At 67.9% G+C, this 57128-nt stretch carries 50 protein-coding genes and 1 pseudogene (2 of these 51 only partly in view); 18 read left to right on the forward strand and 33 right to left on the reverse strand.

Features of this window, described 5'->3' with window-relative positions:
- The 7 genes from ppk2 to CFB45_RS39090 form a co-directional block, all read right to left on the reverse strand.
- Positions 1-378, reverse strand: partial view of a polyphosphate kinase 2 gene (gene ppk2 / locus CFB45_RS23905; protein ID WP_089427680.1) — the 5' portion only. 573 nt of this gene lie to the left of the window's left edge; the window shows 378 of its 951 coding nt (coding positions 1-378); it begins with the start codon at positions 376-378; its stop codon lies beyond the left edge, outside the window.
- Between the two features lie 89 nt (positions 379-467).
- Positions 468-1859, reverse strand: coding sequence for an OmpW/AlkL family protein (locus CFB45_RS23910; RefSeq protein WP_089427681.1), 1392 nt, complete (start codon positions 1857-1859; stop codon positions 468-470).
- A gap of 4 nt (positions 1860-1863) precedes the next feature.
- Entirely contained in the window at positions 1864-3159 is a 1296-nt protein-coding gene (locus CFB45_RS23915) for an HlyD family secretion protein (RefSeq protein ID WP_089427682.1), read from the reverse strand.
- 12 nt (positions 3160-3171) lie between these two features.
- Positions 3172-4176 carry a hypothetical protein gene (locus CFB45_RS23920; protein ID WP_179255097.1) on the reverse strand — a complete coding sequence of 335 codons (1005 nt, stop codon included), beginning with the start codon at positions 4174-4176 and terminating at the stop codon, positions 3172-3174.
- Positions 4173-6293 carry a peptidase domain-containing ABC transporter gene (locus tag CFB45_RS23925; protein WP_089427683.1) on the reverse strand — a complete coding sequence of 707 codons (2121 nt, stop codon included), beginning with the start codon at positions 6291-6293 and terminating at the stop codon, positions 4173-4175. Before CFB45_RS23925 ends, CFB45_RS23920 begins: the two co-directional genes overlap by 4 nt.
- Positions 6294-6438: 145 nt before the next feature.
- The gene (locus CFB45_RS23930) at positions 6439-6624 is read right to left on the reverse strand and encodes a hypothetical protein (RefSeq protein WP_027791386.1); all 186 of its coding nucleotides are present in this window, start codon (positions 6622-6624) and stop codon (positions 6439-6441) included.
- Positions 6625-6849: 225 nt separating this feature from the next.
- Positions 6850-7023 (reverse strand): hypothetical protein, encoded by a 174-nt coding sequence (locus tag CFB45_RS39090; protein WP_006495012.1) that lies wholly within the window; start codon positions 7021-7023, stop codon positions 6850-6852.
- Positions 7024-7304: 281 nt separating this feature from the next.
- Here CFB45_RS39090 and CFB45_RS23940 point away from each other — a divergent pair, with 281 nt between their 5' ends.
- Positions 7305-8720, forward strand: a complete 1416-nt coding sequence (locus CFB45_RS23940; protein ID WP_089429119.1) for a TolC family protein — start codon at positions 7305-7307, stop codon at positions 8718-8720.
- Positions 8721-8747: 27 nt separating this feature from the next.
- On the opposite strand, the gene CFB45_RS23945 is transcribed toward CFB45_RS23940, so the two are convergent.
- The gene (locus tag CFB45_RS23945; protein ID WP_089427684.1) at positions 8748-9197 is read right to left on the reverse strand and encodes a winged helix-turn-helix transcriptional regulator; all 450 of its coding nucleotides are present in this window, start codon (positions 9195-9197) and stop codon (positions 8748-8750) included.
- 353 nt (positions 9198-9550) lie between these two features.
- Between CFB45_RS23945 and CFB45_RS23950 the strand changes: the two genes are divergently transcribed.
- Positions 9551-10474 carry an alpha/beta fold hydrolase gene (locus CFB45_RS23950; protein WP_089427685.1) on the forward strand — a complete coding sequence of 308 codons (924 nt, stop codon included), beginning with the start codon at positions 9551-9553 and terminating at the stop codon, positions 10472-10474.
- A gap of 87 nt (positions 10475-10561) precedes the next feature.
- Here CFB45_RS23950 and ggt read toward each other — a convergent pair whose 3' ends face one another.
- Positions 10562-12283 carry a gamma-glutamyltransferase gene (gene ggt, locus CFB45_RS23955; RefSeq protein ID WP_089427686.1) on the reverse strand — a complete coding sequence of 574 codons (1722 nt, stop codon included), beginning with the start codon at positions 12281-12283 and terminating at the stop codon, positions 10562-10564.
- A gap of 423 nt (positions 12284-12706) precedes the next feature.
- On the opposite strand from ggt, the gene CFB45_RS23960 reads away from it, so the two are divergent.
- The 3 genes from CFB45_RS23960 to CFB45_RS23970 all read left to right on the forward strand — a co-directional run bounded on the left by CFB45_RS23960 (position 12707) and on the right by CFB45_RS23970 (position 19453).
- On the forward strand, positions 12707-13231 hold the full coding sequence (locus CFB45_RS23960; RefSeq protein ID WP_089427687.1) for a metal-dependent hydrolase: 525 nt from the start codon (positions 12707-12709) through the stop codon (positions 13229-13231).
- A 201-nt stretch (positions 13232-13432) separates the two neighbouring features.
- Positions 13433-18043 (forward strand): DEAD/DEAH box helicase, encoded by a 4611-nt coding sequence (locus CFB45_RS23965; protein WP_089427688.1) that lies wholly within the window; start codon positions 13433-13435, stop codon positions 18041-18043.
- 135 nt (positions 18044-18178) lie between these two features.
- Positions 18179-19453: an APC family permease gene (locus CFB45_RS23970; protein ID WP_089427689.1), complete on the forward strand. Its 1275-nt coding sequence runs from the start codon at positions 18179-18181 to the stop codon at positions 19451-19453.
- A 149-nt stretch (positions 19454-19602) separates the two neighbouring features.
- Here the strand turns inward: CFB45_RS23970 and CFB45_RS23975 are convergent, their stop codons facing one another.
- The 4 genes from CFB45_RS23975 to CFB45_RS23990 all read right to left on the reverse strand — a co-directional run bounded on the left by CFB45_RS23975 (position 19603) and on the right by CFB45_RS23990 (position 22250).
- Entirely contained in the window at positions 19603-19899 is a 297-nt protein-coding gene (locus CFB45_RS23975) for an XRE family transcriptional regulator (RefSeq protein WP_089427690.1), read from the reverse strand.
- Positions 19900-19971: 72 nt separating this feature from the next.
- Positions 19972-20331 (reverse strand): type II toxin-antitoxin system RelE/ParE family toxin, encoded by a 360-nt coding sequence (locus CFB45_RS23980; protein ID WP_011355455.1) that lies wholly within the window; start codon positions 20329-20331, stop codon positions 19972-19974.
- Positions 20332-20441: 110 nt separating this feature from the next.
- On the reverse strand, positions 20442-21428 hold the full coding sequence (gene pcaQ / locus CFB45_RS23985; protein WP_089427691.1) for a pca operon transcription factor PcaQ: 987 nt from the start codon (positions 21426-21428) through the stop codon (positions 20442-20444).
- A gap of 84 nt (positions 21429-21512) precedes the next feature.
- On the reverse strand, positions 21513-22250 hold the full coding sequence (locus tag CFB45_RS23990) for a helix-turn-helix domain-containing protein (protein ID WP_089427692.1): 738 nt from the start codon (positions 22248-22250) through the stop codon (positions 21513-21515).
- A gap of 120 nt (positions 22251-22370) precedes the next feature.
- Between CFB45_RS23990 and CFB45_RS23995 the strand changes: the two genes are divergently transcribed.
- From CFB45_RS23995 to pcaG, 3 genes are all read left to right on the forward strand, one after another.
- Positions 22371-22937 carry a YiiX/YebB-like N1pC/P60 family cysteine hydrolase gene (locus CFB45_RS23995; RefSeq protein WP_089427693.1) on the forward strand — a complete coding sequence of 189 codons (567 nt, stop codon included), beginning with the start codon at positions 22371-22373 and terminating at the stop codon, positions 22935-22937.
- Between the two features lie 274 nt (positions 22938-23211).
- A complete protein-coding gene (gene pcaH / locus CFB45_RS24000; protein WP_059683235.1) occupies positions 23212-23919 on the forward strand; it encodes a protocatechuate 3,4-dioxygenase subunit beta in 708 nt (235 codons plus the stop codon).
- 3 nt (positions 23920-23922) lie between these two features.
- Positions 23923-24516, forward strand: a complete 594-nt coding sequence (pcaG, locus tag CFB45_RS24005) for a protocatechuate 3,4-dioxygenase subunit alpha (protein ID WP_089427694.1) — start codon at positions 23923-23925, stop codon at positions 24514-24516.
- 458 nt (positions 24517-24974) lie between these two features.
- On the opposite strand, the gene CFB45_RS24010 is transcribed toward pcaG, so the two are convergent.
- Positions 24975-25754 (reverse strand): AraC family transcriptional regulator, encoded by a 780-nt coding sequence (locus CFB45_RS24010; RefSeq protein WP_089427695.1) that lies wholly within the window; start codon positions 25752-25754, stop codon positions 24975-24977.
- A 142-nt stretch (positions 25755-25896) separates the two neighbouring features.
- On the opposite strand from CFB45_RS24010, the gene CFB45_RS24015 reads away from it, so the two are divergent.
- On the forward strand, positions 25897-26676 hold the full coding sequence (locus CFB45_RS24015; RefSeq protein WP_089427696.1) for an alpha/beta fold hydrolase: 780 nt from the start codon (positions 25897-25899) through the stop codon (positions 26674-26676).
- A 38-nt stretch (positions 26677-26714) separates the two neighbouring features.
- Here the strand turns inward: CFB45_RS24015 and CFB45_RS24020 are convergent, their stop codons facing one another.
- The 8 genes from CFB45_RS24020 to CFB45_RS24055 all read right to left on the reverse strand — a co-directional run bounded on the left by CFB45_RS24020 (position 26715) and on the right by CFB45_RS24055 (position 36059).
- Positions 26715-27542 (reverse strand): M55 family metallopeptidase, encoded by an 828-nt coding sequence (locus tag CFB45_RS24020; RefSeq protein WP_089427697.1) that lies wholly within the window; start codon positions 27540-27542, stop codon positions 26715-26717.
- Positions 27539-28621: a DmpA family aminopeptidase gene (locus CFB45_RS24025; protein ID WP_089427698.1), complete on the reverse strand. Its 1083-nt coding sequence runs from the start codon at positions 28619-28621 to the stop codon at positions 27539-27541. The genes CFB45_RS24020 and CFB45_RS24025 overlap by 4 nt, the downstream gene beginning before the upstream one ends.
- Entirely contained in the window at positions 28621-29514 is an 894-nt protein-coding gene (gene gsiD / locus CFB45_RS24030; RefSeq protein ID WP_089427699.1) for a glutathione ABC transporter permease GsiD, read from the reverse strand. Before gsiD ends, CFB45_RS24025 begins: the two co-directional genes overlap by 1 nt.
- A 7-nt stretch (positions 29515-29521) precedes the next feature.
- Complete coding sequence (gsiC, locus tag CFB45_RS24035) at positions 29522-30442, reverse strand: glutathione ABC transporter permease GsiC (RefSeq protein ID WP_089427700.1); 921 nt, start codon at positions 30440-30442, stop codon at positions 29522-29524.
- A 79-nt stretch (positions 30443-30521) separates the two neighbouring features.
- Positions 30522-32084, reverse strand: a complete 1563-nt coding sequence (gene gsiB, locus CFB45_RS24040) for a glutathione ABC transporter substrate-binding protein GsiB (RefSeq protein ID WP_089427701.1) — start codon at positions 32082-32084, stop codon at positions 30522-30524.
- 95 nt (positions 32085-32179) lie between these two features.
- Positions 32180-34087, reverse strand: coding sequence for a dipeptide ABC transporter ATP-binding protein (locus CFB45_RS24045; protein ID WP_089427702.1), 1908 nt, complete (start codon positions 34085-34087; stop codon positions 32180-32182).
- 29 nt (positions 34088-34116) lie between these two features.
- Positions 34117-35118 carry an isoaspartyl peptidase/L-asparaginase family protein gene (locus CFB45_RS24050; RefSeq protein WP_089427703.1) on the reverse strand — a complete coding sequence of 334 codons (1002 nt, stop codon included), beginning with the start codon at positions 35116-35118 and terminating at the stop codon, positions 34117-34119.
- On the reverse strand, positions 35115-36059 hold the full coding sequence (locus CFB45_RS24055) for a MurR/RpiR family transcriptional regulator (RefSeq protein ID WP_089427704.1): 945 nt from the start codon (positions 36057-36059) through the stop codon (positions 35115-35117). Before CFB45_RS24055 ends, CFB45_RS24050 begins: the two co-directional genes overlap by 4 nt.
- Positions 36060-36527: 468 nt before the next feature.
- Here CFB45_RS24055 and CFB45_RS24060 point away from each other — a divergent pair, with 468 nt between their 5' ends.
- The 5 genes from CFB45_RS24060 to CFB45_RS24080 all read left to right on the forward strand — a co-directional run bounded on the left by CFB45_RS24060 (position 36528) and on the right by CFB45_RS24080 (position 44252).
- Positions 36528-37799, forward strand: a complete 1272-nt coding sequence (locus CFB45_RS24060; RefSeq protein WP_089427705.1) for an MFS transporter — start codon at positions 36528-36530, stop codon at positions 37797-37799.
- Between the two features lie 27 nt (positions 37800-37826).
- A complete protein-coding gene (locus CFB45_RS24065; protein ID WP_089427706.1) occupies positions 37827-40247 on the forward strand; it encodes a glycoside hydrolase family 31 protein in 2421 nt (806 codons plus the stop codon).
- Between the two features lie 111 nt (positions 40248-40358).
- Positions 40359-41546, forward strand: coding sequence for a porin (locus CFB45_RS24070; protein WP_089427707.1), 1188 nt, complete (start codon positions 40359-40361; stop codon positions 41544-41546).
- A 320-nt stretch (positions 41547-41866) separates the two neighbouring features.
- Entirely contained in the window at positions 41867-43888 is a 2022-nt protein-coding gene (locus CFB45_RS24075) for a BCCT family transporter (RefSeq protein WP_089427708.1), read from the forward strand.
- 52 nt (positions 43889-43940) lie between these two features.
- Entirely contained in the window at positions 43941-44252 is a 312-nt protein-coding gene (locus tag CFB45_RS24080) for a hypothetical protein (RefSeq protein WP_089427709.1), read from the forward strand.
- 99 nt (positions 44253-44351) lie between these two features.
- On the opposite strand, the gene CFB45_RS24085 is transcribed toward CFB45_RS24080, so the two are convergent.
- Positions 44352-45200: a class I SAM-dependent methyltransferase gene (locus tag CFB45_RS24085; RefSeq protein WP_089427710.1), complete on the reverse strand. Its 849-nt coding sequence runs from the start codon at positions 45198-45200 to the stop codon at positions 44352-44354.
- Positions 45201-45367: 167 nt separating this feature from the next.
- On the opposite strand from CFB45_RS24085, the gene CFB45_RS24090 reads away from it, so the two are divergent.
- The 3 genes from CFB45_RS24090 to CFB45_RS24100 all read left to right on the forward strand — a co-directional run bounded on the left by CFB45_RS24090 (position 45368) and on the right by CFB45_RS24100 (position 48598).
- Positions 45368-46831 carry a metallophosphoesterase family protein gene (locus CFB45_RS24090; RefSeq protein WP_089427711.1) on the forward strand — a complete coding sequence of 488 codons (1464 nt, stop codon included), beginning with the start codon at positions 45368-45370 and terminating at the stop codon, positions 46829-46831.
- Positions 46828-48225 carry a cytochrome-c peroxidase gene (locus tag CFB45_RS24095; protein WP_179255098.1) on the forward strand — a complete coding sequence of 466 codons (1398 nt, stop codon included), beginning with the start codon at positions 46828-46830 and terminating at the stop codon, positions 48223-48225. The genes CFB45_RS24090 and CFB45_RS24095 overlap by 4 nt, the downstream gene beginning before the upstream one ends.
- Before the next feature lie 97 nt (positions 48226-48322).
- Complete coding sequence (locus tag CFB45_RS24100) at positions 48323-48598, forward strand: hypothetical protein (RefSeq protein WP_011355479.1); 276 nt, start codon at positions 48323-48325, stop codon at positions 48596-48598.
- 81 nt (positions 48599-48679) lie between these two features.
- Here the strand turns inward: CFB45_RS24100 and CFB45_RS24105 are convergent.
- From CFB45_RS24105 to gtdA, 9 genes and pseudogenes are all read right to left on the reverse strand, one after another.
- Positions 48680-48997: pseudogene (locus tag CFB45_RS24105) on the reverse strand (PLP-dependent aminotransferase family protein); the annotation flags it as partial.
- Between the two features lie 33 nt (positions 48998-49030).
- Positions 49031-49453 (reverse strand): DUF6691 family protein, encoded by a 423-nt coding sequence (locus CFB45_RS24110; protein ID WP_089427712.1) that lies wholly within the window; start codon positions 49451-49453, stop codon positions 49031-49033.
- Between the two features lies 1 nt (position 49454).
- Positions 49455-49889 carry a YeeE/YedE family protein gene (locus tag CFB45_RS24115; protein WP_089427713.1) on the reverse strand — a complete coding sequence of 145 codons (435 nt, stop codon included), beginning with the start codon at positions 49887-49889 and terminating at the stop codon, positions 49455-49457.
- Complete coding sequence (locus CFB45_RS24120) at positions 49879-50229, reverse strand: ArsR/SmtB family transcription factor (protein ID WP_089427714.1); 351 nt, start codon at positions 50227-50229, stop codon at positions 49879-49881. The genes CFB45_RS24115 and CFB45_RS24120 overlap by 11 nt, the downstream gene beginning before the upstream one ends.
- A gap of 102 nt (positions 50230-50331) precedes the next feature.
- On the reverse strand, positions 50332-51693 hold the full coding sequence (locus CFB45_RS24125; RefSeq protein ID WP_089429121.1) for an MFS transporter: 1362 nt from the start codon (positions 51691-51693) through the stop codon (positions 50332-50334).
- A gap of 79 nt (positions 51694-51772) precedes the next feature.
- Positions 51773-52981: a 3-hydroxybenzoate 6-monooxygenase gene (locus CFB45_RS24130; protein ID WP_089427715.1), complete on the reverse strand. Its 1209-nt coding sequence runs from the start codon at positions 52979-52981 to the stop codon at positions 51773-51775.
- 19 nt (positions 52982-53000) lie between these two features.
- The gene (gene maiA, locus CFB45_RS24135; RefSeq protein ID WP_089427716.1) at positions 53001-53642 is read right to left on the reverse strand and encodes a maleylacetoacetate isomerase; all 642 of its coding nucleotides are present in this window, start codon (positions 53640-53642) and stop codon (positions 53001-53003) included.
- 25 nt (positions 53643-53667) lie between these two features.
- Positions 53668-54366 carry a fumarylacetoacetate hydrolase family protein gene (locus CFB45_RS24140; RefSeq protein ID WP_089427717.1) on the reverse strand — a complete coding sequence of 233 codons (699 nt, stop codon included), beginning with the start codon at positions 54364-54366 and terminating at the stop codon, positions 53668-53670.
- Between the two features lie 89 nt (positions 54367-54455).
- On the reverse strand, positions 54456-55499 hold the full coding sequence (gene gtdA, locus CFB45_RS24145) for a gentisate 1,2-dioxygenase (RefSeq protein WP_089427718.1): 1044 nt from the start codon (positions 55497-55499) through the stop codon (positions 54456-54458).
- A 164-nt stretch (positions 55500-55663) separates the two neighbouring features.
- Here gtdA and CFB45_RS24150 point away from each other — a divergent pair, with 164 nt between their 5' ends.
- Positions 55664-56608 carry a LysR family transcriptional regulator gene (locus CFB45_RS24150; RefSeq protein ID WP_089427719.1) on the forward strand — a complete coding sequence of 315 codons (945 nt, stop codon included), beginning with the start codon at positions 55664-55666 and terminating at the stop codon, positions 56606-56608.
- Between the two features lie 235 nt (positions 56609-56843).
- Here the strand turns inward: CFB45_RS24150 and CFB45_RS24160 are convergent, their stop codons facing one another.
- Positions 56844-57128, reverse strand: the end of a protein-coding gene (locus CFB45_RS24160; protein ID WP_089427720.1) for an NAD(P)/FAD-dependent oxidoreductase. The gene runs 984 nt beyond the window's last position; 285 of the gene's 1269 nt are visible here — the last part of the coding sequence; its start codon lies beyond the right edge, outside the window; it ends in the stop codon at positions 56844-56846.

The following is a 57128-nucleotide window of genomic DNA, read 5'->3' on the forward strand; positions in this document are numbered from 1 at the left end:
CGCCGGGAGCGCCGCCACGCGGCATACGCGCGGGTTCAGCCGCTGCGTGATGCGCTTGATCGCACCGCCCTTGCCGGCCGCGTCGCGCCCCTCGAAAATGACGACGAGCCGGTGCCCGGTGCTCACGACCCAGTCCTGCAGCTTCACGAGCTCGCCCTGCAGCCGGAACAGCTCGCGGAAATACTCCTTGCGCGCCTCGCGGCGCTCCTGCGAAAACAGCAGGTCGTCGCTGTCGTCGAAGCGGCGATCGTCGAGCTCCATCTCGAGCTCTTCGTCGTAGGCGTCGACCAGATCTTCCTCGAAACGGCGCTGGCGCGCCTCCATCGATTCCATATCGGTGCGGTCGTCGGTCTCGGTGCGGGTATCGTTGTCGCCCATGGGGCCTCCTTCCATCATTGACGCAGCCAAACGCTGACATTATCTCAGTGTCGCGCGTCAAATTCATGAAAAAAGGGCCGGCGCGCCGGTCAGAAGCGGAACGCGAGCAGCACGCTGGCCAGCACGGGGTTCGCGGAAATATCGAACGTGTTCGATGCGAGTTGCCGATTCGGCTGGTCGATGTCCAGCGTAATCTTCGTCCGTAACGGGATATAGGTCACCATGCCGGTGATCCAGAACTGGCGCGTGATCTGGTAGCTCGCGCCGACGGTGAACACCGGCTCCCACACGCTCTTCACCTTGGCCGACACATTGGTCTTGCCCGACAGCAGCAGGTCGCCGCCGGCGTCCCAGATCCGCTGGAACAGCGACGGGTCGAGCAGCAGCGACTGCAGGCTGCCGATGTCCGCGCCCGCCGCGAGCAGCCCGCCGAGCGACGCGAGCTTGCGCTGGAACACGGGATTCAGGTTCGTGTTCGTGAAGCGCGTATAGCTGATGCCGATGCCCGCAAACGGGCGGAACCGATCCTCGCGCTCGCCGAGGTAGTACTTGAACACGACGGAGCCGAGCCACGCGCGCGTGGTCGCGAGCGGGTTGCTTTGCGTATTCGCGAGGTCGATCAGCGGAAAGCGCCCCTGGACGCCGGAAAAGATCCGGTCGAGCGGCAACGCGATGCTGCCGTGCCCGCGCAGCGTCAGCACCGGCGGAATGCCCGCGCCGAGTTCGGCCGCCCAGTTCTCCGAGAAAAAGTGGGTGAACGTGAAAGCCAGCGTGTTCGTATTGCTGAGCGACAGGCTCGAACCCCGGTTCTGGAAGCTGTTCAGCCCGAGTGCGTCCGTGTGCGTCGTCACCGGCGTCGATCGGCCGGTCGTGCCGACGAAGTGCCAGCCGAGGCCGACCATGTTGCGGTCGTCGCCCATCAGCTGCGTCAGCAGCGGCGGCGCCTGGGCGGCCGGCAGATCGGGCAGCCGCGACGGGTCGATCGGATGCAGCTCGTACGGCATCCGGTCGGCGTGGACGACACCGCCCGCCGGTGCGTCATCCGCCGTTGCATCGCGTGTCGCGGCCGGCTCGCAACCGCCGGCCGAGCCGTTGTCGTCGAAGCCGATGCCGTCCGCGCCGTCGTCGCGTGTGGCCGCGCATGCGCGCCCCGCCCCGCGGGTCCGCTGACCGAGCGTGATCTTGCGTGCCGTGAACGGTACGGCATCGGCTGGCGACACATCGACCGACTCGCCGCGACCGCCGCGGGCCGGCCCCGGATCAGTCGCCCACGCACTCGCATCGAACCCGTCCGCGTCGCCGCCCGGCCAGAAGCCGATTCCGTCCGCGCCGGCCTGCCAGCGTGGCGCAGCGTCGCCGTCCGGCTGCGGCGCGCCGTGCGCGGCGGCCGCGCACGCGAACAGCGTCGCGCCGAGCCAGCGCGACAGCGGACGCACCGTGCCCGGCCGCGCGCGGCGGCGGTCCTTGTCCCGGCTCGCCATCGGCTCAGGCCGGCACGCCGAACAGGCGCTGACGGATGCGGTACAGCGGCTCGAACAGCCATTCGAGCAGGCTGCGCCGCTCCAGCACGATGTCGGCCTTCAGCATCATCCCGGCGCGCAGTGACAGCGGCCGCCCTTCGAATGCCGGCGTGCGGTCGGCCAGCTCGACCCAGGTCTTGAAGTAGGTCTGCGGCGCGGCGGCATCGCCCGGCAGGTTCAGCTCCTTCGCCGAAAACGCGACCGGCGAGATCGACAGCACCTTGCCGCGATACGTGCCGAACTTCTCGACCGGATAGCTGGCGTACGCCACCTTCACTTCCTGCCCCTTCTTCACGAAGCCGGCCTTCGACGACGGAATGTAGACCTCGGCGATCAGCCCGTCCGCCTTCGCGGGCAGGATCTCGACGACGCGCGTGCCCGGCGGGTCGATCACGCCGCCCTGCACGACGTCGAGCCGCACGATCTGCCCGTCGGCCGGCGCGTACAGCACCTGGTTCACGTTCTCGTCGATGTTGTATTCCTTCGCGTTCAGCTCCTCCTGCTTGATCTTCAGTTCCGCGTTCGCACCGTCGTACTTGCTCTGCATCGTGTCGAGGTCGCCGCGCAGCTTCATCGCGTTCTTCGCGAGTTCTGCGCGGCGCAGCAGCAGATCCTGGTACGCCTGCCCGGCCTGCAGGTACTGCGTGTTGACCTGGTTGTACTGCTCGAGCGTCACGACCTGTTCGTCGAGCAGCTGCTTCACGCGTGCGCGCCGTTCGCCGTACTCGTCGACGATGCGTTTCTGGTCCTGGATCTGCCGGTCGATCAGCCCGCGGCTTTCACCCTGCGCGGCGATCTGCTGGTTGATCTGCTGCACCGACGACTTGTATTCGAGCCGCGCCGCGTCGATCTGCTGCGTGACCTCGACGCGCTGCCGGTCGAGCGCGGCGCGCAGCCCCTGCACGTTGTTCGCCTGGCTCACGAAGCTCGTGTCGCGCGTCACCGCGAGCAGCCGCTGGCCGGCCTTCACGTGCTGGTCCTTGCCGACGTAGACGTCGCGCACGGCCCAGCCCGGCGGCGCGCTGACGCCGATCAGCCCCGAGCGCGGCGTCAGCATCCCCGATACGCTCTCGGTGTTCGCATAGCTCAGCTCGACGAGCGCGGTCACGAACATCGCGAACATCGCAAGCGACAGGTAGCAGAAGAACCGCATCGACACCGGCACGTCGACGACGCCGTGGATCACGGTGCCGAAGGTCGTGCCGCGCGCGAGCTTGCGCGACGGCTTCTGTTCTCGAAGGGCGGAATTCCAGGTCGGCATGGGGCGGGCTCGTCAGGAGCGACGCCGCGCGGCCGCATCGAGCAGCGGCGCCGGCATCAGGTAAGGCGTGAAGTGTTCCCAGAAATGCCACTGCTCGGGCTGGCGCACGAGCGCCTGCTCGAGCCGGTCGACGATGCGCTGGTGCGTCGCGCGCACGGGCGACGCGTCGTCGTCCGCGCCGAGCATCGGCGCGAGCGGGCGGGCCGCGAGTTCGGTGAAATGCACTGCGCAGCGATCGCGGAACGGCACGCCGGTCGCATACGCGACGAGCAGCGGAATCCCCTGCTCGACCGCGAGCTTCACGCCGCCGCCGGCCATCCGCACCCAGCGGCCACCGAGCCGGCAGCGGTTGGTCTTGCCGAACTTGCCGTGCAGGTCGGAGAACAGCAGGAATACCGGCGCCTCGCGCCGCAGGCTCGTGATCAGCCGGCGCAGATGCACGCGCTCCTCGATGTCGATGAACTCGACTTCGCCGGCGCCGTATTCGGCGACGAGGCGCAGTGCATCGTCGAAGAACGCGCCGGGCGCATCGCGGTGCAGGATCACCATCAGCTTGCGGTCGTCGGGAATCATGAAGCGCAGCTTCGTGACGAACAGCATCAGGTTGCCGAAGTGCAGCCCCGCGAGCATCAGCGGGCCGCCGCGCGCGAGCGCCGCCTGCAGTTGCGCGTCGCCGTCGCACGCCATTCCATCGATCATCGACTTCATCGATTCAAGGCTGTGCGACCGCAGCTTGAGCCCCGCGAACTCCGCTTCGAACAGCTCGCGCACGATCGCCGCCGCCACTTCCCGCACGCGCCGCGGATCGTCGTTCAGGTGCGTGCCCAGCATGAACGCGACCGCACGCTCGATCGACTCGCGAATGCACGGAAAGCAGCGCAGGCATGCGCCCGAGCACCAGCGCACCAGCCGCAGCCCGCGCGCGGGCGACGTGCGCAGCGCGACGGCGCGCACCGCGCGGCGCACCAGGAACGCGTACGAGAACGGATTGAGCAGAAAAAGTCGCCCGAGCATCATCGCGTCTCCGCGGCCGAACGCCACGCGTCGGTCACATCGGTCAATACGCCGTCCTGCATCTCGTAGATCCGGTCGACCCTCGACAGGATCGACGCGTCGTGCGTGACGAGCACGATCGTGCACGGCAGCGTCAGCACGTTGCGGCAGATCTCGTGGGTCGTCGCCTGGTCGAGGTTCGACGAAAATTCGTCGAGGATCAGCAGGCGCGGCTCGCAATACAGCGCGCGTGCGATCAGGAGCCGCTGCATCTGGCCGGCCGACAGGAATTTCTGCGTATCGCCGAGCGGCGTGTCGTAGCGATGGTCGAGCCGCTCGATCTCGTCGTGAATGCACGCGAGCTTCGCCGCATCGAACATCGCGCCGATCCGCGGCGCGGGCGCGAAGTTCGTGATGTTGTCGCGGATCGTCCCGCGAAACAGCTGGTCGGACTGCGTGACGGCCGCGAGATGCTTGCGGTACTGCCGCAGGTTCACTTCCGCGAGATCCACACCGCCGACGAACAGCGTGCCGGGCTCGGGCCGCACGAGCCCGCAGATCAGGTTCAGCAGCGTCGTCTTGCCGCTGCCGGTGCGGCCGACGATCGCGATCTTGCCGCCCGCCGGCACGTCGAGCGCGATGTCGCGCAGGATCGGGCGGTTGCCGCCCTTCGGCGTGTACGACAGCGCGCGGATCGCCAGCGCGCCGTCGAAACCGTCGATCGGCCGCACGACCGCGTCCGGCGCGGGCTCCTCCGTCCCGGTCTGCAGCACGTCCGCGACGCGGTCCATGTGCACCTGCAACACCTTGCGGCGCACGTAGAGCTGGATCGAGTCGATGAACTTGTCGGCGAACAGGTTCTTGTACTGGATGAATGCGTAGATCACGCCGATCGTGCTCTGCCCATGCATCACGAGCCACGCGCCGTACGTGACGATCACGAGCTGCTCGACGTGCACGATCCCCTTCGAGATCGCATCGAACAGCAGCTGCAGCCGCTCCTGCTGACGCATCGCCTGCAGCTTCTGCGTGAACGCGTTCACCCACAGGCTGCTGCGCGCGGTCTCGGCCGACAGCAGCTTGATCGAGTGCGCGGAGCGAATGTTCTCGATCAGCAGCGCGTCGGCCTCGGCGCCGCGCGTGAGGATCTGCGACATCGAGTCCTGCAACTGCGGCTGGATCGCGAGCCGGCTCAGCGCAAACAGCACCATCCCCGCGAGACTGATGCCGGCCAGCACCGGGCTGTAGTACAGCATCAGCACGAGCGTCAGCGTGCAGGTGACGATATTGAGCAGCCCGCCGACCAGCCCATCGACGAGAAAGCACCCGACCTCCGACACCGACGACACGCGCGAGATCGAATCGCCGGTGTTGTGGAACAGGAAATAGCCGATCGGCAGCCGCGCGAGATGCCCGACCATGTTCGCCGACAACTGCTGCGACACGATGTTGCGCAGGTAGCTCTTGATGTTGCCGACGAGGTTCGCGTACAGCGTGTCGAACAGGAACACGATCGCGAACAGGATCGTCAGCAGGTACAGGATGTCGACGTCGGTCTTCTTCAGCGCTTCGTCGATCGTCAGCTGTACGTACGACGGGCCGAGCAGCAGCAGGAGCTGCGCGGCGACGCCGCCCGCGATGCCGATCGCGAGGCTCTTGCGGATGCCGGTCAGCCCTTCGAGGTAGTCGCGCAGCCGGATCCGGTCGGCCTGCCCCGACCGCGTGAAGCCGATGTCCGGATTCAGCTCGAGCGCGTAGCCGGTGATGTGCGTGAGCGCCTGCGCGAGCGGCAGCTTCGTCTCGCCGAGCGCGGGATCGACGATGTGCACGCTGCCGTAGCCGACCTTCGTCAGCACGACATAGTGGTTCATCCCCCAGTGCAGGATGCACGGCGTCTTGAGCGCGTCGAGTTCGCCCGCGTCGAACTGCAGCCCGCGTGCGCGCAGGCCGAGATCGTTCGCGATCTCCATCAGGTCGAAGAACGACAGCCCGGAATCGATCCGCACCGGATAGCGGTTGCGCAGCGTGCGCAACGTGGTTTCGCGCCCGTGCCACGACGCGATCATCGCGAGGCAGGCCAGGCCGCACTCCGTCACCTCGTCCTGCAGGATCGGACGGACTTTACGCGTATTGAAGAGCATGGTCGGGCACCCGGGGCGCGACGACGCGCCGCCCGGGCCTGCCGCTAGCGGGCCCGTGGCGGGTCGTGCGCGATACGCATGGGCGCAGCCGGCACGCTGCCGGCTGCGACGGAAGATCGGTGTTACCGGCTGCTGGGCGGGCCGCTCAGCGCGACGAGCCGAGCGACATCCGGAACTGTTCGACGGCGCGGGTCTGGTACTGGGTCATCAGGCCCTGGAGCGTGGTCCCGATCGACTGGTTGACGAGATCGACCGTATAGGCGGCCGAATTGGAGTAAAGCGACGCGCCGCCGCGAATCTGGCGGGCCTGTTCTTCCGTGATGTCTCGCATTTGTTGTGGCCTTTATATTGTCGGAATGCCCGCCACCGTCAGCCAATTGCAATCTCAATGGCCGTCAACTTTATTACGGGGATAATCCGGCACTCCCGCCTCCTGATAATCGCCCGAACCGAAAATAATGCATTCCGGATTCGCTTTATTTCCACTGCGGCGATCGATTCTTTTCCTTCTGTTTCGCAGCATTTCGCGCGGGGGGCGCCTCCCCGCGCACGGCGGTTACTTGCCGGTGTTATTGAACGTCTTCGGGTTCTGCAGGTAATTGCCGAGGCTCGGCAGGAACTGGCCGAGCGCGGTCACCACCGGCGCGGCGTCAACAGCGAGGCTACCCAGCGAGCTGATCGCACCGCCGCCATGCACATTCCTGACCTGTTCCGTCGTCATGACCTTCATCATTCTCTCCTCGTAAAAAATAAAGATGACGCAAAGAACCTTCATTGAAAGACAAACGGCTTTTAATCCCTAGCGACTTGTTAATCTAATAATCACTGCGATTACGAGCCGAAATCAGGCTATCATGCGAGCGCATCGGAATTCAATGGAGGACACACTCTTACAGTGGTGTTTTCCGATGCGCCACGATTGGCAGGCATTCACGCTGTTTGAATTTCAATTTCAATACGTTTAAATCCCGCCGCACTGCGTTGCGGCACGGGCAGGAGACGGAGACGGCCATGTTTGAAACGAGGCGCGCGAATCGCGGATCGGCAACGCGGAATGCGGGTAATTCCCTATCAAGTTTTTCGACTAGGTGGAATCCCCGACTTGCAACCATGACATTGTTCGCTGTAACGATAGCCGGCGTGTCCGCGAACGCGCACGCGTTCTGCCTCGACACCGCGTTCCAGTACGCGGTCGTGCACGATCCGCGCTACCTGCAGGCACGCAGCGAATACGACGCGGCCCGCCAGAAATTCCCCGAAGCGCGCGCGCAGATGCTGCCGCAGGCCGCCGCGCAACTCGAATGGGGACGCTACGGGACGCACGCGAACCTGTTCGGCATCGACGTCAGCGGATCGAGCAATGCCGCATACGGTTCCGCGCAGGTCACGCAGGCGCTGTTCAACGTGCCCTACCTGTACGACATGCGGCGCGCGACCGAGTACGAGGAATCGGCGAAACAGAAGCTCGAGGTGGCGCGGCAGGACCTGATCCTGCGCGTCGCGAACGCGTGCTTCGACCTGCTGAGCGCGCGCGAGAAACTGCAGTCGGCCGACGACGAAGTGAACGCGCTCACCCGGCTCGAAAGCGATACGCGACGCATGGCGCAACTCGGGATGAAGACGATCGGCGATACGGCGGAAATCGAGGCGCGCCGCAGCCTCGCGCAATCCGACGAAGCCCTCGCGCAAACCGACGTCGACGCACGCCGCGCGCGCTACGAGACGCTGCTCGGTTCGACGATCGATTTCTCGCGCTGGCCGCGGCTCGCGATGCGCGGGTCGTCGCCGCGCATTCCGTCGGGCGACTACGCGCCGCAGGACAACCCCGCGTACCGGCAGGCGTATCGCGACGTCCAGGTCGCGCGGCTCGCCGCGAAGCGCGTCAGCGCCGAGCACTTGCCGACCGTCGACCTGTTTGCGTCGTATTCGCGCGGGCTCAACCCGAACCTGCGCGGGCTCACCGATCGCTCCGACTTCCATCAGAGCGCGGTCGGCGTGCAGGTGACGATTCCGATCTTCTCCGGCGGCAGCGTGTACTACCGGCAGGTGGAAGCCGAACACGTGACCGAGCAATACCGCAACCGGCTGCGCGAGGTCGAGGAGCAACTGGGCACCGATCATCGCGAGGCGCTGTCCGCGCTCGAATCGGTCGGCAAGCGCATCCGCGCGCTGCAGCAGTCGCTGCAGGCCGCGCGGCTCGCGTACGATTCGTCGATGAAGGCGCATCAGGTCGGCTACAGCACGACGTACGAAACGCTGAACCTGCGCCGTGAAATCTCGGGCATCCGGCAGAAGCTGTTCGACAGCTATCTCGACGCGCTGAAGCTGCAGCTGAAGCTGAAAAGCGTGCTGGGTACGCTCGACGAACAGTCGTTGATCGCGGTGGACAGCTTCCTCGAAAGCAACGCGGCGAGCGACCGGAGTTGAGCGCGGTGCGAGCCTGGTCGCCGCCCATCAGTCCGGCGGCGGCAACACGACCGTGTCCTCCGGCCCGAGCACGCGCCCGTCCTGCGAACGCAGCTCCAGTTTCCTGACCGGCAAACCGCTCTTCCGGTCGACGAGCAGCACGTGTGCCTCGTCCGGTTCGAAGAAGAAATCCTCGCCCCACTGCCGCAGCGCGACGAGCAGCGGAAACAGGCCGCGCCCTTTCTCGGTCAGCACGTATTCGTGATGCGCACCACCGTCCGCGGCCGGCACGATGTCCATGATCCCGTGCGCGACCAGGTTGCGCAGACGCGCGGCCAGGATGTTCTTGGCCAGCCCGAGATTCCTCTGGAATTCGCCGAAGCGGCACAGCCCGTCGAACGCGTCGCGGACGATCAGCAGCGACCACCAGTCGCCGATCGCGTCCAGCGGGCGGGCAACGCCGCAGGGGGATTCCTCGTGCGTGGTTCGTCTGTTCATCGTTGCATGGGGCGATGCCGTTCCCGGTATGCGGGTGAAACGGCGATCGTTTTCGGTGAAATGAATGGTTGCAATATAAAACTCGTCGAACGAAAGATCAATCGCCCGGCGCCCGACTGTTCGCGATCGCCGAATGGAATGGCCGATTCGGGCCAGATTGGCACTTCAACTCCTATTTCCAGCCGACAAATTCCGGCACTGCTCCTTTCCGATGCGTCATCACGCGCCCACGGCTCGGTCATTCGGTGGCTATCGAGGCAATCTTTTTGGTTGCAACTTGCAACCCGATATCCTACGCTTGGATTCGGTTTCAATTTGAAACCAAACTATCCGACTATCCGAAGGAGCGTTCGATGATCCGGTCCGATGCCACGTTCAACGGCACCTTTCCATTCGCCCCGCATTTCGACGACGCATCCGGCTTCCGGATGCACTACGTGGACGAGGGTCCGCACGACGGCGAAACCCTCCTTTGCCTGCATGGCGAACCCACGTGGGGTTATCTGTTCCGCCATCTGATTGCCGCGCTGAGTCCGACGCACCGCGTCGTCGTCCCCGATCACATGGGCTTCGGCAAAAGCGCGACGCCGCAGGACCGCAGCTACTGGCTGCAGGACCATATCGACAACCTGGAGCGCTTCGTGCTCGCGCGCGGCCTCGATCGCATCACGCTCGTGATGCACGACTTCGGCGGCCCGGTCGGCATGGGGCTGGCCGCGCGGCATCCGGACCGCATCCGGCGGATCGTGTCCGCGAACGGGCCGACGCCGTTCGGCCAACCCGATCTGGTCGAGCGACTGAACGCGAACGGTCGCACTGCGCCGTGGTTCCAGTGGATCGCACGCGCGGCGGCGGACGATACGCTGGAGACGGTGCTCGGCCAGCTCGGCTTCAATATCCTGAGCACGCTGAAGCTGAACGGGTTCGAAAATCACGCGGTGATCAACGACACGTGGATCGCCGCATACGGTACGCCGTTCGCGCAGCCGGAGGACTGCGTCGGCGCGATCGGATGGGCCCGCGGGTTTGCTGCTGGCGCGCACCGGTTCGAGGAACCCGATGCGGCGGCGCTGCGCGCGATACGCGACAAGCCCGCGCTCGCGATCTGGGGAAACGCCGATCGAACGCTCGGCGCCGAACACTTCCTGCCGCTCTTCACGGCACTGTTTCCGTCCGCGCCCGTCGAGCGGCTGGCGGGCGTCGGACATTACTGCTTCGAGGATGCCCCCGACGCCATCGCGGCGCGCATCGCCGAATTCATCCGGACCACCGGCTGAGTGCGTTCCGCAGCCGGCTGCACGACACCCGGCTGCGGAACATGGCGTGCGCGGCCGCCTTCGCACCCGCGCACGCGCCCCTTCACGTCAGTGGATGATCCGCGTCACGCCACGCCCGCGCGGATCGGCCATCGCCTCCGGCGTCTTGCCGTCGATCTTGATCACCTGGATGTCGCCGCTGAAATCCTGCCCCTTCAGCGTATAGCCACGCGCCTCGATCTGCTTCGCGAGTTCGCCTTCGATCGGGTGGTACGGCTCCCAGAAGATCGTGTTCGGCGGCAGCAGCTGGTGATGGAAGCGCATCGCGCCGACGGCCTCCTTCAACGGCATCTTGAAGTCGTAGATGTTGTTGATCACCTGGAAGATCGACGTGAAGATGCGCGAGCCGCCCGGCGTGCCGATCACGAGCGACACCTTGCCGTCCTTGGTCATGATCGTCGGCGACATCGACGACAGCGGGCGCTTCTTCGGTTCGATCGCGTTCGCATCGCTGCCGACCACGCCGAACATGTTCGCGACGCCCGGCTTCGCGGAGAAGTCGTCCATCTCGTCGTTCAGCACGATGCCCGTGCCGTCGGCGATCACGCCCGAGCCGAAATAGCCGTTGATCGTGTACGTGTTCGACACCGCGTTGCCCCACTTGTCGACCACCGAGAAGTGCGTCGTTTCAGCCTTCTCCGGCATCGTCGTGCCGAGGCCCGGCTGCACGCTCTTCGTATCCGACGGCTCCTTCGGGTTGACCTCGCCCGCCCGCTTCGCGATGTACTTATCGTCGGTCAGCTGCGCGATCGGCACCTTGTAGAAATCCGGATCGCCGAGATACTGCGCACGATCGGCGAACACGCGCTTCTCGATTTCCGCGACGAGGTGGATGTACTGCGGCGAGTTGAGCTTCACGCCCTCGAAGTCCTGCTTGAGGTCGGCCTTCATCTTCAGCAGCTGCACGAGGCCGATGCCGCCCGAGCTCGGAGGCGGCGCAGTGATCACGTCATAGCCGTTCCACTTCGCCTGCACCGGCTGGCGCCATACCGCGCGATACTGCGCGAGATCCTCGGTGGTGATCAGCCCGTTGCCGTCGCCGGTCTTCATCGACGCGGCGATCAGCTCGGCCGTCTTGCCCTTGTAGAAACCTTCCGCGCCGTCATTCGCGATGCGCGTGAGCACGTCGGCGAGATCCGGCTGCTTGAAGTTCACGCCCGCCTTCAGCCCGGAGAAATACTTGTCGAAGTTGGTCTTGCCGCCGAACTCCTTCGATGCGTCGACGCCGCGCTGTGCGAGCTGCTCGTCGACGACGAAGCCGTCACGCGCATAGTGGATCGCCGGCGCGAGCACCTGCTTCCACTTCAGCTTGCCGAAGCGCTTCTGCGCTTCCCACATGCCCGCGACCGTGCCCGGCACGCCGACCGCGCGCGGGCCGTACAGGCTCATGCCCTTGACGACGTTGCCGTCCTTGTCGAGATACATGTCCTTCGTCGCGGCAAGCGGCGCGCGCTCGCGGTAGTCGATGAAGTACGGCTTGCCGTCCTTGTAGATCGTCATGAAGCCGCCGCCGCCGATGTTGCCGGCTTCCGGATACGTGACGGCGAGCGTGAACGCGATCGCGACGGCCGCGTCGATCGCGTTGCCGCCTTCCTTGAAGATCCGCTCCGCGGCATCCGCGCTGTACTTGTCGGCCACCGCGACCGCCGAACTCGTCAGGATGGCCGGCTGCGGCCCCTTCGCATAGACGGGCGCGTTCGGCAGGAAGCCGATGCCGGCCACCGTCGCGAGCACGACAGCGGATGATTTGAAGCGATTCAGCGTAGTCATTGCACGTCCCCCATATGGATCTCCTTCAGGCAGGAAAAGCACCTGTTCCGCTCATGGCCGCCGGCGCGCCGACGGCCATCTCCGGTTTCGTAGTATAGGGGGACAAAAAGGGTCGAACACGGGGCGTGCAACGAAAGCGCATTGTTATCTGCCCTCGGTCATGCCGCGGCTTCTGAACATGCATGCAGATCGGTCGAAATTGCACACGGTGCGCGTCTGCCGTGTACGTCCGCGGCACCCGTCATCACGCAACGCACAAAAAACCGAAAGTTGCGAACTGCGTGGAAAGCCGCGCGGCACGTGCAAAAAAATCTGCCAACGTCCCTCCCGCTGCATGGGCCGATCTGCGAAGATAGCGCCCCGCTTTCGCGGTGCATCATTTTTCGCGCACGCATCGCTTCACGTTTCTTCGTCTCGCTTCCTATGGCATCACACAATGCGCATCATGCGTCCGGCTTCGCGGCCGGTGTCGCCGCAGCCGTCCTCGTCGCACAAACCGGCGCGACCGGCCCGTGGCATTCGAGCCTGTTCGCCGCGTTCGCGGCCGGCGTCGCGGGCGGCACCGCGCCCGACTGGCTCGAAGTCGCATGGTGGAGCCGCAAGCGCCGCCTGTGGATCACGCATCGCACCGTCACGCACTGGGGCATCGGCTGGATCGCGCTGCTGGCGCTCGGGTGGCACGGGCTCATCCATCATCCGCATCCGCTGTGGGCCGCGCCGCTGTTCGGCTTCGCCTGCGGCGGCGTGATGCACCTGCTCGCCGACTGGCCGAACCCGCTCGGCGTGCCGTGGATCTGGCGGCGTCACTCGCTCAACCTGTGGAAGAGCGGGCGCTGCGACCTGATCGTCGTGGCCGCCGCCTGGGGCGGCACGCTGTGGCTCGCGCAGTCGCTGTGCTCGCGTGCACCGCTGCTCGAGCACTGGCTCGGCTGGCTCAATCGCGTTTGATTGCAATTCGACGCAATTCGGCACGCGATCGGCGTGCCGACGCGCATGCAACTTTCCGTTCGTTGAAAGTACGGTGACGGCCCCCATCTGAAGCGGAATCGTCGCCACACGTGCCCGGCGCGCACGCGCGACGTCTGGCACACTGACGATTCGATTCGCACCCGCGCCCTCCGCGCGCTTGCACCCCATTTCAACGCTCCGATGGACGTCACCACTACCCGCCCTGCCGCCAGTGCGCTCGACGTGTTCCACCCGGCCGTCGCCGCGTGGTTCCGGCGCACGTTCACCGCGCCCACCGGCGCGCAGGCGCTCGCGTGGCCGCACATCAAGGCCGGCCGATCGACGCTCGTTGCGGCACCGACCGGCTCCGGCAAGACGCTCACCGCCTTCCTGTGTGCACTCGACGATCTGGTGCGCGATGCGCTGGCGCACGACGGCACGCTGCCCGACGCAACGCTCGTCGTGTACGTGTCGCCGCTGAAGGCGCTGTCGAACGACATCCACGTGAACCTCGATGCGCCGCTGGCCGGCATCGCCGAATCGCTCGCGCAACTCGGCTTGCCGGTGCCGGCGATCCGCACCGCCGTGCGCACCGGCGACACGACGCAAGCCGAACGCGCCGCGCTGCGCAAGCGCGCGCCGCACATCCTCGTGACGACGCCCGAGTCGCTGTACGTGCTGCTGTCGTCCACGTCGGGGCGACGAATGCTGTCGGACGTGCGCTCGGTCATCGTCGACGAAATCCATGCGCTCGCATCATCGAAGCGCGGCAGCCATCTCGCGTTGTCGCTCGAACGTCTCGACGCGCTGGCCGGCCGTGCGCTGCCGCGTATCGGACTGTCGGCGACGCAAAAACCGATCGATGCGGTCGCGCGCTTCCTGGTCGGCGGCCCGGCTGACGCGCCGCGCGACTGCACGATCATCGACACGGGCCACACGCGCGAGCGCGACCTCGCGCTCGAACTGCCGAACGTGCCGCTCGAACCCGTGATGGCAACCGACGTGTGGGAACAGGTGTACGACCGCATCGCCGGCCTCGCAGCCGCGCATCGCACGACGCTGGTGTTCGTCAACACGCGGCGCACCGCCGAGCGCATGGCGCGCCATCTCGCCGACCGGCTCGGCAAGGAAGCGATCGCCGCGCATCACGGCAGTCTCGCGAAGGAGCACCGCTTCGACGCCGAGCAGCGCCTGAAGCGCGGCGAACTGAAACTGCTCGTCGCCACGGCATCACTTGAACTCGGCATCGATATCGGCGACGTCGATCTCGTCTGCCAGGTCGGCTCGCCGCGCGGGATCGCACCGTTCCTGCAGCGCGTCGGCCGCTCCGGGCACCATGTCGGCGGCGTGCCGAAGGGCCGGCTGTTCCCGCTGTCGCGCGACGAGCTCGTCGAATGCGCGGCGCTGCTCGATTGCGTGCAGCGCGGCGAGCTCGACACGCTGCGCATTCCCGAAGCACCGCTCGACGTGCTCGCGCAGCAGATCGTCGCCGAAGTGGCGTGCGCGGAGTGGCAGGAGGACGCGCTGTACGCGAGCTTCACGCGCGCGGCGCCGTATGCGCGGCTGACGCGCGAGCGCTTCGACGAAGTGATGAAGATGCTCGCCGAAGGCTTCACGAGCCGGCGCGGCGTGCGCGGCGCCTACCTGCATCGCGACGTGGTCGGCGGCACCGTGCGCGGGCGCCGCAACGCGATGATGACCGCCACGACGTCGGGCGGCACGATCCCCGACATGGCCGATTACGCGGTGCTCCTCGAACCGCAGGGCATCCAGGTCGGCACGGTCAACGAGGATTTCGCGATCGAAAGCCTGGCCGGCGACGTGTTCCAGCTGGGCAACCAGTCGTACCGGATCATTCGCGTGGAAACGGGCCGCGTGCGGGTGGAGGATGCGCAGGGGCAGTCGCCGAACATCCCGTTCTGGCTCGGCGAGGCGCCGGGGCGCAGCGACGAATTGTCGGCGGCGGTCGGCCGGCTGCGCGCGCGGCTCGACGGACTGTTCGCCGACGGCGAGCGGCAAGGGCACGCCCGAGGCGGTGAACGCACTGACGACGATATCCGCGGGAAGACGACGGCTGAAACAAAGGCGACGACCAAAGCCAAGACCAAAGGCGGTGCAAAATCGACGCGACGCGTTGAAGCCGAAGCCGAAGCCGAAGCCGAAGCCGAAGCCGAAGCCGAAGCCGAAGCCGAAGCCGAAGCCGAAGCCGAAGCCGAAGCCGCGATCAGTGTACGAAACGACGTCTCCCGTGCCACCCCTGCCAGCCCGGCCGACAGCCGGCTCGCGCCGGCATTGCGCTGGCTCGTCGACGATCTGCACCTGTCGCCCGACGCCGCGCACCAGATCGCCGACTATCTCGCGCGCACGCGCGCCGCGCTCGGCGCGTTGCCGACGCAGGACACGCTCGTGATGGAGCGCTTCTTCGACGAATCGGGCGGCACGCAGCTTGTGATCCATTCGCCGTTCGGCAGCCGCATCAACCGCGCGTGGGGGCTCGCGCTGCGCAAGCGCTTCTGCCGCAGTTTCAACTTCGAGCTGCAGGCGGCCGCGACCGACGACGCGATCATCCTGTCGCTGTCGCTCGCGCACAGCTTCGCGCTCGACGAAGTGTGGCGCTACCTGCGTTCGGCGAGCGCCGAGCACGTGCTGGTGCAGGCCCTGCTCGACGCGCCGATGTTCGGCGTGCGCTGGCGCTGGAACGCGACCACCGCGCTCGCATTGCCGCGCTTCACCGGCGGCAAGCGCACCGCGCCGCAACTGCAGCGGATGAAGAGCGACGACCTGCTCGCGACCGTGTTCCCCGATCAGGTCGCGTGCCTCGAGAACATCGTCGGCGAGCGCGAGATCCCGCATCACCCGCTCGTCGACCAGACGCTCGACGACTGCCTGCACGACGCGATGGACACCGAGGGCTGGCTTGCGCTGCTGCGCCGGATCGAAAGCGGCGCGATCGAGCTCGTCGCGCGCGACCTGCCCGCGCCGTCGCCGCTCGCGGCCGAGATCCTGAACGCGAAACCCTACGCGTTCCTCGACGATGCACCGCTCGAGGAACGCCGCACGCAGGCCGTGCAGTCGCGCCGCTGGAGCGATCCCGAATCGACCGACGATCTCGGCGCGCTCGACGCCGACGCGATCGCTGCCGTGCGCGACGAAGCCTGGCCGCTCGTGCGCGACGCCGACGAAATGCACGACGCGCTGCTCACGCTCGCGTGCATCGCCGACAGCGAAGCACGCCAGCACGAAGGCTGGCTCGACCGGCTCGCGGAACTCGCCGAACACCGCCGTGCGACGAAACTCGTGACACCCGGCGACGCCGCGCTATGGGTGCCGGTCGAACGACTCGTGTGCGTGCGTGCACTGCATCCCGACGCACGCATCGTGCCGGCGCTCAAGGTGCCGGCCGCGTGCGCGCAGCCGTGGGAATCGGACGCCGCACTCGTCGACGTGATCCGCGCGCGGCTCACCGGCTTCGGGCCGCTTGCACTCGACGCGATCGCGGCACCGCTCGGCCTGCCGCCTGCGTCGATCGCGACGGCACTCGCGGCGCTGGAGCGCGAAGGCTATGTGATGCGCGGCCGGTTCACGCCGGGCGCGACGACGGACGAATGGTGCGAACGCCATCTGCTTGCGCGCATTCATCGCTATACGGTGAAGCGCCTGCGCCGCGAGATCGAGCCGGTCGAGCGCGCCGATTTCATGCGCTTCCTGTTCCATTGGCAACACCTGACGCCGGACACGCGCGGCACGGGCCGCGACGCTCTCGCGGCCGTGGTCGAACAGCTCGAAGGCTACGAGGCCGCGGCAAGCGCCTGGGAAGACGCGCTGCTGTCCGCGCGGCTCACCGACTACATGGCGGGTGGGCTCGACGAGCTGTGCCGCTCGGGCAAGCTCGTTTGGACACGCATCGGCGCGCCGGCGCGCGCAGCCGGCACACCCGTTAAGACGACGCCGATCGTGCTGCTGCCGCGCCGCCACCTCTCGGCCTGGCAGGCGCTGCGCGATCCCGATGCGCAACCGGCGCTGTCCGCGCGGGCCACGCAGGTACGCGACGCCCTCGCCGCGCATGGCGCGATGTTCTTCGATGCGCTGCTCGACGACCTGCACATGCTGCCCGTCGAACTCGAACAGGCGCTCGGCGAACTCGTGTCGGCCGGCCTCGTGAATGCGGACAGCTACGCGGGCCTGCGTGCGCTGTTGAAGCCCGCCGTCAAGCGCAGCGCGACCTATGCGCCACGCACCCGGCGCGGCGGTGCGCTGATCGGCGGGATGGATGACGCGGGCCGCTGGGCACTCGTGCAACGTCATGCGCCGCCGGCCGATGCGCCCGCACCGAAACGCGGCCAGGCCGCGACCGACCCCGACGCGCTCGAACACATCGCCTGGACGCTGCTGCGCCGCTACGGCGTCGTGTTCTGGCGGCTGCTCGAACGCGAAGCCGACTGGCTGCCGAGCTGGCGTGAACTCGTGCGGGTACTGCAGCGCCTCGAAGCGCGCGGCGAGATTCGCGGCGGACGCTTCGTCGCCGGGCTCGCGGGCGAACAGTTCGCGTTGCCCGAAGCGATTCCGATCCTGCGCGAAATGCGGCGGCAACCCGGTGACGGACAGTACGTGTGCGTGACGGGCGCCGATCCGCTGAATCTTGCCGGCACGCTGCTGCCCGGCGACAAGGTGCCGGCACTGGCCGGCAATCGCGTGCTGTTCCGCGACGGCGTGCCCGTCGCCTCGCTGGTTTCGGGCGCGTTCCACTACGCCCCCGAGCTGTCGCCCGCCGCGCGCGAGGATGCCCGCCTGCGGCTCGCACGCCACTGCTGACATCGGCTGACACACGACACCGCACGGACTACTGATCGCCGGGCCGCGCTGCCGCCGTCGTTCGGGTAGCATCGAACGATTTTCCGCGCGAGCGCCCGCGCTCGAACACAACAAGACTTCCGGAGACTGCCGTCCATGCCCTCGCATGTCGAATCGCCCGCCGCTCATCACGCGGGCTCGCTGACGATTTTCCAGGGCGCCGCGCTCTATATCGGCGCGGTGCTCGGCACCGGCGTGATCGCGCTGCCCGCACTGGCCGCCGAGGTGGCGGGGCCGGCCTCGCTACTTGCCTGGGCGGCGTTGGTCGTGCTGTCCGGGCCGCTCGCGGCCACCTTCGCCGCACTCGGCGCGCGCTATCCCGACGCAGGCGGCGTCTCGACCTACGCGCGGCGCGCATTCGGGCCGAAAGCCGCCGCGATCGTCGGATGGTGCTTCTACTTCGCGGTACCGGCCGGCGCACCGGCCGCCGCCATGTTCGGCGGCGCATACGTCGCGGCCGTCACGGGCGGCGGGCACACGACGGTCATCGTCACCGCTGCCGCGCTGATCGCGACCGTGTCGGCCGCGAATGCATTCGGCGTCACGGTTTCGGGCCGCATGCAGCTCGTGCTGTCGGCACTGCTCGTCACGCTGCTGCTCGCCGCGGTGCTCGCCTCCGCGCCGCATGCACGCACCGCGAACCTGCATCCGTTCGCGCCGCACGGCTGGCTCGCGGTCGGCCAGGCTGCCGCGCTGCTCGTATGGAGTTTCGCCGGCTGGGAAGCGATCACGCATCTCGCGGCCGAATTCCGCCGGCCCGCGCACGACATGCCGCGCTCGGCGGGAATCGCGGTCGTGGTGGTCGGGTTTCTGTATCTGTCGGTTGCTGCCGCGAGCGTGACGGTGCTCGGGCCGTCCGCGGGCGGATCGGGTGCGCCACTCGCCGAACTGATCGCGGGCGGCATCGGCGGCCATGCGCAGGTGCTGGCCGCCGCAGCCGCCCTGTTGCTCACGCTCGGTACGATGAACGCGTATTTCGCGGGCGCGGCCAAGCTCGGCGCGGCGCTCGGGCGCGACGGCGCATTGCCCGCGTGGCTCGCGCAGGGCAGCCAGGTCGGCGGCGTCCCGCGTCGCAGCCTCGGCGTGATCGCCCTGCTCGCCGTGGTCGCACTCGCTGCGACGACGCTGTCGGACGTCGGGCCGAAGCCGCTCGTGCTCGTCACCTCCGGGTGCTTCGTGATGGTGTACGGGCTCGGCGCGGCCGCCGCGCTGAAACTGCTGCCGCGCGGCGGCATCGCACACCGTTGCGCATGGATTTCGCTGGTCGCGGTGGCCGGGCTGTTCCTGACGACCGGCTGGTACATCCTGTGCCCGCTGCTGCTCGCGGGCGGGGCGCTGCTCTATCTGCAGGTGGCCGGGCCGCGTCAGTGACCCGGCAGCTGCGCGCGGGGTCGACACGCGCCTGCTTGCGGCGACGCGCGGGCTGACATCACCGAACCGCTGGCCGGATTGCCGGCCACGCCGCCGCGTGCATCATGCGTAGGGGCGCAGCCTCGGCCGCCGCCGACGCTGCGCGCCCGTCAGGCGGGCACCAGCTCGAAGCTGAGCCGTTTGCCGAGCGCGGTGGCCGCGCTCGCGAGCGTCGCCAGCGTGAGGCTCGTGTCGGTTTCGTCGAGCAGGCGGTTGAGCGCGGCGCGGCTGGTTTTCATCCGTGCGGCCATCGCGGTTTTCGTGATCTGCTGCGCCTTCATTTCCTGGCCGATCTGCCACGCGATCACGCGCTTGATCGCGGTGGCGGTGGCCGCCTCGAGATTGCCGTCCTCCTCGAGGAAGGTATCGAAATCGCTGCCGATATGCGGATTGTTCGTGGTCGTCATGGGTACTCCAGTGCATGGCGTTGCCGGCGGCCTGACCGTCGAAGACGGCGTGTTCCGGCGCAACCGGGGAATTCAGATGGCGCGCATCAGCGCTTTCAGGCGCGCGACGGTGACATCGAGATCGTCCGACGGCGTGGCCCGCGACTGCTTGAAGAAGCCGTGCAGCAGGACCATCGTGTCGCCGACGACCGTAAACAGCACGCGGGCGCTCCGCCCCGGCAACATCACGCGGATCTCCCACAGATCCTGCGCCATCTTCCGAACCAGCGGCATGCCGAGCGGCCAGCCGAGTTGAACGGTCTTGATCTCTTCGCCGATCGCCCTTCGCTCCGCTTGCCCGAGCGCCTTCAGCCATTCGCGCACCGGCTCGTTGCCACGGGCCGTCTGGAAGAACCGCACGCCGAGCGTGACCTGGATCTGCTGTCTCGTCATCGTCCTGACACCAATCGTACCAAAATCGGTACGATATGCCAAGCACCCCGCAGCCGGCTACTGACCGGATGGCCAATCCGGCAGCCGGGAACGGCGGGCGGTCCGCCGGCTCAATCGTCGCGACGAGCCGGCTTGCGCGCCGCGCGTGGCGCCCCGCGTTCACGCGTCTCGCCGAACCGCGACCGCGCGATGTCGCGCACGGCGTCGATCAGCGTCCGCGCGACCGGCGACGGCTGCGCATCGGTGCGCAGCACCAGCCCGACCGGCTCGTCGGTGCCCGCCGACGGCAGCGGCAGGCGTGCCAGCGCCCCGGCCGACAGGTCGTATTCGGCCGCATAGAGCGGCACGAACCAGACTGCGTCGTTTTCGAGTGCCAGCGCACGCGCGACCGACACCGACAGCACCTCGATGAACGAATCCAGCGGCGGCACGCCGCAAGCGCCAAGCAGCTGCTCGGCCGACTGGCGGATCAGCGTGCCGAACGGCGGCAGCACGACCGGATAGCGCGCAAGCTCGGCCGCCGGCGCCGCATTCGAGAGCAGCGGATGCCCGGCGCGCACGACGGCAACGAGCGGCTCGTTGTACAACTGCTCGAACGCGAGCCCGATCATCCGCTCCGGCTCCGACAGCCGCCCGATCGCGCACTCGATCGCGCCGGACTTCAGGCGCTCGAGCAGATCGGCGTTCGCGGCCGTCGCGATCCGCACGACGACGCGCGGCCAGCGCTCCGCGAGCGCCTTCATCAACGCGGGCGCGAGCGATGCCGCGACGGTCGGCAGCATGCCGATTTCCAGCGTCGCCGCGGCGGCCCCGCCTTCGCGCGCAAGCAGCCCGACACCCTGCCGCAGCGCCAGCACGCACGCGTTCGCGTGCGGCATGAACAGTTGCGCCTCGCGGGTCGGCTGCGCGCCCTGCCGGCCGCGCTCGAACAGCTTCACGCCGAGGATCGCCTCCAGTTCGGCGATCGTCTTCGACACGGCCGGCTGTGTGATCGACAGGCTTTCGGCTGCCTTCTGCACGCCGCCCAGCTGCGCGACCGCGAGAAAGCACTGCAGATGCCGGAACTTGACGCGGCCGTCCGCGATACGGTTATTCATAACAGGTGGTTATGCGATTGACGATGAAATGCCATTTTGCATAACTTTCCGGATAGCCCCAAGCGCTCGACGAGACGTCACGCGTCACGCGTTGCGCCGCAGTGCCTGGAAACCGGCCGGCTCCCACATCCGCTTCGCGATCAGCAAGCTGGTGCCGCGCTTCTGCGCGAGCGGTGCCGACGACGATTCCGCGTGCAGCGCGGCCGCCTTGCTGCGCAGCCGGCGCAATTCCAGTTCGAGCTCGGCGGAAGCAGCCTCCGTCAGCATCCCCTGCGAGAACGTCATCGTCTCGCCTTCGCCGTCGAAGCGGCTGTCGAGGAAATCGCCGAGCGCGTGCGCATGGAAGTAACGGCGGATCGGCCCGCCCGGCAGCCAGTCGAAATCGCGCGCGACGCGCACGCGAATCCGGTCGCCCGGCAACAGCGCGACGACGTTCATCCGGTCGAGCATCAGCAGGTATTTCACGCACTCGGCCTTCGTCACCTGATAGGCCGACACGATGTCCTGCACCGTCCAGTAGTTGATCGCGCAGACGGCGACGAGCAGCAGCTTGTCGTCGGACACGAGCAGCGCCTCCTGCTGCTCGGTCAGCACGTGCAGCCTCGGTGCCGATGCGGACGCCTCCTGTACGAGCTCGGCCAGCGTATAGCCGAGCAGCTGGGCGATCTCCACGACGCGCTCCAGCGTGAAGCGGCCGCTGGCGAACAGCCGCTTCACGCTGGTCTCGGAAACGTCGAGCGCACGTGCGACGTCGCGGTAGGTCATGCCCTGCGCCTTCAGCTGGCGCTTCAGCATGTCGATGAGTTGGGCGGTTTCGGTCATTTTGGTATCGAAAAGTGATGCTCGAGGTCAGATATTAGGCTACCTGCGCGCGCAGATGAACACATTCGGATACTTGTCTGCATAATCCGCTCCGTGCTGTCACTGAACGACGGAGCCGACATGCCCCCCCGAACCGACACCGCTGCCTACGAATCGCATCACCCCGCCCCGCGCGATGCCCGCGACACGGATCGCACGATGCCGCTCGCCACGGTCCGCACGCTGGCCGCCAGCGCGCACGTCGGGGATCTCGTGTTCATCCGCGTGCCGGCGAATGCGCCGCGCGACGCGGCAGGCGCGACGGGTGCGTGGGCCAATCGCTTCGGCATCGTCGTCGACACGTCGGGCGACGAGCCCGTGATCGCCGAATCCGCGTTGGCGTGGACGAAGCTCACGCCGCTGTCGCGCTTCGTCGCCCGTACCGACGGCGGACGCATCGCGCTGGCCCGTCGCGTCGCGGCGCCGACCGCCGATGCGCAGCGCCAGGTGCACGCAATCGCCGAACAACGGATCGACGCCCTGCTCGGCAACCGCTTCAACCTGCGGACGCGGCGCGGGTTCTGCGCGCGCTACGTGAGCGACGTGCTCGGTGCCGACCGGGATGCGACGCCGGCCGCACTGCTGCGCAGCGGCACCCTGTCACTCGAATTCGACGGGATCGTGTTCGATCCCGGCCGCCCGTCATAACAGGCGCTCAGGGAGACCGGATAACAACAAGAACGACAACACAAAAAAGCGGCGACGGGCTGGCTGGAGGGCCGTGCACGGGGTCGTCACCGACGACGCGAAGCCCGATCGCTTTTTCCGCCGGACAGGCATCCTGTCCGGCGGAATTTTCATTGGCGCATCGAACATAACGAACGGTTATGCGATTTGCTAAAAAAGGTCATTTTGCATAACTTTCCGGATTGGCTACAGTCGTGCCATCCACTTCGCGAAAGACCTATCAGGAGACGCCCCGATGGATTCCCCCACGATCCTCACGCCGCGCGACTGGCCGTCGCATCCGGCCTATATCCACCCCGAGTACCGTTCGTCCGTGAAGCGCGGCCCGACGCGCCCGCTGATCCCGCTGAAGGAGAAGCTCCGCGACCAGTACGCGCCCGTCTACGGCGCCGAAGATCTCGGCGCGCTCGACCATGACCTGACGAAGAACGCCGTGAAGAACGGCGAGCCGCTCGGCGAGCGCATGGTCGTCACGGGCCGCGTGCTCGACGAAGGCGGCAAGCCCGTGCGCAACACGCTCGTCGAGGTATGGCAGGCGAACGCGGCCGGCCGCTACGTGCACAAGGTCGACCAGCACGACGCGCCGCTCGACCCGAACTTCCTCGGCGCGGGCCGTTGCCTGACCGACGACGAAGGCCGCTACCGCTTCCTGACGATCAAGCCCGGCGCATACCCGTGGGGCAACCATCCGAACGCGTGGCGCCCGAATCACATCCACTTCTCGCTGTTCGGCGATTACTTCGGCTCGCGTCTCGTCACGCAGATGTACTTCCCCGGCGACCCGCTGCTCGCGTACGACCCGATCTTCCAGGGCACGCCCGAGGCCGCACGCGATCGCCTGATCTCGCGCTTCTCGATGGACATCACCGAAGAAGGCTATGCGCTCGGCTACGAATTCGACATCGTGCTGCGCGGCCGCGACGCTACCCCGATGGAGCGCTGAACCATGACGACGCTGAAGCAAACCCCTTCGCAGACGGTCGGCCCGTACTTCGCGTACGGCCTGTGCCCGCAGCAATACGACTACGACCTGAAGAGCCTGTTCACGCCGACGATCGCCGCGGCACACGCCGAAGGCGAACACGTGCTGCTGGTCGGCCAGGTGTTCGACGGTGACGGCAACGTCGTCGGCGACGCGGTGCTCGAGTTCACGCAGGTGGACGGCGCGGGCCGCTACCCCACGTCGCGCGACGACATCGCGAAATCCGGCTTCACGGGCTTCGCGCGGGTCGGCACCGGCACCGATGCGCAGCAGCGCTTCGTCGTCGAGACGGTGAAGCCGGGCCGCCTCGCCGCCGACGAAGCGCCGCACATCAACGTGACCGTGATGATGCGCGGGATCCTCACCCATGCATTCACGCGCGTGTACTTCGACGACGAAGCCGCCGCAAACGCAGCCGACCCCGTGCTGAACGCCGTACCGGCCGAGCGCCGCGCGACGCTCATCGCGAAACGCGATGCGCAGCCGGGGCGCCCGGTCGTCTACCGCTTCGACATCCGCATGCAGGGGCCGGACGAAACCGTGTTCTTCGACGTGTGACGCGCGGGCCGGCTCACGCCGGCTTCGCCCGCTACCGCACCGCCGCGTGGCGCGATACCGACAGGCATCGCGCCACGCGGCGTTTTTCATGGTCCGTCGTCATCATTCGATGCTGCGGTGCAGCGTGCCATATCGCGGGTGCCGACGGCCTTGCCACGGGCCTCCTGCCCCTGCATCGAACGCGCGATTGAAACGCATGCTGCGACAGCACACAAGTCGTCTGTCCGACACGATATCGTTTGCGCGTTATGCGGCGTATTCTTCGCTATCCGCAACGCTTCAATGAGATTGAATCGAAACAGGAAACAATTACGCATGTCATGCGCGACACCGCCCGGCAGGCTGGGCGCGCATTTTTTCTGACCGAGTGCCTTGAAACGCGTCTGACCGAAGTTGGCAGGCGCGTATTTTTTGGCGGCGGCCGGCACACCGGCGTGGCGTGCGTCACTTCGTTCCGGTCAGCGCCGAATCTCCAGATAGCGGCTCGGCGTATCACCCAGAATGCGGCGAAACGCCGACGTGAACGCGCTGGCGCTCGCATACCCGAGATCGAGCGCGACCCGCGTCACCGGCTGCCCGTCGCTCAGGCGCGCGATCGCCGCGAGCATGCACACCTGCTGGCGCCATACGGCAAAACTCACGCCCGTCTGCGCACGGAACTGCCGCGTGAACGTGCGGCGGCTCAAGCCCGCGTCCGCGGCGACCTGGTCGAGATCGGCCGCGATCGACGGCGAGGCGAGCAGGTGCCGGCACACCTTCGCCAGCCGTGCGTCGGCCGGCAGCGGCGCATGCAGCGACAGGCGCGGCATCGTCGCGATTTCCGCGACCAGCAGCGCCATCAGCTTGCCCGCGCGCCCGTCGACGTCGTACAGGGCCGGCAAGTCGATCGCATCGTCGATCAGTTGCCGCAGCAGCGCCGATACGCCATACACACCGCACTGTTCGGGCAGGCCCGCCTCCTGCGCGGCGGCGCCGGACACGAACGTGTTGAGCATCGTGACCGGCCCGGTCATCGTCATTTCGTGCCGCACGCCGGCCGGCACCCAGCACGCGCGCTGCGGCGGCACCAGCCAGCGTCCGTGCGGCGTCGACACGCTGATCGTGCCGCGCGACGCGAACGCGAATTGCCCGCGCCCGTGCGCGTGTTCCGGAAACGTCGTGCCCGCCGCATAGTCGTTCGCGGTCACCACCACGCTCCGGGGAATGTTTTCGTAGGGATCTAGCAGCGTATTTCTCACGGCCCGAATTCCATCATCAATGACCCGATATCGAAGGCGGGTCTCCTTCGCGCGATCTACGATCCGCTCCACCCTTGCGCGACCTGACGGCCGCAAGACCCGTCGGCCTGATCGGCCGGATTACCACTGCATCGGAGCGGACATGCCGAATACGTTTCATCGCGTGGGGGACGGCCCCCACCCTGTTCTTGTACTGCCCGGCTGGTTCGGCGACGCCCACGCGTTCGAACCCGTCGAAGCGTGGCTGTCGCGCAAGCACTTCAGCTATGTATTCATGGACTACCGAGGCTACGGCCGCATGCGCGACGCAGCGGGCCACTACACGATCGACGAGATCGCCGCCGACGCGCTCGCGCTGGCCGACACGCTCGATTTCGCGACCTTCAGCATCGTCGGCCATTCGATGGGTGCGATGGCGGCCGAGAAAGTCGCCGTCATCGCGCCCGGGCGCGTGCGCGCGCTGGTGCCGATCACGCCCGTGCCGTGCGGCGGCCTGCCGTTCGACGCGGAGAAACGTGCGCTATTCGAGCGCGCCGCCGACCACGTCGCCGATCGCCGGACCATCATCGATCGCAGCACCGGCGGCCGGCTGCCCGCCGCGTGGGTCGAGTGGAAAGCCGCGTATTCGGCAGCCCGTTCTTCGCCGCCGGCGTTCGGCGCGTACTTCGGCGCGTGGGCCGATACGGATTTCGGCGACGAGATCGCCGGCACCCATCCGGTGAAAGTGCTGATCGGCGAGCACGATCCGGCGTTCGACGCGACACTGATGGCCCGCACCTACCTGCGGCGTTATCCGCTCGCCACCGTCGACGTGCTGCGCAATGCAGGCCACTACCCGATGAACGAGACGCCGCTCGCGTTCGTCGCCGCGATGGAAGCGTTCCTGCTCGCCGTGACGGCGCACCCCGTCGGCAACCCCTGACGACGCGCGGCGCGCAAGGAGCATGGCGGTCATGCGCATCACCGCAGCATGAACGACATCGCCGACAAGCTGTTCAGCGTGCGCACCACATGCTCGACCGAAGGCCCGTCGAAGCGCAGCGTCACCGCATCGACGCGCTCCAGCGACGGCAGCACGCAGAACAGGTCGGCCTGCGCCGCCGTCTGCACGCGCAGCGTGCACGCGGCCGGCGCGGGCCGATGGGCGCCGGCGCGCACGCCTGCCGACAGTGCGTGCGCAACCGCTTCGCGCGCCGCCGCTGCGATCCGCGCACATGACGCGGCGGGCGTGAGCGTATCGCCGCTCGACGCGCCGCCGGCCGTCTTGACCGTCTCGAAATGCGCATCCGGAAACAGCGGCCGCGTTTCCTCCGCGAACACGTCGTCGCCCGTGGCCAGCGCGACGTGCGCGCCGTATTCGCGCGCCAGCGCGCCGTACAGCCCGGCTTCGCCGAGTTCGACGCCGTTCAGCCAGACCTGCGTGAACGCAAAGCTGTTGATCGTGTGCGCGAGCACGCCGCGCGTCTGCGATTTCGCGTGATAGCCGATCATGAACACGAGATCGGGCTGCTGCTCGAGGCCCGTCATCATTCCGAGCGTGCGCGGCTTGCCGAGGACGACACGCGCACGCGCATCGAGCCCGTCGGGCAGCAGGTTGCGGAAACCGCCGTGCGAATCGTTGACCCACACCGCCTGCGCACCGCCCATGAACGCGCCTTCGATCGCCGCGTTCGCCTCGGCGGTCATCCAGCGGCGCGCGCGCTCGTATTCCGGATTGCCGGCGCGCGTCTGCTCGATGGCGAATACGCCGGCGACGCCTTCGATGTCGGTCGAAATCAGGATCTTCATGACTGGGTAAGACGTCCTTCGTGGCCTTCGTTGAACAGGCGATCGAGATCGGGCACCGCATCGCGCAGCGATTGCCGCACGTGGCCGTCGCGCCCGGCCACCGTCACGGCCTGCAGCAGCGCGTCGGCGATCGCATGCTCGACGCTTTCGGCCGCGGCCATGAACAGCGGATCGAGCGCCGCATCGGCGACGAGGGCCGGCAGCGCGAGGGTCGATGCGTCGTGCGCGATCGTGTAGGCGGTGGAGAAGGCGAGCGCGATGTCGCCGCTGCCGTGCCCGTAGACCGAGCCCGTGCGGGCCAGCCCCGCCCCGGCGCGGCGCGCGAGCCGCGACAGTTGCCGCGCATCGAGCGGCGCGTCGGTCGCCAGCAACAGGATGATCGATCCTTGCTCCGGCGGCGCCGCATGCGCGGCCCCGGCCGCGCGCCGTTGCGCGACGATGCGCCCGACCGGCACGCCGCCGAGCGTCAGCATCGGCAGCCGGCCGAAATTCGCGAGCACGAGTGCGCCGACCGTATAGGGCCGCCCGGCCGCGACGGCGACGCGCGATGCCGAACCGATCCCGCCCTTCAGGTCGAAGCTCGACATCCCGCGCCCCGCGCCCACCGCGCCGCGTGCGACGTCACGCGATGCCGCGCGGCACGCGTCGTCGTAATGCGCGGGCGTGACCGCGAACGCCTGGATATCGTTCAGATAGCCGTCGTTGCACTCGAACACGAGCGGGTTGACGGTCGACCAGTCGCGGCCGATCTGCGGATTCGCCGCGATCGCCGCGCGAATCTGCGCCTGCGCGAGCGCGCCGACGCCGAACGTATTGGTCAGCGCGATCGGCGTCTCGAGCGTGCCGAGTTCGTCGACCTGCACAAGCCCGACACTCTTGCCGAAGCCGTTGATCACCGCCGCCCCAGCCGGCACCTTGCTGCGGTACACGTCGCCCGGATGCGGCTTCACGACGGTCACGCCCGTCTGCACGTTGCCTGCGTCGAGCGTGCAATGGCCGACCGTCACGCCCGGCACGTCGGCGATCGTGCCGCGCGGCCCGGACGGCAGCGTCGCCGTCCACATCGGTGCATCGCGCATCAGCGGCGCTCCAGCTTCGGATCGAGCGCGTCGCGCAGCCCGTCGCCGAGCAGGTTGAACGCGAGCACGGTCAGGAAGATCGCCAGGCTCGGGAAGATCGCGATGTGCGGCGCCGTCACCATGTCCGCGCGCGCCTCGTTGAGCATCGCGCCCCACTCCGGCGTCGGCGGCTGCGCGCCGAGCCCGAGGAACGACAGGCTCGCGGCCGTGATGATCGACGTGCCGATCCGCATCGTGAAGTAGACGACGACCGACGACACGGTGCCCGGCAGGATGTGCCGCATGATGATCGTCCAGTCCGACGCGCCGATGCTGCGCGCGGCCTCGACGTAGGTCATGTGCTTGAGCATCAGCGTGTTGCCGCGCACGAGCCGCGCGAACGCCGGGATGCTGAAGATCGCGACCGCGCAGATCACGTTGACCATCCCGTTGCCGAGGATCGCCACCACGCCGATCGCGAGCAGGATGCCCGGGAACGCGAACAGCACGTCGGCCACGCGCATCGTGATGCGGTCCCACCAGCCTTCGTAGTAGCCGGCGAGCAGACCGAAGAACGTGCCGATCACCGCGCCGAGCGCGACCGAGAAGAAGCCGGCGGCGAGCGAGATGCGCGTGCCCGTGATGATCCGGCTGAAGATGTCGCGGCCGAGCGAGTCGACGCCGAACCAGTGCACGGCCGACGGCCCCGCGTTCAACGCGTCGTAGTCGAAATAGTTCTCCGGATCGAACGGCACGATGTGCGGGCCGACGAACGCCAGCACGACGAGCGCCAGCACGAAGCCGCCCGCGACGAGCGCGACGGTCTGCTTGCGGAACTTGCGCCAGAATTCGCGCCACGGCGTGCGGATCGCGGCGGGTGCGGCCGGCGCCGCGGTCTGGACTGTCGCGTTCATGTGCGCCTCACTTGAACCGGATGGTCGGGTTGATGACCGCGTACAGCACGTCGACGGTCAGGTTGATCAGGATGAACTCGAGCGAAAACAGCAACACGATCGCCTGGATCACCGGGTAGTCGCGCATCGTTACCGCGTCGACGAGCAGGCGGCCGAGCCCCGGCCAGTTGAACACGACCTCGACGACGATCGAGCCGCCGAGCAGGAAGCCGAACTGCAGCCCCATCATCGTGACGACCGGGATCATCGCGTTGCGCAGGCAGTGCTTGAGCACCACCATCGGCTCGTGCACGCCTTTCGCACGCGCGGTGCGCACGAAATCCTCGTTCAGCACCTCGACGAACGACGCGCGCGTGAAGCGCGCCATCACGGCCGCGACCGCGGCGCCGAGCGTCAGCGACGGCAGCACGTAGCTCTTCCACGAACCGTCCGGCACGACCGGCAGCCAGCCGAGCTTCACCGAGAAGACTTCCATCAGCAGCATGCCGAGCGCGAACGCGGGAAACGAGATGCCCGACACCGCGAGCGTCATGCCGAGGCGATCCGGCCAGCGGTTGCGCCACACTGCCGACGCAATGCCGATCGCCATCCCGAAGGCCGTCGCCCACACCATGCTGACGAGCGTCAGCATCAGCGTCGGCATGAAGCGCTCGCCGATCTCGGTCGAGACCGGCCGCTTGCTGCGCGTCGACATGCCGAAGTCGCCGTGCGCGATCTTCGTGAAGAAGTTCACGAACTGCGCGGGCAGCGGGCGGTCGAGCCCGAGATCGGCACGCACGAGCGCGATCGTCGCGTCGTCGGCTTCGGGGCCGGCCGCGAGCCGCGCCGGATCGCCCGGCAGCAGGTGGACGAACAGGAACACCAGCACCGCGACGATCGCGAGCGTGGGCAGCAAGCCGAACAGGCGTTTGACGAGAAAATTCAGCATGGGGCACCGATCGAATCAGCGTGCCGGCGGCTCGCGCCGCCGGCACCGCATGGCGGACGAACCGCCGTCATCACCACTGTCATTTCAGCGAGATTTCGTCGAAGTTGAACGAACCGTCCGGCATCACGTACGCACCCTGCAGCCGCTTGCTGCGCGCATACACGATCTTCTCCTGCACGAGGAAGATCCACGGTGCGTCGGTCCAGATCTGCTTCTGCGCATCGGCGTAGAGGTCGGTCTTCTTCGCGCGATCGACCGTCTCGAGCGCCTTCGTCAGATCACCGTCGACCGTGTCGTTCTTGTAGTACGCGGTGTTGACGAGCTTCGGCGGCGCCGACGCACCGGCGAGCAGCGGCGTGATCGCCCAGTTCGCCTCACCCGTCGACGACGACCAGCCGATGTAGTACATCCGCACCGGCGCCTTCGCCGGATCGGGCGCGCTCTCGACCTTCGCGACCCGCTCGCCGGCCTCCAGCGCCTGCACCTGCACCTTCACGCCGACCTGCGCGAGCTGCTGCTGCACGAACTGAATCGCCTTCTGCGACGTCGAGTTGTTATACGCGGACCACAGCGTCGTCTCGAAGCCGTTCGGATAGCCTGCCTCCTTCAGCAGCGCGCGCGCCTTCGCCGGGTCGTACGGCCACGGGCCCAGCTTCGTCGCATAGTCGACGCCCTGCGGCACCACGCCGGTGGACGGCGTCGCGAAGCCGGAGAACGCGACCTTCGCGAGCGCTTCCTTGTTCACCGCGTAGTTCAGCGCCTGGCGCACCTTCGGGTTGTCGAACGGTTTCTGCAGCATGTTCAGCGACACGTAGCGCTGCACGATCGACGGCCGCTCCACGATGTCGACCTTCGGGTTGCCCTTCAGGTCGACCGCCTGCTCGAACGGGATGCGGAACGCGAAATCGGCTTCGCCCGTCTTGATCAGCGCGGCACGCGTGTTGTTGTCGACCACCGGCTTCCAGTCGATCGCGTCGATCTTCGGATAGCCCTTCTTCCAGTAGCCGGCGAACTTCTTCACCTTCAGGTCGTCGGTCTGCTTCCATTCGACGAATTCGAACGGGCCGGTGCCGACCGGATGCAGCGCGATGTCGCGGCCCCACTTCTTCAGCGCGGCCGGCGAGATCATCACGGCCGACGGGTGCGCGAGCGTGTTGATCAGCGCCGAGAACGGCTCGCGCAGCGTGATCTTCACCGTGTACGGATCGACCACTTCGGTCTTCTCGATCACGCGGAACATGTTGTAGCGCTTCAGGTGGTTCGCCGGATCGGTCACGCGGTCGAAGTTCGCCTTCACGGCCGCCGCGTTGAAATCGGTGCCGTCGTGGAACTTGACGCCCTGGCGCAGCTTGATCGTGTACGTCTTCGCATCGGGGCTCGCGTCGTAGCTCGTCGCCAGCACGTTGACGAGCTTCATGTCCTTGTCGAAGCCGAACAGCCCCTGGTAGAACGACTTGACGACGGCCTGCGACACCGTGTCGTTCGCGTCGTACGGGTCCATCGTCGTGAACGTCGAATCCACCGCCATCACCGCGGTCTGCTGCGCGAACGCGGGCACCGCGGCCGACAGCGCGAACGCGCCGGCAAGCGCGACGAAACACGCGCGCGGACGAAACATCGGGAACGGATGCTGCTTGGTCATGTTGCTGGGCTCCTATCGGTGAATCGGTGACGCCTCACGGGCGTTTCGGTTTCGACTTCCTGCACGCTCGCGCATCGCCGTGGCGACGCATTGCTTCAGTACGCGCCGCCGACGCGATGCGTCGCGACGTAATGATCGGGGCCGACCGCGACGAGCGGCGCGACGGCGGGCTCGTCGCCGACCGCGCGGATCGGGCTCGGGATTTCGTCGGCCGCCAGCTGGCGCGGCGCATGCCTGCGTGCCGGATCGGCCACCGGCACCGCGCTCATCAGCTTCTTCGTGTACGGGTGCTGCGGCGCCTCGAACACCGCGCGGCGCGGGCCGATCTCGACGATCTGGCCGAGGTACATCACCGCGACGCGATGGCTGATGCGCTCGACCACCGCCATGTCGTGCGAGATGAACAGATACGCGACGCCGAGCTCGCGCTGCAGGTCGAGCATCAGGTTGACGATCTGTGCCTGCACCGACACGTCGAGCGCCGACACCGATTCGTCGGCGATCACGACTTTCGGGTTCAGCGCAAGCGCACGCGCGATCGCGATCCGCTGGCGCTGGCCGCCCGAGAATTCGTGCGGATAGCGGCGCGCGGCCTCGGGCGGCAGGCCGACCTTGTCGAGCAGCCAGTCGACGCGCGCCTGCGCTTCGCGGCCGCTCGCGACGCCGTGCACGAGCAGCGGCTCCATGATCGAAAAGCCGACGGTCAGGCGCGGGTTCAGCGACGCGAACGGATCCTGGAAGATGAACTGGATGTTCCGGCGCAGCGCCTGCAGGTCCGGGCCTTTCAGCGCACTGATGTCGCGGCCGTCGAACTCGATCGAGCCGCTCTGCGATTCGACGAGGCGCAGCAGCGAGCGGCCGGTGGTCGACTTGCCGCAGCCCGATTCGCCGACCAGCGCGAGCGTCTCCCCCGCGCGCAGCTCGAAGCTCACCCGTTCCACCGCATGCACGTATTGCGACACGCGGCCGAACACACCGCTCTTCACCGGGAAGCGCGTCACGAGATCGCGCACGCGCAGGATCGGCGACGCGGACTGATCGACGGGCGGCTGCGCAGCGTCGTTCGCCGCGGGGGCGGGCGACGCAGCCGGCGCCGCCGTGCTCGCGCCCTCCACCTTCAGCAGCGGGAATTTCTCGGGCGCATCGGTGCCCTGCATCGAGCCGAGTTTCGGCACGGCCGCGAGCAACGCGCGCGTGTAGCGATGCTCCGGCGCCGCGAAGATGCGATCCGACTCGCCCTCCTCGACCTTCTCGCCGCGATACATCACGAGCACGCGGTCGGCCACTTCGGCCACCACGCCCATGTCGTGCGTGATGAAGATCACGCCCATGTTCATCTCGTCCTGCAGCCCGCGCACCAGTTGCAGGATCTGAGCCTGGATCGTCACGTCGAGCGCGGTCGTCGGCTCGTCGGCGATCAGCAGCGACGGCCGGCACGACAGCGCCATCGCGATCATCACGCGCTGCCGCATCCCGCCCGACAACTGGTGCGGATAGCGCGCGAACACGCGGCGCGCCTCCGGAATGCGCACGAGTTCGAGCAGCCGCAGCGTTTCCGCGCGTGCTTCCGACAGGCTTTTCGACTGGTGCAGCGCGATCGCCTCGCTGATCTGGTCGCCGACCGTGAACACCGGGTTCAGCGACGTCATCGGCTCCTGGAAGATCATCGCGATGTCCGCGCCGCGAATGCCGCGCATCGTCGCGCCGCTGGCCTGCGCGAGATCGACAATCGCACCGCCGCGCCGGCGGAACGCGATCCGGCCGTTCGTGATCGCGCCGCCGCCGTGCTCGACGAGCCGCATCAGCGCGAGCGACGTGACCGACTTGCCCGAGCCCGATTCGCCGACGATCGCGAGCGTCTCGCCGCGGTCGACGTGAAACGACACGTTGCGTACCGCGTCGAACGTCGCGCCTTCGCGGCGGAACGTGACCGACAGGTCGTCGACGGCCACCACGCGCTGCTCGGGCAGCACCAGGCCGGACGGGTTACGGCTCGAAGTCATCGTGGGTCTCCTCCTCGTGCGGGCCGGGATCAGGCCGTGTCGTCGTCGCGATAGATGCCGACCACCGGCGCTTCGCCGACGCGCGCATAGCCGCGGTACATCCCTTCGGTGTTGAACGGCATCGCGACGTTGCCCTGCGCATCGACCGCGATGATCCCGCCGCGGCCTGCGAGGCGCGGCAGCTTGTTCATCACGACGTCGTGCGCGGCATCGGCGAGCGATGCGCCGCGATACGCGATCTGCGCGGCCACGTCGTGTGCGGTCGCGAGCCGGATGAACATCTCGCCGGTGCCCGTCGACGACACCGCGCAGGTTGCGTCGTCCGCATAGCAGCCCGCGCCGATGATCGGCGAATCGCCGACACGCCCCGGCTGCTTGTTCGTGATGCCGCCCGTCGACGTCGCCGCCGCGATGTGGCCGTGCTGGTCGCATGCGACCGCGCCGACCGTGCCGTGCTTGCGGTCCGGGTCGAGCGGTTCGGCCGGCTGCTGCAGTTGCTGTGATGCGCCGAACGTGAACGTCGCCGCGTCGTGGTCGAGCATGGCGCCCGCCGCTGCGCGCGCCTTGACCCACTGCGCGTGACGCGCCTCGGTGTGGAAGTAATCCGGTTCCGCGAGTTCGAGCCCCTGCGCGGCCGCGAACGCATCGGCGCCCTCACCGGCGAACAGCACGTGCTCGCTCGCTTCCATCACGCGCCGCGCGGCCAGCACCGGATTGCGCACGCGCGTCGCGCAGCAGATCGCGCCGGCACCGAGCGTCGCGCCATCCATCACCGCCGCGTCGAGTTCGTGCTTGCCCTCCGCCGTATAGACGGCGCCGCGTCCTGCGTTGAACAGCGGACAATCCTCGAGCATCCGCACCGCGACGGTGACGGCGTCGAGCGCGCTGCCGCCGTCGGCCAGCACCTGCTGCGCGGCCGTCAGGATGGCGGTCAGTTCGGCACGGTACTGACGTTCGGTGTCGGAATCCATCGCCTCGCGCAGGATCGTGCCTGCGCCGCCGTGAATCGCAACGATCGCGGGTGAAGTCATGTTTTTTTCGGACGGTGAGTAGAAGGGTTGGCGGCCGGCAGCGTCGCTTGCGGCTGGACGAGCCACGGCAGCAGGAATTCGGTCATCTCGGCCGCGGATTTCGCGGATCGGTGCGTGCGCAGCGCGACCGCGTCGATCAGCGCCTCGATCATCGCGAGCACGGCCGCTTCCGACGTCGCCGCGAAGCGCCGCTCGGCCTTGACGTACAGGTTCAGCGACGCAATCGGCGCAAGCGGCGATTGCGGGCCGTCGGAGATGCCCAGCACGCGCGCACCGCGCGCCGCCGCGCGACGGGCCAGTTCGATGGTGTCCTTCACGTAGCGCGGAAACGCGAGCGCGATCACGAGATCGCGCGAGTCGGCCGTGTACAGCCGCCGCGCCGCGTGCGACGGGCCGCCGAGCAATGCGAGCGACTGCACGTTGTCATGGCAGACGGACAGCCCGTGCTCCATCAGCCCGGTGAGAAACGCGCTCGACCCCGCGCCGAGAATCAGCACGCGCCGCGCGCCGACGATCGCCTCGACCGCGGCCTCGACATCGGCTGCGTCCAGTTGCGCACGCGTGTTCTCGATGTTCGCGACGGCCTGGTCGAATACCGCGTCGATCCACGCGGCGCCGCGTACGCCGGGCTCCTGCTCCTGCGCGGAACGCAGCCGCTCGACCGGCCCGAGCGTCGCCTCGAAGCCACGCACGAGCGCCGCGCGCATCGCCGGATAGCCGTCGAAACCGAGCGCCTTCGCGAAGCGGTTCGCGGTCGCGATCGACGCGTTCACGGCCTGCGCGAGTTCGTCGATGCGCATCGTCGCCGCGCGGAACGGATTCGCGAGCACGAACTCGCCCATGCGGCGGTGGATCGGCGTCATCAACGGCATCGCCGACGCGATCCGCTCGGCGATCGCGGGTTCGTCGTGACTGGCGTCGGGCGGAACGAGAGGCGTCATGCGAAGGGTTGTTGCAAGGATGATGAAAATGAATTTACACAACTCCCGCCTCGAAAAGAAATAAATTTTCATCAGGATTCGTCACGCCGCGCCCCGCGCCTTTCGATCACCCGATGCGCGCACTGCCCCGCCGCACGGGCCTTCGCGCGTGATCGCCGTGCGTTGCCAAGCACGCTGTGTGGCCGTGCTCCTCGGGAAAACCCCGAGCAAGTTCGTTCGAATGCATTTTCACGTTGACCGGATTCGAATTCGAACATAGGATGCTCGAAAATGATCAGTCGTCAGATAACGTCGCAGCTCGACGACGACAAAATGTTCGTTCGAATACCGTATTTTCGATATAAGCCGGCATAACCCGCTCCAATCAAGATCGGACATCGTACGAATAAAACGAATAAGCCATCCCGGGCGGATGGCCCTTACGGATCGGCGGGCGCTGGGCGCCCGCCCCTCTGACAGGAGACAGCAGTGAAGACAGTCAAGGCATTGCGCTGGTGGATCATCGTGCTCGTATGTCTCGGCACGATCCTCAACTACCTCGCACGGAACTCCCTCGCGGTGCTCGCCCCCGAGCTGAAGCAGGTCTTTTCGATCTCGACGCAGCAGTATTCGTACATCGTCGGCGCGTTCCAGATCGGTTACACGATCATGCAGCCCGTGTGCGGCTTCGTCGTCGACCTGATCGGGCTACGGCTCGGGTTCGCGCTGTTCGCGATGCTGTGGTCGATCGTCGGCGTCGCGCACGGCTTCGCGTCGGGCTGGCTGTCGCTCGGCATCCTGCGCGGCTTTCTCGGCCTGTTCGAAGCCGCCGCGATTCCGTCCGGGATGAAGGCGGTCGCCGAATGGTTTCCCGATCGCGAGAAATCCGTCGCGGTCGGCTATTTCAACGCGGGTACGTCGCTCGGCGCCGCGATCGCGCCGCCGCTCGTCGTGTTCCTGTCGATGCGGTTCGGCTGGCAGGCCGCGTTCATGGCCACCGGCGCGCTCGGCTTCGTGTGGGCCGCGCTCTGGTATGCGCAGTACCGGTCGCCGGCCGACCATCCGCGCATCACGCAGCAGGAGCGCGCGCTGATCCGCGACGGCCAGGCGACGATGCCGCCCGTGTCGAAGCGCCGCATTCGCGACGTCGTCACCGCGCGGCGCTTCTGGGCCATCGCGCTGCCGCGCTTCTTCGCCGAGCCCGCGTGGCAGACCTTCAGCTTCTGGATTCCGCTCTATCTCGCGACCGAGCGCCACATGGAACTCAAGCAGATCGCGATCTTCGCGTGGATGCCCTTTCTCGCGGCCGACCTCGGCGGCATCGCGGGCGGCTACCTGTCGCCGTATCTCGCGAAACGGTTCAAGCTGCCGCTCGTGTGGTCGCGCGTTGCCGGCGTCGCGCTCGGCGCGGTGCTGATGCTCGGTCCCGCGATGATCGGGCTCGTCGCGTCGCCGTACATGGCCATCGCGCTGTTCTGCGTCGGCGGCTTCGCGCACCAGATGATCTCCGCGCTCGTCAACACGCTGTCGGCCGACGTGTTCGATCCCGAGGAAGTCGGTACCGCGAGCGGCTTCGCCGGAATGGCCGCGTGGATCGGCGGGCTCGGCTTCTCGCTGCTGGTCGGCGCGCTCGCCGACAAGATCGGCTACGCGCCGCTGTTCGCGTGCCTCGGCCTGTTCGACATCATCGGCGTCACGCTGCTCGCGATGCTGATCCGCGGGCAGTCGAAGCAGGAACGCCTGCTCGCCCGGCACGCCTGACCTTCGCCCTTACCAGGAATCGCATTCATGACTTCGCTTCTTCATCCGCCCGTGTTCCGCGTCGCCGGCCAGCACGCGAACCGTGTGCTGCTCGCGTCCGAGGCGGGCGCAACCGTCGAGATCTTCGTGCTCGAGGATGACATCGTACGGGTGCGCGTGCTGCCCGACGCGACGGCGCGCAACCCGCGCACGTGGTCGATCGCGCCGGGCCTCGACGACGTGTCGCTCGACGGGCGCGACCGCCTCGACTTGAGCGGCTTCGCGCTGCCCTCCTTTACCCTCGTCGAAGACGATGAGAGCGTGTGCATCGAGACCGTACAGATCCGGCTCGCGGTGCGCCGGCAAGGCGGCCATTGCACGTGGTCGATGCGCGGCGCGGACGGCACCTGGCGCGTCGCACTCGCCGACCGTGCGACGCAGGCGTACAACTTCGGCTGGTGGGACGATCGCGCGTATCACTACGTCGCCCGCGAGCGCGGCGACAAGGTGTTCGGCCTCGGCGAACGTGCGGGCGACCTCGACCGCACCGGCGCGCGCTTCGAGATGCGCAACATCGACGCGATGGGCTACAGCGCGAAGCACACCGACCCGCTGTACAAGCACATTCCGTTCTACATCACCTGGTCGCCCGCAGCGTGCCAGGGGTTCGGGCTGTTCTACGACACGCTGTCGGACTGCGCGTTCGACATGGGCCGCGAGCTCGACAACTATCACGGCCCATACCGCTATTTCGTCGCCGAGCACGGCGATCTCGACTACTACTTCATCGCGTCGCCCGACACGCCGCTCGCCGCTGCGCGGCGCTTCACGTGGCTCACCGGGCGCCCCGCGCGCACGCCGAAATGGGGGCTCGGCTATTCGGGCTCAACGATGCGCTACACCGATGCGCCGGACGCGCAGCAGCAGATGAACCAGTTCGTCGAGCAATGCGACACGCACGACATCCTGTGCGATTCGTTCCACCTGTCGTCGGGCTATACGTCGATCGGCGCGAAGCGCTACGTGTTCAACTGGAACCGCGACAAGTTTCCCGACGCGAAGGGCTTCGTGAAGCATTACCGCGACCACGGCATCCGCCTGTGCGCGAACATCAAGCCGTGCCTGCTGCGCGACCATCCCGCATTCGAAGAGGCGGCCAGGCGCGGGCTGCTGATCCGCTCGGCGTCCGGCGAGCCCGCATGGGTGCAGTTCTGGGACGAGGTCGGCGCGTATCTCGACTTCACGCAGCCCGATGCGTACCGCTGGTGGCGCGAGCAGGTCACGTCGGCGCTGCTCGACTACGGGATCGAGTCGACCTGGAACGACAACAACGAGTACGAGATCTGGTCGCCCGACGCGATCGCGCACGGTTTCGGCCAGCCGTATCCCGTGCGTGAAGCGAAGGTGCTGCAGACGATGCTGATGATGCGCGCGTCGCGCGACGCGCAGCGCGCGCATGCGCCGGCGCGGCGGCCGTTCCTCGTGTCGCGCTCCGGCGGCGCCGGCATGCAGCGCTACGTGCAGACCTGGTCCGGCGACAACTATACGTCGTGGGAAACCCTGCGCTACAACCTGAAGATGGGCCTCGGGCTCGCGCTGTCGGGCGTGTCGAACATCGGTCACGACATCGGCGGCTTCTCCGGGCCCGCGCCGTCGCCGGAACTGCTGCTGCGCTGGGTGCAGTTCGGCCTCTTCATGCCGCGCTTCAGCATCCACTCGTGGAACGACGACGGCACCGTCAACGAACCGTGGATGTACCCGGAGATCACCGCGCAGATCGCGTCGCTGATCAAGCAGCGCTACCGTCTGCTGCCCTACCTCTATCACCTGCTGTGGCTGTCGACGACGCGCTACGAACCCGTGCTGCGGCCGACCTTCGCCGATTTCCCCGGCGATGCGCGCTGCTACGACGAATGTGACGACATGATGCTCGGCGACGCGCTGCTCGTCGCGCCGGTCGTCGATCCCGGCCTGACGGCGCGCACCGTCTATCTGCCGTCGGGCGCGCGCTGGTTGTGCTGCGCGAGCGCGCAAGCGTTCAACGGCGGCGCGAGCGTGACGCTGCCCGCGCCGCTCGACACGCCGGTGATGCTGCTGCGCGAGGGCCGCGTGCTGCCGCTGAACGTCGCGGAACAGCATTTCGGCGCGCGTGCCGACACGCGCGGCTTCCTCGTTGCGCCGCGCATCGAGGACGGTGTCGCGTACGGCGAATGCGTCGAGGACGATGGCGAGACGGAAGCATGGCGCGACGGCGAATACGGGCTGTGGCGCATCGAGACCGGCCGCGAAGCGTCGGGCGCGCTCGGCGTATCGGTGCGCTGGGACGGCCGCCCGGCACGCCCGGCCGACCGCGTCGAGATCCTGTTGCCCGCGTCGCTGCACGGCACGGTCGCCGTGCGCGGCGCGCGCATCGAGCAGGATGCGCAGGACGGCGTATGGCGCCGGCTCGTCGTCGCATTCGACAGCTGAACCGCGTCACCCGCGCAAGACGGGCCGTTCACGCGGCCCGCCGCCCGCCACAGAGGAGGCGACCGAGCCTCCCGCCCCCCTTGAAAAGATGAAGAGATCTGGAGATCGTCAATGAAAGCACCCGTCAATCGCTATGCAATCCTGATTTTATCGGCTGCATCGCTCGGCACGACCGCCACCCACGCGCAGAGCAGCGTGACGCTGTACGGTGTCGTCGACGATTCGCTCGCGTACGTGAACAACCAGCAGGGCCACTCGAACGTCTACATGCGCGACGGCAACCTGTATGCGTCGAAGTTCGGGCTGCGCGGTGACGAGGATCTCGGCGGCGGCACGCATGCGATCTTCGACCTGCAGTCCGGCTTCAACCTGAACAACGGCGCGCAATCCGCCGCCGGCCTGATCTTCAATCGCCAGGCGTTCGTCGGCCTGCGCAACGATCACTACGGCACGATGACGGCCGGCCGCCAGTACACGCCCTACTTCCTGTTCGTCGGGCCGTACGCATCGAGCAGCTGGCTGACCGGCGCGACGGGCGCGCATCCGGGTGACATCGACGGCCTCGACACGACGACACGCGTGAACAACTCGGTCACCTATACGTCGCCGACCTTCGCCGGGCTGACCGCCAGCACGATGTATGCCTTCGGCGGCATTGCCGGCGCGACCGGCAAGGGCAACACGTTCAGCGCCGCGCTGCGTTATGCGAACGGGCCGATCGGCGTCGCGGCCGGCTACCTGCGCATCAACAGCTCGGGCTCGTCGGCGGGCTTCCTGAATCCGGCGACCGCCGCGTCGGGCAGCTTCGCGGTGTCGGTGCTGAACCAGGGCTACCTGACCGCGAAGGCCGTCGAGCAGGTCGCGGCGGCCGGCAACTACACGCTCGGCGACCTGACGATGGGTCTCAACTACTCGAACGTGAAGTACCTGCCCGGCAACGGCTCGGCGTTCACGGACACGGCCGTGTTCAACACCTACGGCGCGCTCGCCGCGTACCGCTTCACGCCGGTATTCTCGGTGGCCGGCGCGTTCGCGTACACGCTCGCGTCGAAGGCGAACGGCATCAACAGTGCGGCCCGCTACCAGCAGTATTCGCTGAAGGAGTCGTACAGCCTGTCGAAGCGCACGACGCTCTATGCGCTGCAGGCGTACACGCATTCGAGCGGGCAGACGCTCGGTGCGCAAGGCGCGGGCCACGTGATCGACGCGGCACCGATCGTCGGCGATTCGCAGCAGCTCACGCCGTCGACGACGCGCGGCCAGTTCGTCGGCATGGCCGGGATCGCCGTCACGTTCTGAACCCTCGCGGCAGCGCTTTCGGCGCGCTGCCCCTGCCCCGGACGACACGCGCATTTCCCGCATTCCACGCGCGCCGTCCGGGCGCCCGATAAACGTCCGCCACGGCGTTTGCCGCGCCCCGTCCGCCCGCCGGGCGAACCTCCCGGGTTTTCTCGATCCTCCCAATACCTTACAATTCGTCAGGTTCACCTCTTCTGCATGCCCCCTTCTTGCAGTCCTGACACCGCGGTACACTCGACGCACGCCGTATCAGGGTCCGACGCGCGACACGCGCGCCGGGCGGCGTCGCGCCTCGTTGCGCCCACAACTGGATGCCAGCCATGCCAGATTCCCGTCCCTCGCCCCGCACGACGTTCAAGCCGCAGGTCGTCCTGCCCGCGCTCGCGGTCATCGGCGCACTGCTCGTCGTGTGCGCACTGCACCCGAGCGAAGCCGGCGCGCTGTTCTCCGCCGGCCAGCAATGGGTCATCGCACGCTTCGACTGGTTCTACGTGCTCGCCGTCACCGGCTTCCTCGTGTTTCTCGTGCTGATCGCCGCCAGCGACTTCGGCAACATCCGGCTCGGCCCCGACGACGCCGAACCCGAATTCAGCTTCGTGTCGTGGACGGCGATGCTGTTCGCGGCCGGCATGGGCATCGGCCTGATGTATTTCGGCGTCGGCGAGCCGATGCAGCACTTCCTGAAGCCGCCGACCGTCGACCCCGGCACGCCCGCCGCCGCGCGCGAGGCGATGCTGATGACGTTCTTCCACTGGGGCTTCCACGCGTGGGCGATCTACGGGTTGATGGGGCTCGTGCTCGCGTATTTCGGCTTCCGCTACAACCTGCCGCTGACGCTGCGCTCGGGGCTGTATCCGGTGCTGCGCGAGCGCATCAACGGCTGGATCGGCCACACGGTCGACGCGTTCGCGCTGGTCGGCACGGTCGCCGGCATCGCGACGACGCTCGGCTACGGCGTGATGCAGATCAGCGCCGGCCTGCACACGGTCGTGGGCTGGGACACCAGCGGCAACGCGTTCCGCATCGGGCTGGTCGTGCTGGTCGTGCTGCTCGCGGGTGCTTCCGCCGCGAGTGGCCTCGACAAGGGCGTGCGGCGGCTGTCCGAGCTGAACCTGCTGCTCGCGTTCCTGTTGCTCGCGTTCGTGGTCGTCGCGGGACCGACGTCGTTCCTGCTGCGCGCGCTCGGCGACAACATCGGCCAGTACCTGTCGCATCTCGTCGACCTGTCGTTCCGCACCTATGCGTACGCGTCGCCGCGCGAGGAAGGCTGGTTCGGCGGCTGGACGATCCTTTATTGGGCATGGTGGGTATCGTGGTCGCCGTTCGTCGGCATGTTCATCGCGCGCATCTCGCGTGGCCGCACGATCCGTCAGTTCGTGATCGGCGTGCTGCTCGTGCCGACCGCGTTCAATCTCGTGTGGATGACCGTGTTCGGCAACAGCGCGATCTGGCTCGATACGCACGGCGCGGCCGGCGCGCTAGCGCAGACGGCCACCAACGTCGACGCGCTGCTGTTCCGCTTCTTCGATTTCCTGCCGCTGTCGCAAGGGCTGTCGATCGTCGCGATCGTGCTGATCGCGGTGTTCTTCGTCACGTCCGCCGATTCGGGCGCGTTCGTGCTCGACCAGATCGCGACGCGCGGCAACGCGCACTCGCCCGTGTGGCAACGGCTGTTCTGGGCCGCGCTGCTCGGCGTGACGGCCGCGGTGCTGCTCGTCGCCGGCGGCCTCGGCGCCTTGCAGGCAATGACGCTGATCGCCGCGCTTCCGGTGGCGATCATCATGCTCGCGCTCTGCTACGGGCTGTGGCGCGGGCTCGCGGCCGACCGCGCGCACTATTCGCAGGACATCGCGCCCGCGACGAGCTTCTGGACCGGCCAGCACTGGCGCCACCGCCTGACGCACATCCTGCGGCAGACGACCGAAGCCGAAGCGCGCCAGTTCGTCGCCGAGACGGTCGAGCCCGCGTTGCGCAAGGTCGCCGACGAGCTGCGCGCGAGCGGCGTCGATGCGAACGTGCAGCGCGACAGCGACGATGCCGTGCGGCTCACCGTGCCGACCGCCGACCACCGCGATTTCGTGTACGGCGTGCGCGTGACGGTGAAATCCGCGGCCGCGTTCCTGGTGCGCGAGGCAGCCGAGCCGGAAGCGGAACGGGCCCACGTGTACGGGATCGTCACGTTCTTCGAGGACGGGCGGCTCGGCTACGACGTCGAATACCTGCGCGGCGACGAAGTGATTGCCGATGTGCTGCGCCAGTACGAACGCTACGTGTCGCTCGCGGCTGACAAGCGCACGCATCTGCTGAGCCGCGCGCCGGGGCATGCGACGGAGGCCGAATGAACTCCGCCCTTGCCATGCCGTGGCGGTTCGCCATCCACGATGGAGCGGCACGATGACCGGACTCCTGCAAAGCCGCGCCTCCGACGTCATCGCGCTCGGCACGCTCGCCGTGCTCTATCTCAGCGGCGCCGGCATCGCGCTGTGGCGAATCCGGGCCGCGGCGCCCAGCGGCAAGGTCTACTGGATCGTCTGCGCGGCGCTGCTCGCCGGCGGCGCCATCGCGATGGGCGTCAACCTGTCGCCGGTGCCGGATACCGGGAACATGCCGCCCGGATTTGCACTCGGCGTCGAAGCCGTGCTGCTCGGTCTCGCCCTGGTCGCCGGCGGATGCGCGTGGTTGATGTTGCGCGCGCGGCGACACTGACGCGCGTGTGTCACGCGGCCCGGCTTCGTCCCGCGCGAACGGCCACGCGCGGGGCGAACCGGACGGCCCTTCGTTGACCTGCCTCGTTACCGCAACGCATTACGCGGACGGTGCCCGCGCCGTCACGAGCCAGCATGCCGCGTCGAAGCGCACATCGGCACCCTCCACGTAACGCGCGAACGCGGCACGCATCGTGTCGACCACGCGCCGCCGGGTCGCCTCGTCCACCTCCAGCAACGCCAGCCCGACCGGGCCCAGCCGCGAGATGTAGTCGTCCAGCGCGGAAGCAGGCAGCGCGCACGCCAGATCGACCGGCTCGATCACGATGTCCGCCCAGCCGCTGTCCGACAGCACCGACGCAACGCGCTGCCGGTCGCCGAACGCGAATTGCCCCGGCGCGCCGGGCCGCCGGGCGGGCAGGTTCGGCAGCAACGGCGCGGCGGCTTGCTCGGCGATCGTCATGAATGGATTGTCGGCCGCGCTGCGCCATGCGATGAACCGCATCTGCGCATTCGGCCGTGCCGCATGCCGCAGATTCTCAAAAGCACGAACCGGATCGTCGAAGAACATCACACCCAGGCGCGACACGATCAGGTCGACGCTCGCGGGCTCGAACGCGTGGGTCTGCACATCCGCGCGCACGAAACGGGCGTGAACGCCGCTGCGTTCGGCGCGCGCCTGCGCGGCGTCGATCATCCGGGCAGAGATATCGATGCCCGTGCACTGCGCGTCCGCCGCGAGCCGCCGCGCGATCGCGAGCGTGACCGCGCCCGTGCCGCAGCCGACGTCGAGCACGCTGCGCGCGGACGATGTAGCCGCTGCATCCACGAGCAACTTTTCCAGCGGCTCGAACATCCGGTCGATCGGCGCCTGCGTGTCGACCCACGCGCGCCCCGACGGGCCGTTCCAGAGCGCGGATTGTTCGTCATTGGGCAGGCTGGTTTCCATCGTCGATTCCCCTTCTGGCTCATTGATCGTGCCTCGCACTATGCTGCTTCAAGCCGGCTTGAGGTCAAGCCCCCGGGCCGTGCTCAAGCGCCCTGTCGCGCCCGGTTTTTTTCATATTTCTTACATTCGCGCTGCGTATCGTTGACGACTTTCCTACGGTGCCTCCCATGCGACGACTCCTCACGCGCGCGCTGCTCGTGCGCTGCGCTCCCCTTGCTGCCCTCGCCGCGCTGTCCGCGTGCTCGAACCACATCGATTCGCCGGCCGATCCGGCGAGCGCATCGGCCAACGTCCAGGCCGCATGGGTCGAGATCGGCGAGTCGAACCAGGCGATCGCGCGCGTCATCACGAACTACACACCCGCGTCGGCCGGCGATCCGCTGTGCCCGCAACTGACCGTCGACGGCAAGCTGTCGCGCATGGCCGTGCGCGCGGGCGCCGCTACCCTTGCCCAGCGGCCCACCGCCAGCGATCCGTCCGATTCGAAGCCGTCGAGCTTCCCGGTGTCCGTCTGCGAGATGACGCTGCCGGCCGGCGCGCAGGCGGCGAGCGTCGCGGGCCGCACGCTGCCGCTGCCGAAGGCGCAGCCGCAACGCATCGCGATCATCGCCGATACCGGCTGCCGCATGAAGAAAGCCGACAACGCGTGGCAGGCGTGCAACGACGCGACGGTGTGGCCGTTCGACACGATCGCGGCCAGCGTCGCGAAGCTGTCGCCCGACCTCGTGATGCACATCGGCGACTACCACTATCGCGAGAACGCGTGCCCGCCGGACATCGCCGGCTGTAAGGACAGCCCGTGGGGCTATGGCTGGGATACGTGGCAGGCCGACCTGTTCCGCCCGGCCGCGCCGCTGCTCGCGAAGGCGCCATGGGTCGTCGTGCGCGGCAACCACGAGGAGTGCGCGCGGGCGGGCCAGGGCTGGTTCCGCTTCCTCGATCCGCGCCCGTATTCGGCCGCGCGCTCGTGCGACGATCCGGCCAACGACAACAACGCGAACTATTCGGAACCCTATGCGGTGTCGCTCGGCGGCGGCTCGCAGGTGATCGTGTTCGACACCGCGAAGGTCGGCCGCACGCCGCTCAAGACGACCGACGCGCAATTCGGCATCTACCAGAAGCAGTTCCAGACGGTCGCCGCGCTCGCGTCGAAGGCCGGCATGACGACGACGATCTTCACGAACCACCATCCGATCCTCGCGTTCGCGCCGATCGCCGGCAGCACGCCCGCGCCGGGCAACCTCGCGCTGCAGTCGGTGATGTCGAGCCTCAACGCGCAGGCGTACTACCCGCCCGGCGTGCACGTCGCGCTGCACGGGCACGTGCACGACTTCCAGGCAATCAACTTCTCGTCCGGGCATCCCGCGACGATCGTGTCCGGCAACGGCGGCGACAATCTCGACGTCGCGCTGCCCGACCCGTTCCCGGCCGGCCTGACGCCCGCACCGGGCGCCGTGATCGAACGGCTGTCGCACAACAACAGCTTCGGCTTCCTGATCATGGAACGTCGCGCCGCCCCGGCGACCGGCTGGGTGTTCCACGCGTATTCGGCGGCCGGCAAGCTGCTCGCGTCGTGCGACCAGTCGGGCACGACGCTCGCCTGCGACAAGACGGGGTTCATTGCGCCGTGAGTGAAGGGGTTCGATGTGACGGCCGCCATGCGGGCGGCCTGCAAACGCTGCGCACGCTAGCCACGGCGGTCGTATTCACCGGCCTGACGCTCGCGGCTCACGCCGCGCCGGCCGAAACGGTCCTGCTCCCCGGCGCGCCGCCTTCGCGAGTGGTCGACACGATCGGCAACGGCACGCCGCAGGTGACGGGCAAGATCGATGCGGCGACCGCCCGCTTCGCGCCCGACCCGACGCTCGTCGCGCTCGGCCGCCGGATCTTCTTCGATCCGCGGCTGTCCGAGCCGCGCGGCATGTCGTGCGCGGGCTGCCACGATCCGGGCCGCGCGTTCGCGCCGACGCTGTCGGCCGCCTCGCTCGCGGGGCCCGGTGTGCCGGAAGGCAGCCGGCCCGGGCGTTTCAGCCAGCGCAACGCGCCGTCGCTGCTCTATGTGCGTTACGTGCCGCGCCGCCACTTCTACCAGGATGACGACGCACCCGCGCCGTCGCCGTTCGGCGGCCTGTTCAGCGATGGCCGCGCGGATACGCTCGCCGAGCAGATCCGCGGGCCGCTGTTCGATCCGAACGAGATGAACAACCGGTCGCCGGCCGCGCTGCTGCGCAAGGTCGACGCGACCGAACTCGCGCCCGATCTCGCCGCACGTTTCGGCGCGCCGGTGCGGCGCGATCCCGAGCAACTGGTGCATGCGATGGGCCTGGCCGTCGAGGCCTATCTGCAGAGCGACGAGATGGCGCCGTTCACGTCGCGTTTCGATGTTTTCCTGCGCACGCGCAAGCCACTCGCGCCGGCCGAAATGCGCGGCCTCGCGCTGTTCCGGAATCCCGACAAGGGCAACTGCATGAGCTGCCATACGCTGTCGGAGACGTCGAGCCGCCCGGAGCGTTCGCTCTTCACCGATTTCGGCTACGACGCGATCGCGGTGCCGCGCAACCGCGCGCTGCCGGCGAACCGCGATCCGCGCCATTTCGACAACGGGCTGTGCGACACCGCACGTCGGCTGCGCTGGCCCGAGCCGACGCAATGGTGCGGCTACCTGCGCACGCCGGGGCTGCGCAACGTCGCGGTCAAGCAGACGTTCATGCACAACGGCGTGTTCACGACGCTGCGCGACGCGGTCGCGTTCTACAACACGCGCTCGACCGACCCGGGCTTCTGGTATCACGGGGCCAGAACGTTCGACGACGTGCCGGCCGCCTACCGCGGCAACATCAACGTCAACTCGACGCCGATGAACCGTCGGCCGGGCACGCCACCCGCACTGAGCGACGCGGAAATCGACGACATCGTCGCGTTCCTCGGCACGCTGACCGACGCGCGCTACACGAAGGTTGCGGCTCCTGTGGCGCCCGCCGCTCCTGCTGGCCGGATCACGCGAACCACCGTACCGGCTCGCTGACCCTGGCCGAACGGCCAGCCGCATGCGCACCCGCTTGCGGTCACCGCAAACACTGGTTATATTTACAGTACTGTATTTATGAACAGTGAGGTGCGCGATGGAACATCTGGTCCGTATCGTCAACGAAGCTGATCGCCAAGTGCTGGCGTGGCTCCGCGCTCAGGTCGGTGATGCCCGCGTCGAGCGCGCGGCTCGCCAGCTCGGGCATACGCGCAAGCCCTTCCCGTCCGCCGTATGCCGGTATCTGGGCATGAGCGCACCGGCCACGCTGCGCCAGGCCGAACGGCCGCGCGCCGCTCGCGATTTCTCGGTCGGCGATCGTTACCTGTCGTTGATCCGCCAGCACCTCGCCACGCACTCGGCCAGCCGATGAAATGGCGGCGGCTGGCCGCGTCGGTGGCCCGGAAAGCCGGAGGGCCTGCGAATTCGCTGGCCCGGCCGGCCGACACCATGCTTACGTGGCCGCGGTGGCTTCCCGTACGAGGCGGCCGAGCGTTTCAAATGCCGCTTCGTGCGCCGCATCGGACACGCGCGTGCAAGCGCGCCGGATATAGCCGTCGAAGCGGTCGAAGCGGTCGGAATTCGAGAAGATCGAGCCGGGCGCGATCCTGACTCCGTGCGCGAGCGCGGCGTCGAACAGCGCCTCGGAGCGCATGCCGTCCGGCAGCGCGATCCACAGCAGCATCCCGCCCGGCGGCTGGTTCATCCGCGTTCCGGCCGGGAAATGCCGCGCAATCGCATCGGTCGTCACGTCGCGCTGCACGCGCAACCGCCGCACCCTGCCTGGCACGCGGCGGCCCCGACATCACCGCACACTCCTGCGCCGCTCGACCCACTCGAACACCGCCATCCCTACCAGCATCGCGACGACGAACACGATCCCCTTCGCCGACCCGAAGCCGATCGACACGATCGCGGGCCCCGGGCAGAACCCGGCGATCCCCCAGCCGATGCCGAACACCGCACTTCCGGCAACCAGCCGCACGGTGATCGCACGCACGGCCGGCAACTGCATCGGCAAGCCGAGCCACGTCCGCGTCCGGCGCTTCGCCCAGGCGAACGCGAACACGGCCACGCCCGTCGCACCGGCCATCACGAACGCGAGCGACGGATCCCAGCGGCCCGCCAGGTCGAGAAAACCGAGCACCTTCTGCGGATTGGCCATGCCCGACACGATGAGGCCGGTGCCGAACAGCAGCCCCGCCAGAAACGCGAATCCTGCCTGCATGTCAGCCTCCCAGCACGTGCCGTCGCACGAAGACGGTCGCGAAGCCTGCGACCATGAAGACTACCGTCGCGACCACCGAGCGCAACGCACCGCGCGACATCCCGCACACGCCGTGGCCGCTCGTGCAACCGCCCGCATAGCGCGTGCCGACGCCGACCAGCAGCCCGGCCGCCACCAGTTCGACCCAGCCTGCATCGACAAGCGGCGTCATACGATTCCCTGCGACGTACATCACAAGCGGCGCGGCGATCAGCCCGGCGACGAACGCAGCGCGCCAGTCGCGCTCGCCCGCGCGTGCCGTGAGCAGACCGCCGACGATGCCGCTGATGCCGGCAATCCGGCCGTTGAACGCGACGAGCCACGCGGCCGCGAGCCCGATCAGGACGCCGCCGGCCAGCGACAGCCACGGCGTGAAATGAAGCGCATCAAGCTGCATCGCGCCGCCCCTTCGCGGCCGGGCCGCAGAACTGTTCGTACAACACGCCCATCACCGCGATCGCGGCCGGGCTGTCGAGCGAATAGTGGATGTTCTTGCCCTCGCGGCGCGTGCGAACCAGCGCGTTGTCCCGCAACACGCCGAGCTGCTGCGACAGGGTCGGCTGGCGGATATCCAGCGCCGTCTCGAGATCGCTGACGCACCGCTCGCCTTGCGACAGTTCGCAGAGCAGCAGCAGCCGGTCGGGATTCGACATCACCTTGAGCAGCGCGCAGGCCGATTCGGCAGCCGCACGCATCGGGTCGGGTTCCGGCAACCCGGTGGAAAGATCGTCGTTCATCGGCGCAGGGACACAATTAAAGAATCAATATTATATTGATTTATATAATGATGTTCCCCGCGGTTTACCGGCAGAGGCAGGCGGCCGTGCCCCCTCCGTCGCTCAGGCCTGCTTGCCCGCCATCGCCTTCGCGGCAGTTACGCGCGTCGAATCGGCGCGAACCACACCGAGCGCCAGCACCGCCATCCCCGCGATCACGCACGGCACCGCGACGACGGCGAACGCTGTCGACAACGGCACGCCCATCGCGAGCATCGCGCCGCCCGCCATCGATCCGACGACCGAGCCGCCACGGCCGATCCCGTTCGCCCAGCTCACGCCGGTGGTGCGGCACTCGGTCGGATAGAACGCGGCCGACAACGCGTTCGCGCCGACCTGAGAACCCGACACGCAAAAGCCGGCCGCGAACACGGCGAGCGCGGCGCCCCACGGCGATGCGGCAAACACGCCGATCGCGGCGACGAACACACCGGCCGCCGCATAGCTGCAGGCCAGTACACGATGCGGATCGAAACGGTCCATCAAGCCGCCGAGGACGATCGCGCCGAGCGTGCCGCCGATCTGGAACATCGCGGTGACGCGTGCGGCCGTCTGCAGCGTCGCGCCGGTCGTGCGCAGCAGCGTCGGCAGCCAGCTCGACAGCAGGTAGATCACGAGCAGGCTCATGAAGAACGTGAGCCACAGCAGCAGCGTGCCGCGCAGCAGGTCGGCACCGAACAGGCGGCCAAGCGGCGACCCGGCCGGCTTGCCGTCGGGCGCGATGAACGAAGCGTTCGCAAGATGCGGATCGGGTGCGATGCGCCCCAGCATCGCCGCGATCCGTTCGCGCGCCGCACCTGCGTTGACGAGATAGCGCACCGATTCCGGCAGCCGCCACGCGAGCACCGGCAGCAGCAACAACGGCGCGGCCCCGCCGACGACGAGCACCGCGCGCCAGCCGTGGTGTTCGATCAACGACGCAGCCGCGAGCCCGCCGAGCGCGGAGCCGATCGTGAAGCCGCAGAACATCGTCGTCACCAGCAGCGAACGGCGCCGCGCCGGGCAGTATTCGGACGTGAGCGTGATCGCATTGGGCATCGCGCCACCGAGCCCGAGCCCGGTCACGAAGCGCCACGCGATCAGCTCGGTCAGGCCGCCCGCGCTCGCCGACGCGGCGCTCGCGATGCCGAAGCACGCCACGCAGGCGAGCAGCAGCCGCTTGCGGCCGAACCGGTCGCCGAACGGCCCGAACACGAGCGCGCCGGCCATCAACCCGGCGAGCCCCGCGCCGAACACCGGTGCGAGCTGCGCGGGCGACAGCCCCCATTCCGCGCGGATGACGGGGGCGATGAACCCGATCGATGCGGTATCGAAACCGTCGATCGCGACGATCAGAAAGCACAGGACGACGATCGCGGCCTGAAACGGCGCCACGCGATGCCGGTCGATCCATTCGCTGACGTCGATGGACAGCGTATCGGCCATGATGATGTCTCCTCCAGGAAGGCGGTCGCGCGTCGTGTCGTTGAAATGCGCGCCGCCGGAATCGGCCAACCGCGCCGCGTTACGCGACGGACTTCAGGCAATCCTCCGCGCGCCAGCCGTGCAGCCAGTCGAGCGCGTCGTAGAACTGCGCCTGCGTGCGGCCGACCCAGAGGCCGTTGCGCACCTGCCGCTCGACGCCCTTAGCGTGATAGATCCGCCCCATCTCGCGCGCCGAATACAGCACGCGCGCGGTGCGCGGAATCCGCACACGTTCATACAGCGCGAACGCGGCCTCGAAGTCGACATCGGTCCGGGCGACGGCCGCACCGAGCGTCACCGCGTCCTCGAGCGCCTGGCACGCGCCCTGCGCGATGTATTGCGTCATCGGATGCGCGGCGTCGCCGAGCACCGTCGCGCGGCCTTCGCTCCAGCGTTCGACCGGATCGCGATCGGCGGTCGCCCAGCGCTTCCACGACGTCGGCCGGTCGAGCATCTGCTTCGGCAGCGGATGGACGCCGTCGAAGTACGACAGCACTTCTTCCTTGCTGCCCTCGCGCACGCCCCAGGTTTCCTGCTCGCGGCTGTGGAACGTGACGACGAGGTTGTACTGCCGCCCGCCGCGCAGCGGGTAGTGAACGAGATGGCAATGCGGGCCTGCCCACACGACCGGCGCATTGATCTGCAGGTCCTGCGGCATGTTGTCGACGTCGACCACCGCGCGATACACGACGTGGCCCGTCACGCGATGCGCGTCGCCGATCAGCGCTTGACGGATCGCGGATTTCACGCCGTCGCAGCCGATCACCGCATCGGCGCGATAACGTTCGCCGTGCTGGTCGGTCACGGTCACGCCGTTGCCGTCCTGCTCGAAGCCGCACACCTGCGTGCTCGTCCGGAATTCGATCAGCGGATGATCCTTGACCGCCTCGTAGATCGACAGGTGAATGTCCGCGCGATGAATCACCGCATACGGATTGCCGAAGCGCTCGCGGTACGCGGCGCCCGTATCGACGCGCGCCACCTCGCGCGCATCGACCGCATCCATCAGTTGCAGCCAGTCGGTGAACACCGCCCGGCCGCGCGCGGCCTCGCCGACACCCAGCGCGTCGAGCGCGTTGAATGCGTTCGCCGCGAGCTGGATCCCCGCGCCGATCTCGCCGATCCGGTCGGCCTGTTCGAGCAGCTTCACGCGGATGCCCTGGCGCGCGAGCGCGAGCGCCGTCGCGAGCCCGCCGATGCCGCCGCCGATCACCAGCACGCGCCGGCCGTTGTGTTGTGTCTCGCCCATGTCTGTCTCCTGCTTCGTGTTACGCGACATAATCCGGTTGCCGCTGCGGTTGCGCGGCCTCGAACGCCGGCTCGTGCCGCGCGTGTTCATATACCGCGAGGCTGCGCGGATACGCGCTCAAGTCGCAATCCATCCGCAACGCGTTCGCGACCTGCGGCACGAGGCATACGTCGGCGAGCGTCGGCGTGTCGCCGAAGCACCACGGGCCGTCGTCCGCGCGCGCGAGCAGCCGCTCGACGGCGGCCATCCCTTCCGCGATCCAGTGCCGGTACCACGCGGTCTTCTGCTGCGGCGTGACCTTCAACTCGGTGTCGAGATAGCGCAGCACGCGCAGGTTGTTGACCGGATGGATGTCGCATGCGATCAGCGTCGCGAGTTCCAGCACGCGCGCACGATGGTGCAGTTCGAGCGGAATCAGTCGAGGCGTCGGCTGGATCTGGTCGAGGTAATCGAGGATCGCGAGCGACTGCCCGAGACGAAAATCCCCATCGACCAGCGCCGGCACCGCGGCCGACGGGTTCACGTTCGCGACGTACGCCGCCTCGCGATGCTCGCCGGTGCGGATGTTCACCGGCAGCGTGTCGTACGGCAGCCCTTTCAGCGCGAGCGCGATGCGCACCCGGTAGGACGTCGAACTGTTGAAGAAGCTATGCAGTTGCACGATGTCGCCTTTCGATGAAGATGCGTCAGACCACGCGCACGGTCAGCTCGCCGAGCCGTTCGACGCCGACCTTCATCACGTCGCCCGCGACCACCGCGCCGACGCCTTCGGGCGTGCCCGTGAAGATCACGTCGCCCGGTTCGAGGCGGAAGAACTTCGACAGGTCGGCCACCGTTTCCGCGACCGACCAGATCAGGTGCGACACGTCGCTCTTCTGCTTCGTCGCATTGTTGACGGTCAGCCACAGGCCGCCCTGTTCGAAGTGACCGACGTCGCTCGCCGGATGCACGGGCCCGATCGGCGCCGAGCGGTCGAATGCCTTGCCGATTTCCCACGGACGGCCCATCTCGCGCATCTTCATCTGCAGGTCGCGGCGCGTCATGTCGAGGCCGACCGCGTAGCCCCACACGTGTTCGAGCGCGTGCTCGAGCGGGATGTCCGAACCGCCCTTGCCGATCACCGCGACAAGCTCGGCTTCGTAGTGATAGTTCTGCGTCTGCGACGGATAGGCGAGGTCGAGCGTGTCGCCGTACGCGACCGGCACGATCGAGTCGGCCGGCTTGCAGAAGAAGAACGGCGGCTCGCGATCGGGATCGAAGCCCATTTCACGTGCATGGGCCGCGTAGTTGCGACCGACGCAATACACACGGCGTACCGCGAACTGCGCGTCGCTGCCGGCAACGGGGAGCGCCACGGGCGCTTCGGGCGGGAAAACGAAAGTCATGAATGGCTCCAGTGTCAATACGAATGAAGGGGCGCGCCGCCGCAGCGACGCACGGGAAACGGGAAACGAATCGTCGAAACCGGCCGGCGTCAGTCGCGCGCTTCGCGCAGCAGGTTCAGCGCGGACAGCACAGGCCGGTCGGAATAGCTGAACAGCACGCTGTCGGACGACGCAGACAGCCGCACCGGCGCCCACGACGGCGCGACGAAGATGTCGTGTGGCTCGAAATCGAATGCAACGCCGCCGATATGCGCGGTGCCGCGGCCTTCGACGACGCAGTAGATCGTCGCGTCGGTGCTGCGGTACGTGCGGCCGTCGAAACCGGCAGGCAGGAACTGCATGAAGGTCGCGATCGTCGGCATCGGCCAGCCGCCCGTCGCGGGGTTGACGTAGCGCAGCTTCACGCCGTCCCACGCGTCGAGCTCGCCGTTCCGGTACAGCGCGTCGAGCGCTTCGCGGGTGCGGGCATACGGGTAGCTGAACACCGGCGACGTCGGATCGCTCACGCGATGCCGCACCGGCACCATGTTGTGACCGAAGCGCGCGAAGCTGTCGCCTTCCGGGCGATTCACCGGCTGCACGGCTTCCGGGTAGTTCTCCGCGAAGCCTGCGTCGAGATTCGCGAGCAGCGGGATGTCGAGCCCGTCGAGCCATACGACCGGCTCGCCGCCCGCTTCCTCCGACGGGTTGCCGTGGTCATGCCAAGCCCACGACGGCGTGATGATGAAGTCGCCCGGATACATCGTCGTGCGTTCGCCGTTCACGGCCGTCCACGCGCCACGCCCTTCGACGATGAAGCGCAGCGCCGACTGCGTGTGCCGGTGGCTTGGCGCGATCTCGCCCGGCAGGATCAGCTGCAGGCCCGCGTACAGGGTCGGCGTCATGCTCGACTTGCCGGGCAGCCCCGGGTTCTCCAGCACCAGCACCCGGCGCACGGCTTCTTCCGCGCTGATCACGCTGCCGGCCTGCATCACGAGGTCGCGCACCTGCGCGTACTTCCAGATCGCGGCCTGCGCGGCCGGCTGCGGAGTTTTCGGCACGAGGTTGTGCAGCGATTCCCACAGCGGCGCCAGGCGTTGCTCGGCGATCCGTGCGTAGTAGGCGGCGCGCGACGCGTCCGGGTGGGTCGTCATGATGTCTCCTTGGAATCGGCCGATCGGCGTCGGCGCTATGTCGGGGCGGGAACCGTGCTGCAGTCCGTTAGTGGATTTATATTCGACCAAGACATACCCGGTAAAATGGTCAAATCATCTGATCCATATGTTTCTGGATATACCTACTCGCGACGAGGCATGCGATGGACTGGACCCACCGGCTGCGACTGCGGCATCTGCAGGTACTGTTGAGCCTTGCCGGCACCGGCAATCTGAGCCAGTCGGCGGTCGCGCTCGCCACCACGCAGCCCGCGCTGTCGAAATGGCTGAAGGAACTGGAAGAGGATGTCGGGCTGCCGCTGTTCGAACGGCATGCGCGCGGCCTGCGGCCGACGCCGTACGGCGAAGCGCTGATCGAGCATGCGCGCCGCGTCGAAGCGCAGCTCGACGTCGCACGTGACGACATGGCTGCGCTGCGGGAAGGCGGCAGCGGCCTCGTGACGATCGGCACGTCCGGCGTGGCGGCGGCCGACACGGTGCCGCTCGCGGTGTCGCAGTTGCTGAAACGGATGCCGCGAGCGCAGGTGCGGATGACCGAAAGCACGATGAACCAGCTGATGCCGCAGCTCGCACGCAGCGAACTGGATATCGTCGTGGGCCGCTCGGGATCGACCTCCGTCGATCCGCTGCTGCATGCCGAAGCGCTGTATGTCGATCCGGTCGTGTTCGTCGCGCGGCCCGGCCACGCGCTCGCCGGTGCAACGTCGGTCGGCTGGGACGACGTGCTCGCCTACTCGTGGATCGTGTGGCCGTCGGGCACGCCCGTGCACAACGCGCTGGAGGCCGCGCTGTCGGCCGCCGGCCGCGTGCGGCCGCCGCACTGCGTCGAATCGAATTCGTCGATCCTCAACCTCACGCTGCTGAACAACACCGACCTGCTCGGCGTGGCATCGCACCGCGCTGCGCAGCGCTTCGCGCAATTGAACGCGATCCGGATCCTGCCGATGCAGCTCGAGGGCCAAGGCGCGGTGTCGATGTACTGGCACCCCGACAGCGCGAATCGCGCGGCCGTGGCCGCGACGATCGAGTGCCTGCGCGCCTGTGCGGCGCCGCAGGTCGGCGGATGGGAGAAAGTGAAGGTGGAATGAATGGCGCGGCCCGGTGTCAACCGGGCCGTGTTGCCGTGTTGCCGTGTTGCCGTGTTGCCGTGTTGCCGTGTTGCCGTGTTGCCGTGTTGCCGTGTTGCCGTGTTGCCGTGTTGCCGTGTTGCCGTGTTGCCGTGTTGCCGTGTTGCCGTGTTGCCGTGTTGCCGTGTTGCCGTGTTGCCGTGTTGCCGTGGTGCCGTGGTGCCGTGGTGCCGTGGTGCCGTGGTGCCGCGACGCGTCACGCGCCGTCGCAGGATGCCGTACCGTCCAGCATCAGCGTGCCGACCCGCGCGGGCACGAGCGGCGTACGCGGCATCGGCGGCGTCCAGCCGAACAGCGCCTGCGCAGCCGCGCTACACACGCGCCCCTGACACGCGCCCATCCCGCAACGTGACTGCAGTTTCGCGGCCGTCCAGCCCGGCGCTTGCGCGACGGCATCGAAACGCACGTCCTCGCAACGGCACAGCAACGTGTCGGCCCGCGCGAGCCGGCGGATCGATTCGCGGATCGCAAAGCGCTCGCG

Source organism: Burkholderia sp. HI2500, assembly GCF_002223055.1.
Taxonomy (GTDB): domain Bacteria; phylum Pseudomonadota; class Gammaproteobacteria; order Burkholderiales; family Burkholderiaceae; genus Burkholderia.

Coding starts and splice junctions, on each gene's coding strand:
- CFB45_RS24065 (WP_089427706.1), top strand. CDS start 37,827: ATGACTTCGCTTCTTCATCCGCCCGTGTTCCGCGTCGCCGGCCAGCAC.
- CFB45_RS23970 (WP_089427689.1), top strand. CDS start 18,179: ATGCCCTCGCATGTCGAATCGCCCGCCGCTCATCACGCGGGCTCGCTG.
- CFB45_RS23940 (WP_089429119.1), top strand. CDS start 7,305: ATGTTTGAAACGAGGCGCGCGAATCGCGGATCGGCAACGCGGAATGCG.
- CFB45_RS24090 (WP_089427711.1), top strand. CDS start 45,368: ATGCGACGACTCCTCACGCGCGCGCTGCTCGTGCGCTGCGCTCCCCTT.
- CFB45_RS23915 (WP_089427682.1), bottom strand. CDS start 3,159: ATGCCGACCTGGAATTCCGCCCTTCGAGAACAGAAGCCGTCGCGCAAG.
- CFB45_RS24110 (WP_089427712.1), bottom strand. CDS start 49,453: ATGCAGGCAGGATTCGCGTTTCTGGCGGGGCTGCTGTTCGGCACCGGC.
- CFB45_RS24055 (WP_089427704.1), bottom strand. CDS start 36,059: ATGACGCCTCTCGTTCCGCCCGACGCCAGTCACGACGAACCCGCGATC.
- CFB45_RS23990 (WP_089427692.1), bottom strand. CDS start 22,250: ATGACCGAAACCGCCCAACTCATCGACATGCTGAAGCGCCAGCTGAAG.
- CFB45_RS23960 (WP_089427687.1), top strand. CDS start 12,707: ATGGCATCACACAATGCGCATCATGCGTCCGGCTTCGCGGCCGGTGTC.
- CFB45_RS23920 (WP_179255097.1), bottom strand. CDS start 4,176: ATGATGCTCGGGCGACTTTTTCTGCTCAATCCGTTCTCGTACGCGTTC.
- CFB45_RS24080 (WP_089427709.1), top strand. CDS start 43,941: ATGACCGGACTCCTGCAAAGCCGCGCCTCCGACGTCATCGCGCTCGGC.
- CFB45_RS23965 (WP_089427688.1), top strand. CDS start 13,433: ATGGACGTCACCACTACCCGCCCTGCCGCCAGTGCGCTCGACGTGTTC.
- pcaH (WP_059683235.1), top strand. CDS start 23,212: ATGGATTCCCCCACGATCCTCACGCCGCGCGACTGGCCGTCGCATCCG.
- CFB45_RS23975 (WP_089427690.1), bottom strand. CDS start 19,899: ATGACGACCACGAACAATCCGCATATCGGCAGCGATTTCGATACCTTC.
- CFB45_RS23945 (WP_089427684.1), bottom strand. CDS start 9,197: ATGAACAGACGAACCACGCACGAGGAATCCCCCTGCGGCGTTGCCCGC.
- CFB45_RS23980 (WP_011355455.1), bottom strand. CDS start 20,331: ATGACGAGACAGCAGATCCAGGTCACGCTCGGCGTGCGGTTCTTCCAG.
- CFB45_RS24050 (WP_089427703.1), bottom strand. CDS start 35,118: ATGACTTCACCCGCGATCGTTGCGATTCACGGCGGCGCAGGCACGATC.
- CFB45_RS24070 (WP_089427707.1), top strand. CDS start 40,359: ATGAAAGCACCCGTCAATCGCTATGCAATCCTGATTTTATCGGCTGCA.
- pcaG (WP_089427694.1), top strand. CDS start 23,923: ATGACGACGCTGAAGCAAACCCCTTCGCAGACGGTCGGCCCGTACTTC.
- CFB45_RS24125 (WP_089429121.1), bottom strand. CDS start 51,693: ATGGCCGATACGCTGTCCATCGACGTCAGCGAATGGATCGACCGGCAT.
- CFB45_RS23950 (WP_089427685.1), top strand. CDS start 9,551: ATGATCCGGTCCGATGCCACGTTCAACGGCACCTTTCCATTCGCCCCG.
- CFB45_RS24075 (WP_089427708.1), top strand. CDS start 41,867: ATGCCAGATTCCCGTCCCTCGCCCCGCACGACGTTCAAGCCGCAGGTC.
- CFB45_RS24085 (WP_089427710.1), bottom strand. CDS start 45,200: ATGGAAACCAGCCTGCCCAATGACGAACAATCCGCGCTCTGGAACGGC.
- CFB45_RS23925 (WP_089427683.1), bottom strand. CDS start 6,293: ATGCTCTTCAATACGCGTAAAGTCCGTCCGATCCTGCAGGACGAGGTG.
- CFB45_RS23930 (WP_027791386.1), bottom strand. CDS start 6,624: ATGCGAGACATCACGGAAGAACAGGCCCGCCAGATTCGCGGCGGCGCG.
- gsiC (WP_089427700.1), bottom strand. CDS start 30,442: ATGCTGAATTTTCTCGTCAAACGCCTGTTCGGCTTGCTGCCCACGCTC.
- CFB45_RS39090 (WP_006495012.1), bottom strand. CDS start 7,023: ATGAAGGTCATGACGACGGAACAGGTCAGGAATGTGCATGGCGGCGGT.
- CFB45_RS24150 (WP_089427719.1), top strand. CDS start 55,664: ATGGACTGGACCCACCGGCTGCGACTGCGGCATCTGCAGGTACTGTTG.
- gtdA (WP_089427718.1), bottom strand. CDS start 55,499: ATGACGACCCACCCGGACGCGTCGCGCGCCGCCTACTACGCACGGATC.
- CFB45_RS24020 (WP_089427697.1), bottom strand. CDS start 27,542: ATGAAGATCCTGATTTCGACCGACATCGAAGGCGTCGCCGGCGTATTC.
- gsiB (WP_089427701.1), bottom strand. CDS start 32,084: ATGACCAAGCAGCATCCGTTCCCGATGTTTCGTCCGCGCGCGTGTTTC.
- CFB45_RS23995 (WP_089427693.1), top strand. CDS start 22,371: ATGCCCCCCCGAACCGACACCGCTGCCTACGAATCGCATCACCCCGCC.
- pcaQ (WP_089427691.1), bottom strand. CDS start 21,428: ATGAATAACCGTATCGCGGACGGCCGCGTCAAGTTCCGGCATCTGCAG.
- CFB45_RS24115 (WP_089427713.1), bottom strand. CDS start 49,889: ATGCAGCTTGATGCGCTTCATTTCACGCCGTGGCTGTCGCTGGCCGGC.
- CFB45_RS24015 (WP_089427696.1), top strand. CDS start 25,897: ATGCCGAATACGTTTCATCGCGTGGGGGACGGCCCCCACCCTGTTCTT.
- gsiD (WP_089427699.1), bottom strand. CDS start 29,514: ATGAACGCGACAGTCCAGACCGCGGCGCCGGCCGCACCCGCCGCGATC.
- CFB45_RS24130 (WP_089427715.1), bottom strand. CDS start 52,981: ATGGGCGAGACACAACACAACGGCCGGCGCGTGCTGGTGATCGGCGGC.
- CFB45_RS23910 (WP_089427681.1), bottom strand. CDS start 1,859: ATGGCGAGCCGGGACAAGGACCGCCGCCGCGCGCGGCCGGGCACGGTG.
- ggt (WP_089427686.1), bottom strand. CDS start 12,283: ATGACTACGCTGAATCGCTTCAAATCATCCGCTGTCGTGCTCGCGACG.
- CFB45_RS24140 (WP_089427717.1), bottom strand. CDS start 54,366: ATGACTTTCGTTTTCCCGCCCGAAGCGCCCGTGGCGCTCCCCGTTGCC.
- CFB45_RS24120 (WP_089427714.1), bottom strand. CDS start 50,229: ATGAACGACGATCTTTCCACCGGGTTGCCGGAACCCGACCCGATGCGT.
- CFB45_RS24025 (WP_089427698.1), bottom strand. CDS start 28,621: ATGCGCGATGCACCGATGTGGACGGCGACGCTGCCGTCCGGGCCGCGC.
- CFB45_RS24100 (WP_011355479.1), top strand. CDS start 48,323: ATGGAACATCTGGTCCGTATCGTCAACGAAGCTGATCGCCAAGTGCTG.
- CFB45_RS24045 (WP_089427702.1), bottom strand. CDS start 34,087: ATGACTTCGAGCCGTAACCCGTCCGGCCTGGTGCTGCCCGAGCAGCGC.